We start from the raw sequence: 57546 nt of genomic DNA, 5'->3' as shown, positions 1-57546 counted from the left end.
GGAAGGGAGCGGAGCAGAAATCCGAGAGATATCATACGGGAGATCGAGACACTGGTGGCGGACGGAGTCAAAGAAGTCATGCTTCTTGGACAAAATGTCAATTCCTATGGGAAGACGCTGGAAGAACCGATGTCTTTTGCAGAACTTTTGAGAGAAGTGGAGAAGATCGAAGGATTGGAGAGAATTCGGTTCATGACGTCTCATCCAAAAGATCTGTCAGATGAACTGATAGAAGTCATGAAGACATCTCGAAAAATCTGTCGTCATCTGCATCTTCCGGTACAATCGGGAAGTACGGACATTTTGAAAAAAATGAATCGCCGCTACACAAAAGAGCAGTATCTAAGCCTTGTAGATCGGATAAAGACTGCTATGCCGGATATTTCTCTTACGACAGATATCATCGTAGGATTCCCGGGAGAGACAGAAGCTGATTTTCAGGAGACGCTGGATGTAGTGCAGAAAGTCCGTTACGACAGTGCATTTACCTTCATCTACTCCAAGCGGACGGGCACTCCGGCTGCTGCCATGGAAAATCAGGTGCCGCAGGAAGTGGTAAAAGACAGATTTGACCGCCTGCTGAAAGAAGTGCAGAAAATTGCTGCGGAAGAATGCAGCAAACATGAAGGGACGACACAGACTGTCCTTGTAGAGCAGATGAATGAGCAGGACGATACGCTTGTGACAGGACGTCTCAGCAACAATCTTCTTGTCCATTTTCCGGGCACAAAAGAGATGATCGGACAGCTTGTGGATGTAAAACTGATTTCTTGCAAAGGATTTTACTATATCGGAGAAGCGGTAAAATAAAACAGGCACTTTCTGCCATGCATAAGAGGATAAAAAACGCCCAGACTATTTGTGTAAACATGCAAAAGTGAGGGCGTTTTATCATGAAAAAATTAAGCGAATATCTTTTTTTGTGGGCAGTCGGAGGCTGCCTTTATTATACATTTGAACTGGCATTTAGAGGATTTTCCCACTGGACGATGTTTGTTCTTGGAGGGTTATGTCTTGTATTTTGTACTGCACAGGGGAGAGCCGGCCGATGGCAGGATCCTTTGGCATTTCAGGTGCTCCAGTGTATTGTGTTTGTGACATCTTGTGAATTTATCACGGGGATTATTGTCAACAAGTGGCTTGGACTTGGAGTGTGGGATTACAGCGATGTCCCATTTCAGCTTTTCGGACAGATCTGTCTGCCGTTTATGGCCCTTTTTGGGATTTTATGTACCGTGGGGATCTATCTGGGAGGATATCTTCTGCATTTCCTTTACGGGGAAGAAAAACCTCATATTCCCATATGGTAGTTTTCAGTATGGTATCTTTCAGGCATTCGCATGAAGCGATTTTCTCCAGCCGCCTTTTCGATAGTATAAGAGCAGGCAGATGGCACATGTGACCCATGTGATGATATAGCTCTGGAAGATCGTAGCGATATCGTTGCTTCGCGGCGTCATGATCATGAGATACAAGACACGGACAATGCACAGATTTCCGATCATGATCATCATAGAAGCAAAAGAGTAGCCGGCGCCGCTGATAACGTTGCTCAGGACCTGCATAAATGCCGTAAGGACATAAAATGGGATCAGTGTCCGGATCATGCGCATTCCGTATTGGATGATATCGGCTTCATTCGTGAAGATCCGGGTAATCGGCTCCGCAGCAAGAAAGAAGAAGAAAGAGCTGACTGCCGCGTAAAGGATATTCATAAGGAGCGTCACATGGGTGCCTTTCAGCACACGATCTGGTTTGCCGGCACCGACGTTCTGACTTGTAAAAGTTGTGATGGCGACACCAAAACTTAAGACAGGGAGAAAGACGAGTCCGTCGATTTTATTGAAGGTTACCCAGGCAGCCATGGCCGCAGATCCGTAAAGATTGATATAGTACTGGACGAAGATGTTGGAAAAGCCGATGATCGTCTGCTGAATGCCTACCGGGATTCCGACTTTGAGGATCTCCAGAAGCATGGAATGGTCTGCTTTTAGAAGTCTCCACTCCAGGCGGTATACTTCTTTTGACCTGGCAAGTTTCAGGACCACAAGGATGGCAGAGACGATTTGGGCGATGACGGTAGCGATCCCGACACCTGCGATCCCCATACGAAATACAGATACAAAGACGATGTCCAGCACAATATTGATGATGCTGGATACTCCAAGGTAATAAAGAGGTGTCTTGGAGTCCCCCACGGCCCGCAAAATGGCCGCCCCCATATTGTAGATCATCATGGGAATGATACCTGCAAAATAAATGCGCAGATACAGGTTTGCTCCATCCAGCACATTGGACGGTGTGGAGATGGCACGAAGAATCCAGTCGGAGGAAAGGATCCCAAGGATCGTCATAAATAGTCCGAAGACAATGGTAAATACGCTTGACGTGTGGATGGAACGGCGTAGTTTTTCTTCCAGTCCTGCTCCGAAGTATTTTGCTACGATGACACCGGCTCCCGTGGTAAGTCCGGAAAACAGACCGATCAGGAGGTTGATGACTGAAGTCCCGGCTCCGACGCTTGCCAGCGCCTCTCCTCCGACAAAATTTCCTACTACGATGGAGTCCACCGTGTTATAAAGCCACTGGAACAAATTCCCGGCAATGATGGGAAGGGAAAAGAACAGAATCTGTTTCCAGATTACCCCTTCCGTCAAACGCTGTGTGTTTTCTGCCTGCATTTTTATTCCCCCATTTCTCATCTGATAAATCCAGTATACCAGAGGGAAAGAGCTGCTGGGAAGAAAATTTTGCTTTTTTTGGCGGGAGATTGATGTTATAATGTAATGTTGCCAGGGGTCTGTGTACCCCGAAGACATGAGATATATAGATTCTTATAAATAAAAAAGAGACAAAAGAAAAGGAGAGAAAAAGTTGGCCGAGTTAACACCGATGATGCAGCAGTATATGGAGACGAAAAAGGAATACCCGGACTGCATTTTATTTTACCGCCTCGGAGATTTTTACGAGATGTTTTTTGACGATGCATTGACTGCATCAAAAGAGCTTGAGATCACTTTGACCGGAAAGAACTGCGGGCTCGAAGAGCGGGCGCCGATGTGCGGCGTGCCGTTTCACTCCGTTGATGGATATCTGAATAAGCTGGTGGAAAAGGGATATAAAGTGGCGATCTGTGAACAGGTCGAGGATCCAAAGCTTGCAAAGGGTATTGTGAAAAGAGAAGTTATCAGGATCGTCACACCAGGGACAAACCTGAATACCCAGGCGCTGGACGAGACAAAAAACAATTACATCATGGCCATCGTTTACGTATCGGACGACAGGTATGGGATGTCGGTAGCCGATGTATCGACAGGCGATTATTTTGTCACGGAGATAGAAAGCAGGGGCAAGCTGTTTGATGAGATCTATAAGTTTAGCCCATCGGAGATTGTCTGCAACGAGGCACTCTATATGAGCGGAGTCCGCCTGGAAGAGCTGAAAGATCGGATGAATGTGGCCATTTCTTCGCTGGATGCATGGTATTTCGACGATGCCATCTGCAGAAAAACGCTGAAAGATCATTTTAAAGTTGCTTCGCTGGAAAGTCTCGGAGTGGCAGATTATGATTGTGGGATCGTGGCGGCAGGCGCCCTTCTTTCCTATCTGATCGAGACGCAGAAGACATCTTTGGCGCATTTTACGAAACTTACGAACTATACGACAGGAAAATACATGCTGATCGACAGCTCCTCCCGCAGAAATCTGGAGCTGTGTGAGACACTCCGGGAAAAACAGAAAAGAGGCTCTCTTCTCTGGGTGCTGGACAAAACACGTACAGCTATGGGAGCCAGGATGCTGCGAAAATATGTGGAACAGCCATTGATCGATAAAGACAGTGTTGTGAGACGTCTGGATGCGGTAGACGAGCTTTTAAAAGAAGCCATCGCAAGAGAAGAGATACGGGAGTATCTTACCCCTGTCTATGATATGGAACGGCTTGTGGGAAAGATTTCGTATCAGTCGGCAAACCCTCGTGATCTGATCGCATTTAAAAGTTCGCTGTCCATGCTGCCTCATATCAAGTACATATTAGGGGATCTCCGATCGGAGCTTCTCAAAGATCTGTGGGACCAGATGGATCCGCTGGAGGATCTGTATGGACTGATAGAGCAGGCTGTTATCGATGATCCGCCGCTTGCCATGAAAGAGGGCGGCATTATTAAAGATGGGTACAACGAAGAAGTAGATCGTCTCAGAAAGGCAAAGACTGATGGAAAAACATGGCTTGCCGAACTCGAACAAAAGGAACGGGAAAAGACGGGGATCAAAAATCTCCGGATCAAATACAACAAGGTATTCGGCTACTACCTGGAAGTGACCAATTCTTTCAAGTCCATGGTGCCGGACTATTATATTCGGAAACAGACCCTTGCAAACGCAGAGCGGTACAGTATTCCGGAGCTGAAAGAGTTGGAAGATCTGATCCTTGGTGCGGAAGACAAACTGTTTGCCTTGGAATATCAGCTGTATTGCGACGTGCGCAACCGAATTGGAGAAGAGATTGCCAGAATCCAGCAGACAGCAAAGGCAGTGGCGGCAGTGGATGTGTTTGCTTCTCTTGCACTCGTGGCAGAGAGAAACAGATATGTAAGGCCGAAGATCAACGAAAAAGGGATCATTGACATCAAGGATGGAAGACATCCTGTAGTGGAAAAAATGATTCCAAACAATATGTTTATCGCAAACGACACGTATCTGGATGACAAAAAGAACCGCGTATCCATCATCACAGGGCCGAACATGGCGGGGAAATCCACTTACATGAGGCAGTCTGCGCTCATCGTTTTGATGGCTCAGATCGGATCTTTTGTCCCTGCTGCCTCTGCCAACATCGGACTGGTGGACCGGATTTTTACAAGAGTTGGGGCTTCCGACGATCTGGCTTCCGGTCAGAGTACTTTTATGGTTGAGATGACAGAGGTGGCAAATATTCTCCGAAATGCTACAAGCAAAAGTCTTCTGATATTGGATGAGATTGGGAGAGGAACGAGTACATTCGACGGGCTTTCTATCGCATGGGCGGTGGTAGAGCATATCAGCAATGCCAAACTTCTGGGTGCAAAAACGCTGTTTGCAACTCATTACCATGAATTGACGGAGCTGGAAGGAAAGATAGACAGCGTTCACAACTATTGTATCGCTGTAAAAGAAAAAGGGGACGACATCGTTTTCCTGAGGAAAATCGTAAAGGGAGGGGCAGACCGAAGCTATGGAATCCAGGTGGCAAAGCTTGCGGGTGTTCCACAGACGGTCATTGACCGGGCGAAAGAGCTTTCCGAGCAGCTTTCCGATGCAGACATCACGACCCGGGTACGGGAACTGGATATGCAGGGAAGCGAGACAAGGAAGAAGACAAAACGTCTCGACGAAGTAGACATGGCTCAGATGTCTCTTTTTGACACGGTTTCAGACAGCGACGTACTGGAAGAGATCAAGACAATGGATATCAGCCATATGACACCGATGGATGCGATGAATACGCTGTATCAGCTTCAGAATAAACTGAACAATCGATGGTAGCGGAAGGAAGGAAAGGACATGGGAAAGATTCAGGTATTAGATCAAGTTACGATCGATAAGATCGCGGCTGGAGAAGTGGTGGAACGGCCGGCCTCTGTCGTGAAGGAGCTCGTAGAAAATGCCATTGACGCCAATGCCACGGCTGTCACGGCGGAGATCCAGGAGGGCGGCATCTCCCTGATCCGGATTACAGACAATGGAAATGGAATGGAAAAGGACGATGTCCGAAATGCATTTCTCAGGCATTCAACGAGCAAGATACGGACGGTGGATGATCTAACCCACATTTCTTCCCTCGGATTTCGGGGAGAGGCGCTTTCCAGTATTGCAGCTGTCTCGCAGGTAGAGATGATAACAAAGACGGAAAAGGAACCATTTGGCGTGTCCTACCAGATATCCGGCGGCAAAGAGATTTCCATGGAGGAGACTGGGGCGCCGGACGGGACGACATTTCTTGTGAGACAACTTTTTTACAATGTGCCTGCAAGAAGAAAGTTCCTGAGGACACCGATGACAGAGGCAAGCCATGTAAGTGACCTTATGACAAGGCTTTCTTTGTCCCATCCGGATGTCTCCTTCCAGTTTATCAATAACGGTCAGGAGAGGCTTCACACTTCCGGAAACGGAAAGTTAAAAGATGTGATCTACCATGTGTATGGGAGAGAAATCGCAGGGAATCTGATTGAAGTTTCCGCCCAGAATGAGCACATTCAGCTGAGTGGGTTTATCGGAAAACCTGTTATCACGAGGGGAAACAGGAATTATGAAACTTTCTTTGTGAACGGGCGGTATATCAAAAGCAGCATTTTGTCCAAGGCAGTGGAAGACGCTTACAAGGATTTCACAATGCAGCATAAATATCCTTTTGTCGTGCTTCACATTACGATATTGGGAGAAATGATCGACGTCAATGTCCATCCCACAAAGATGGAACTGCGGTTCGACCACCAGCAGGAAGTGTATCAGTTTCTGTATAAGACAATTGGAGAAGCGCTTCACGAGCGGGAATTGATCCCGGAAGTGGAAGTGCCTGAGCCTGTGCCGGTTCAGAAAGAAAAAAAATACTTTGAAAAAAAAGAACCTCCGAAAGAGCCATCATTCCCAAAAGAACCTGCAGAAAAGAAGCCGGACGATCGGAAGGAAGAGCCGAAAGACCGGGATTTGGATTACTTTATGGGAAAAATGAGGGAGCGTGTGCGCTCCTACCACGAGCAGTTCTCGTCTGCGGAAGTAAAGGAAAAGGGACAGATCCATGAGCCTGCGCAGAAGGCAGACAAGATACGGGAAGCAGTCTCCTACAGAATCCGCCAAGAGAAAACAAAACAGGAGCCGAAAGCAGAGAAAGAGCAAAAAGCGGAACAGCTTTCCTTTTTTGAGGAGAAATTGCTGGACGAGTCGTCCGTTCCGGATTATAAAATTGTCGGGCAAGTTTTTGACACGTACTGGATCGTACAGCTTCATGACAATATGTACATTATCGATCAGCATGCGGCTCATGAGCGGGTGCTTTATGAAAAGACACTGCGCGGAATGAAGACAAGGGAATACACATCTCAGTATATCAGCCCTCCGATTGTATTGGATTTGTCTATGCAGGAAGCGGAGCTATTTCGCAAATACATGGATCAATTCACAAGAATCGGATTCGAGATTGAGCCGTTTGGCGGAGACACGTTCACAGTCAGCGCAGTTCCCGACAATTTGTTTAGTGTGGCAAAGAAGGAACTGTTGCTGGAGATGATCGACAGCCTTTCCGATGAGATCAGTCCGAATCTTACGCCAGATATTCTGGATGAAAAGATTGCATCCATGTCGTGTAAGGCTGCGGTAAAAGGAAACTACAGACTGTCCAGAAAGGAAGTGGAAACACTTCTGGATGAATTGCTAAAGCTGGATAATCCTTATCATTGTCCGCACGGAAGACCGACGATCATCGCCATGACAAAACGGGAACTGGAAAAGAAATTCAAACGAATCATATAAAAAGCAAAGAGGACAGAAAGGCAGAGAGATGAAAAAACCGCTTGTGATTTTGACAGGACCGACTGCGGTCGGAAAGACACACGCATCCATCAGCCTTGCAAAACGGATCGGCGGAGAGATCATTTCTGCTGATTCCATGCAGGTGTACCGGAGGATGGATATTGGTTCCGCAAAGATTCGGCCGGAAGAAATGGAAGGGGTGCCGCACCACCTTATCAATGTGCTGGATCCGAAGGAAGAATTTAATGTTGTGAAATTCCAGGCGATGGCAAAAGAAGCCATGGCCGGAATCTATGAGCGGGGAAAGATCCCTGTCATAGTAGGCGGAACCGGATTTTATATCCAGGCCCTTTTGTATGATATCGACTTTACAGAAGAAGACGGGGACGATTCTTACAGAAAAGAGCTGGAACAGATCGCTATGGATGGAGGAGCAGCCATGCTGCATGAAAAACTGCAGAAAGTGGATCCGAAATCCGCAGAAGAAATACACGAAAACAATGTGAAAAGGGTCATCCGGGCTTTAGAATACTATCATCGGACAGGGAGACCAATCTCCCAGCACAATGAGGAAGAGCGAATGAAAGAGGCGCCGTACCGGTATGCCTACTTTGTTCTGAATGACGACCGACAGAAGCTTTACAGTCGGATCGAGGATCGAATTGATGCGATGATAGAAGAAGGACTTGTGGAAGAAGTCGCTGCATTAAAAGAAGAAGGCTGTAAGCCGGGCATGGTGTCTATGCAGGGACTCGGATACAAAGAAATCCTTTCGTACCTGAACGGGGAAATGGATTTTGAGGAGGCGGTCCGGATCTTGAAAAGGGATACAAGACATTTTGCCAAACGCCAGATCACTTGGTTTAAGCGCGAGAGAGATGTCATCTGGATCTCAAAAGAAAATTTTGATTATGACGAAGATCGTATTCTGCAGGAAATACTGAGACAATTAGAAGAGAGAGGAATCATACAAAATGGAGATAAATAACGAAAACTTTCGGGATGTGCTCGTACAGTTTTATGAAGAAGCCGGAATTTCAAAAGAAGTATATGCATTTGGCGCAAAGATTGAGGAAGAATTAAAAGAAAGATTCGCACGGATCGACGAGATCGCGGAGTACAATCAGCTGAAAGTCGTGCACGCTATGCAGGAGGCGCGGGTAAATGCAGAATGTTTTAATTATGTGTCCGGGTATGGATACAACGATTTTGGCAGGGACACGCTGGAACAGGTTTATGCCAATATTTTTCACACAGAAGATGCCCTTGTAAGACCACAGATCACTTGTGGCACACACGCTCTTGCCATTGCGCTGGCGGCGAATCTCCGCCCAGGCGATGAGATGATCTCTATCGCAGGAAAACCATACGATACACTGGAGGAAGTCATCGGAATCCGCGAATCCAAAGGCTCTTTAAAAGAGTACGGTGTGACATACAGGCAGGTGGATCTTCTGCCGGATGGAAGTTTTGACTTTGCAGCTATCGAAAAGACGGTGCAGCCGGATACAAAACTTGTCACGATCCAGAGATCAAAAGGATATCAGACACGACCAAGCTTTTCCGTTGCTCAGATCGGGGAAGCCATCCGGTTTGTGAAAGAACGGTTCCCGAATGTCATTGTGATGGTAGACAACTGTTACGGAGAATTTGTAGAATTGCAGGAGCCAAGCGATGTGGGAGCGGACATGGTAGTGGGATCACTGATTAAAAATCCAGGAGGAGGACTTGCACCAATCGGAGGATATATTGCAGGGCGCAAAGACCTTATCGAAAACTGCGCATTCCGACTGACTTCACCTGGACTTGGAAAGGAAGTCGGCGCAACACTTGGAGTGACGAAAGACTTTTATCAGGGACTGTTCCTTGCTCCGACAGTTGTGAAAGGAGCGGTAAAAGGAGCAATCTTTGCCTCCGCTATTTATGAAACCCTTGGATATCACGTGATACCGGGAAAAGACGAAGAACGCCACGACATCATTCAGGCAGTAGAGTTTGGCACACCGGAAGGGGTTATCGCATTCTGCCAGGGAATTCAGGCGGCAGCTCCGGTGGACAGCTATGTGACGCCGGAACCGTGGGCAATGCCAGGCTACGACAGTGATGTCATCATGGCAGCAGGCGCTTTTGTTCAGGGATCATCTATTGAACTTTCTGCTGACGCGCCGATCAAACCGCCGTACGCGGTCTATTTCCAGGGCGGACTTACGTGGGAACATGCCAAGTTCGGCATTTTGATGACGCTTGAGAAACTGGTGCAAAAAGGAATTGTGAAACTGTAATCAAAGATAAAGATTTCCAAAATGATCATAAGAAAATTGTAGAAAAGGAAAGAGGAGTATGAAGCGGATATTGATCATCGGAGGAGGTGCCTCCGGAATGATGGCAGCGATCTTTGCAAAGAGAAGCGGGGTGGACGTTGTGATATTGGAACACGGAAATAAGCTTGGGAAAAAGATTCTCGCCACAGGAAACGGGAGATGCAATTTTACAAATATTGAGCAGCGCCCGGACTGCTACCGGGGGGATGAGCCAACCTTTGGATGGAATGGGATCCGACAATTCTCCGCCCAGGATACCATCCGTTTTTTCCTGGAACTTGGCATCTACTCAAAAAACAGAAATGGGTACCTTTATCCGCATTCCGATCAGGCGTCCGCTATCCTGTCCGTTCTCTTGGCGGAATTGGACCGACTTGGAGTGCAGGTAGAGACGAATATAGAAGTAAAAGAAATCTTTCCTGGAAAACCATTTCGCGTACGGGCAGTCCGCCATCTTTTTTCAGAAGAACGCAAAAGCAAAAAAAGGACGATCCTTGTAAAGACAGGGGAAGAAGCAGTTTCCTTTAAAGGGGACGCAGTCATTCTTGCCTGCGGAGGCATGGCAGCTCCGTCGACGGGATCTGACGGAAGCGGGCTTGCACTGGCTGAAACACTGGGACATTCCATCGTTTCGTGTACGCCGGCTCTCGTGCAGATTTGCTGCAGGGAATCCTGGTTTCGTGAACTGTCCGGTGTCCGTGCATCTGCGGGTATAAGATTGCTCGTAGACGGGGAAATCCAAGCGGCGGATACAGGAGAGGTGCAGTTTACGGATTACGGCCTTTCCGGCATTCCTGCCTTCCAGGTAAGCCGCTATGCATCAAAAGCGTTTGGAAGGAAGGAAAACGAGATGCCGGAAGTAAGGGCGGAGATTGATTTTCTGCCGGAATTTACGATGGAGCAGGCAGCGGCATTTCTGAAAAATCGAATTCGCCTCCTGGAAGATCGTCCAATGGATCAATTCTTTGTCGGGCTTTTCCATGAAAAAATAGGTCAGTTACTTGTTCGCCTTGCATCTCTTGGGGGAGAAAAAAAGGCGGGGGATCTGGAAGAAGACGAAATCCAGAGGATCATAAAGCTTACAAAATGCCTTTCGGCCGTTGTGACAGGGACCAATGGATTTGAACAGGCCCAGGTATGCGCCGGCGGTGTCTCCACAAAGGAGATAGATGGAGAAACAATGGAATCCAGGATCGTACCAGGACTTTACTTTGCGGGGGAGATCATGGATGTGGACGGCATCTGTGGAGGCTACAATCTTCAGTGGGCCTGGTCCAGCGGACAAATTGCCGGGAGGCATGCAGCCATAGAGGATGGAAAGGAGAACATATGATTCGGATCGGACAGCTCAAATTAAAAACAGGACATACAAAAGCGGAATTGGAAAAGAAGCTCGCCAACGTGCTGGGCATTGCGGCAGAGGAGATACAATACTATGAGATCCGAAAACAGTCACTTGATGCGCGGAAGAAGCCGGAACTATACTATGTGTACACAGTAGATGTGACGCTTCAGCATCAAAAAAAGGAACAGAAAATCCTGAAGCGTCATGGAAAAAACGGGGCGATTACAGAGGCGAAGGAAGAAACCTACAGATTTCCGGTAAATCCGTCCGCATCTCCGATACCGGAGCGGCCTGTCATCGTCGGAAGTGGACCGGCCGGCCTTTTCTGCGCCTATCTGCTGGCAAAACACGGGTACCGTCCGATTCTCATCGAGCGGGGAGCTATGGTGGAAGAGCGCAAAAAAGATGTGGAGGAATTCTGGAAAACCGGGGTTTTAAACCCGTCATCCAATGTTCAGTTCGGAGAAGGAGGAGCCGGGACATTCTCAGATGGGAAGTTAAATACCCTCGTGAAAGATCCGGCAGGAAGAAACCGGGAAGTTCTGCGGATTTTTGTGGAAAATGGCGCGCCGCCGGAAATCCTATACGAAAACAAGCCGCACATCGGAACAGACATTCTGATCGATGTGGTAAGAAATATGCGGAATGCCATTGAATCTTTTGGAGGCACCTGTCGGTTCCATACAAAAATGACAAGGCTGTCTGTCTGCGATGGGATTCTAAATGGTATCTGGATCTCATTTTTGGATAAGAAAACGGGAGAAAAAAAAGAAGAATTTATGGAGGCCAGTACGGTGGTGCTGGCTTTAGGACACAGTGCCAGAGACACGTTCCAGACACTGTTCGAACAAGGAGTTCCTATGGAGGCAAAATCCTTCGCTGTCGGTGTCCGGGTGGAGCATCTTCAAAAGATGATCAATAAAAGCCAATATGGTGTTGAGGCCCATCCGCATCTCCCGGCTGCAGCATACAAGCTGACAGCAAAAGCATCTGACGGGCGAGGGGTCTATACGTTCTGCATGTGCCCGGGCGGCTATGTCGTTAATGCGTCCTCCGAAAAAGGAAGATTATGTGTCAACGGGATGAGTTATCACGGCCGGGCAGGAAAAAATGCAAACAGTGCCGTTATCGTGACGGTCACACCGGAAGACTATGGAACCGGAGATGACAATGCCCTCTCTGGAATAGAATTCCAGAGACGCCTGGAAGAGAAGGCCTTTGAAGCAGGACAGGGAAAGATTCCGGTTCAATGCTTCCGGGGATTTTGTCAGCACTGTGTGACAGAAGCGCTCGGAGAAGTGAAACCAGAAATGAAAGGAAACTGGCAGTTTGGGGATGTCCGGGGGATTTTCCCAGAAGCAATTGGGAATGCTATTGAGGAAGGAATCCGGGATTTCGACCGGAAGATAAAGGGATTTGCAAGCCCAGATACAATCCTCTCCGGTGTAGAGGCAAGGACATCATCGCCACTTCGCATCAAACGGGATGAGACATTCCAGAGTACAGGTGTAAAAGGTCTGTATCCATGCGGGGAAGGAGCGGGTTATGCGGGGGGCATTACATCCGCAGCCATGGACGGGATAAAGACAGCTGAAAAAATAGCAAAGCGATATGGACAATAGATGATCCCCGGCGGAAAATCAGACGCTGCAGTCTGAATCCAACGGGGATTATTTTCGGCATTTTTTATATAGAAAGTTTTTGAAAACAGAAGTTATAATCCGGGCAAAGCGCACATATAATTTTTACTATACGGCATTGTCTGTTAAAGTTTAAGAAAATTTTAAGGCTCGAAAAGTCTATACACATTTTTTGAATTATGCTAAAATAGAGACGGTTTGTAAATCATTTGAGGAGTTGAGGAGGACATAAGATGAAGGGAGCAGGAAGCAAGAACGGATGGGCCTTGTTCCTGATGATTCTCGCCGGTGTTGTGCTTGGCGGTTTTATCGGAATGCTTGCAAAAGACATCCCGGCGCTTGACTGGCTTGCCTACGGGCAGACATTTGGGCTTCAGCAGCCGATCGTGCTGGACTTGGGGATATTAGTCCTCACATTGGGACTTACAGTGAAAATTTCTATTGCCAGCATACTTGGCATGGTACTGTCTATTATTATTTATCGCTTCTTATAGTCTGCTGATATCGTCAGAGTTTACAAAAGATATGAGTAATACAATTAAAAATCTGCTTGAGGAGGAACGTCCATATGAAAAATGTGGACGTTTTGGTGCTGAGAGCCTGACAGATACGGAGCTTTTAGCCGTGATGCTCAGAAGCGGGATAAAAGGGAAGAATGCACTGGAAACAGCAAAAAGAATCCTGTATCCGGATGGTGGAAAGGGTGGACTGTCCAGGCTTCCCGCCTACTCAAAAGAGGCTTTGATGAAGATCCCCGGGATAGGAGAGGTAAAGGCAGTCCAGATTATGTGCCTTTGTGAGATGGCACGGAGAATGGCAAAAGAAAAGGCAAAGGAACCTCTCTGTTTCGACAAACCGGAGACGATCGCAGCTTATTATATGGAAGATATGCGCCATCTGAAGCAGGAAGAATTGATGCTTCTGATGCTGAATACGAAGGCACGGCTGCTTGGCGAGACAAAGATTTCCAAAGGAACAGTCAACATGTCTGTGATTTCTCCCAGAGAACTTTTTATAGAAGCACTACAGAAAAATGCGGTAATGATCATTTTGCTGCACAACCATCCGAGTGGGGATCCGAATCCCAGTAGAGAAGATATTCTCGTGACAAAAAAGATCGCGAAGGCAGGAGAGCTGATCGGCATTACGCTTTTGGATCATATCATTATCGGGGACAAGACTTATGTAAGTCTGGCAGAGCAAGGATGGATATAAAAGACAGAAAGGGCAGATAATCGATGACCAGAAATGTGTATGGCCTGGATCTTGGAACATATCAGTTAAAAATATATGACAAAAAAGAAGACCGGATATGGATGGAAAAAAATGTGGTGGCCATTTCGGAGGATACAAATGAGATGTTTGCTTATGGGGATGTGGCTTACAGTATGTTTGAACGGGCACCTGAGCATATCCGCATAGAATTTCCCATGAAAGAGGGAGTCATCTCCCAATTTTATGACATGCAGATTCTGCTGACGCGTCTTCTGAAACCGGATGACGGACTTTTCTCTCGAGGAACAGAATATGTGGTTGCCGTTCCGACAGATGTAACGGAGGTAGAGAAAAAAGCATTCTACGACCTGGCAATCTATTCTTCGGCCAAGGCCAAGAAGGTCAACATCGTTGAACGTGCTCTGGCCGATGCAGTTGGACTGGGACTTGATATTATGTCAAGTCCAGGAGCGGCGATCGTCAATATCGGAGGAGAGACGACAGATATTTCTATCGTGGCATCCGGAGGAATTGTCATGAACCGGCTGCTTAAAATCGGTGGAGTGACATTTGACAATGCACTCGTCACACTCGTAAGGCATAATCAGGATTTTGCTATCGGCCGTCTTACCGCGGAGGCCGTTAGAAAAAAGATGAATGTATTTTGGGATGATGAGGGAAGGAAAGTTACTGCGGCTGGTATCGATCTGGCAGAAGGCGGGCCCAGACAGCAGGAAATACCGGTACATGCGGTAAGGGCGGCCATGCGGGAACCGCTGAAACAGTGTGCAGATGCGGTGCTGCTGATGTTGGAGAGGACTCCACCGGAAGTTCTGTCCAGTATCCGCAGATCCGGAATCTATTTGACCGGCGGTGTGGCAAGGACACCTGGGATCACGGATTATCTGGAAGGAAAGACCGGTCTTATGTTTCATACGGTAAAAGAGCCGGAATACTGCGTGGCAAAAGGACTTCGGGAGATCATACGGTCTCCGGAACTTGGGAGACTTGCGTACTCCATGAAAGATGAAAACTATAGGTGGATGAGATAGGATGAAGACGAATAAACCGAATAAACAGAAAAAATTCGAAAGTAAATACTGGCTGCTGGCGATCGCTGTCATCTGTGTTGTCTGCATGGGAGCATCCTTCTTTGCAGATATCAAAAGCGGACCGCTCAGGGTCATTGCCGACTATACTGTTATCCCGATGCAGAAAGGGATAAATATGATCGGGACATGGATCGGAGATGTGGGAGAAAACTTCGCTACATTGAAGGAAGTCCAGAAAGAAAATGAAAAGCTGAAAGAGCAGAATGAGACCCTAAAAATGGAGAACAGCCAGCTTCAGCAGAAATCAGTGGAACTTGACCGTTTCTATGAGCTGTACAAGATGGATCAGAATACATCCGATTACCCCAAAGTAGGAGCCAGAGTGATTGCCAATAACGGAAGCAACTGGTTTACTTCTTTTATTATTGATAAGGGAAGTGAGGACGGTATCCGGGAAGATATGAATGTTCTGTCCGGAAACGGACTTGTGGGAATTGTTACAGAAGTAAGGAAACATTCGTCTACCGTGCGTTCCATCATCGATGAAGTCAATGTATCTGCCATGGTTATGACGACGTTCGACCAATGTATTGTGAGTGGAGATCTCAAGTTGATCAACGATGGAGTAATCAAGTTTGAGCAGCTGCCGAACAATGACAATGAAGTGGCTGTGGGAGAACAGATTGTCACATCCAACATCAGCAGCAAGTATCTTCAGGGACTTCTTATCGGCTATGTCAGCGATGTCAAGGTGGATTCCAACAATCTGACGCGTTCTGGATATATCATCCCCGCGGTGGATTTTAAGAAACTGCAGGAAGTCATGGTCATTACCACGACAAAACAGGATCTGATCGACAACGGGAACCAGCAGTAGTGCAGGAAGGAGAATGGGAATGCAGACAGTAAAACGAAAGGCTATAGAGGTCATTATGATCATCCTCTTCTTTCTCCTTGAGACGACAGTGTTTCAGTATCTTGAGATAGCCTCCATTAAGCCGAACCTTCTTGTTATCCTGACAGCATCTTTCGGATTTATGAGAGGAAAAAATGAGGGAATGTTTGTCGGCTTTTTGAGCGGTTTTTTGCTGGATCTTTGTTTCAGCAGATATATTGGGTTTTATACGCTTTTATATTCCGTCATCGGATATGTGAACGGGTTTTTCAAAAGGCTTTACTACAGTGATGATATGAAACTTCCACTTCTTCTGATCAGCGGGAGCGAGCTGATCTACGGACTCTGGGTATACGTTTTTCAGTTTATGCTGCAAAGCGATTTCCATTTTCTGTATTACTTGGGGCATATCATCATGCCAGAACTTGTATATACGATTCTGGTCACACTGATCCTTTATCAGATCATCCTTAGGATCAACCGAAGACTGGAAGATGAAGAAAAAAGGAGTGCAAGCAAATTTGTATAAGATATGGGAACGCATAAAGGAGACTGTCATCAGAGTTTTCAGTTCACGGATGTTTATCGTAATGATAGCATTCTGTGTGATGGCAGCGATCTTGGTACAGAGAGTATTTTACCTTCAGATTGTAAAAGGGGAAAGTTACCTGAATGATTATAAGCTGCAGATTCAGAAAACAAGAGAAGTTCAGGGAACAAGAGGCAGGATTCTGGATCGAAATGGGAAAGTGCTTGCGGACAACGTGCTTGCCTATTCCGTGACGATCGAGGATAACGGAGATTACGACACAACTGCGCAAAAAAATAAAGAGCTGAACAAAACAATCCGAACTGTCATCGATATCATAGAGAAAAACGGCGACTCTGTCATCAACAGTTTCGGAATCATTTTAAATGATAATGGAGAATATGCTTATTCTTCTGAGGGTACTGCAAGGCTTCGGTTTATAGCTGATGTGTTTGGCTTTGCCACGATCGACAAGCTTTCGGAAGAGCAGAAGAACTACACAGCGGATGATATGATCCACTATCTATGTACGGACAAGCAGTATGGGTATGGGATCGATGAGGAAAAATACGAGAAAGAGGATGTTCTGAAACTTGTGAATATCCGTTATGCCATGAGCCTGAATAAATTCCGGAAATATATCGCCACGACTATCGCAACCAATGTGAGCGATAAGACGGTGGCGGAGATCATGGAACGACAGGATGAACTGACAGGCGTCAGCATTGAGGAAAGTTCCATTCGTCAGTATAACAACAGCAAATATTTTGCTTCTATCATCGGATATACTGGTCAGATTTCACAGGAAGAATACAATGCCCTTTCAGATGAAGAGCAGAAAAACTATTCTCTCACAGATATCGTGGGAAAAGCAGGGATTGAGAAATCCATGGACAGCATTCTTCAGGGGAAAAAAGGCGAGACAAAGTTTTATGTCAACAATGTAGGAAAAGTCATCGATACTAAAAAGGTAACAGATGCAAAAGCAGGAAATGATTTGTATCTTTCCATTGATTCGGATCTTCAGATGGCTGCCTATAATATTCTGGAGGAGAAGCTTGCCGCCATCCTTCTGGCAAAGATGACAAATCAGCTGGATTACGACAGGAGCAAGATTACAGACGCGGACAACATTATCATTCCGGTTGGGGATGTGTACAATGCGTTTTTTGAAAACCAGATCCTGGACACGGAGCATTTTAAAGCAAGCGATGCAAAGACAACAGAAAAGCAGGTGCTGGAGTTATATTCCAGAGAGCAGGAAGACGCCATCGCAGCAATTGCCAATGAAATGCAGGATGAGAATGGAACACCATATAAAAGTCTCTCAAAAAAAATGAAAGCTTATATTGACTACGTGGTAGATGATCTCCTCACGGATAAGTCAGGCATCCTTTTGAAAGATAAAATTGATAAAGGAGACGCAACGTACCTGGCATGGAAAGAAGATGAGACGATCAGTATCCATGAATATCTGAATTATGCTATTTCCAAAAACTGGATTGATACGTCCAAGCTTACAGACTATCTGGAAGGCCAGGCAAACTATTCAGATGCATCTGAAGTATATCAGGCGATTGTTCAGTATGTGCAGAGTTCCATCAGCACAGACAGTAGTTTTGAGAAAATCATCTATAAATATATGATCAAAAGCGGCGAACTCACAGGACGCCAGGTATGCCTTTTATTATATGAACAAAATATCATCAAATATGACGAGACACAGTATAATCGGCTAAGATCAGGGACCGTGAGTGCTTATGAATTTGTCCGGGAGAAAATCCGAAATCTGGAGATCACACCAGGAGAACTTGGACTGGAACCTTGCAGTGGGTCTATTGTCATCACAGACACGAAATCCGGGCAGGTGCTGGCTATGGTATCCTATCCTGGGTATGACAATAACCGTCTGGCTAATACCATTGACTCGAACTATTTCGCAAAACTGTCAGTCATGAATTCAAGACCGATGTACAACAGAGCGACGCAGGAAAAGACGGCGCCTGGGTCCACATACAAACCTCTTGTTGCGGTGGCAGGGTTGACGGAAGGAGTCATTAACACCGGAAGCATCATCTCATGCAGCGGTATATTTGACAAAATTTTCCCGAATCCAAGATGTTGGGTATATCCAAGTGCTCACGGAAGCGAGAATGTGGTAAGTGCGATTCAGCACTCCTGTAACGATTTCTTTTATGAAGTAGGATACAGACTCGGTTCTCAGAGTACGGGAAAATACAGTACAGATGCAGGGACAGATGTCCTGAAACAGTATGCAGAACAATTCGGTCTTGGAGATACGACTGGAGTGGAGATCACAGAATCAGCGCCGCAGATTTCCGATACGGATGCTGTGCGTTCTTCTATCGGACAGGGCAACAACAACTACACGACAGCAGGACTTGCCAGATATATTACAGCAATTGCCAACGAAGGAACAGTCTATGATCTAAGTCTGCTGGACAAAGTGACGGATGTAAATGGGAAACTTGTGAAAGATTACGAGCCAAAGGTTAAAAATCAGATTGAAGGAGTCTCTTCCTCCACATGGGATGCGGTTCAAAGCGGCATGAGAAGAGTGGTCACAAGTACTTCGTACACATTCGGCAGTCTTGGAAATTTTGAACTTTCCGGGAAAACTGGTACTGCACAGCAGAGTACAACACATCCAAATCACGGTCTGTTTGTCGGTTTCGGACCGAGCAGTGATCCGGAGATCGCGTTTGCGATCCGTATCGCCAACGGATATAATTCAACTTATCCTTCCGAAGTGGGCAGGGATATCATTCGTTACTATTACAACCTGGATGAGAAAGATGAAATCGTGACAGGACATGCTTCCTCTCTTGGATCTGTCGTATCCGGAGACTAAAGACGAAGCAGACGAGAGTTTACCAAAGACATTACGGCAGGCGGCAAGAGACCCCTGCCGGTTCATCAGGATTTAGCAGGAGGAAAAGAAAATGGGTGAAATCATCGTAGTTACTTCAGGAAAGGGAGGCGTTGGGAAGACGACAACGACAGCGAATATAGGGGCAGGGCTTGCGAAACTTTCCAAGAAAGTTCTCGTGATCGACACAGATCTCGGACTTCGGAATCTGGATGTGGTCATGGGGCTCGAAAACAGAATCGTTTACAATCTTGTGGATGTGATTGAGGGAAAATGCAGGCTTAAACAGGCGGCTATCAAAGACAAGAGATATGAAGGACTGTACCTTCTTCCTTCCGCACAGACAAAAGATAAATCCGCTATCTCCCCGGAACAGATGCGAAAGCTTACGGCGGAATTGAGAGATGAGTACGACTATGTTCTTCTGGACTGTCCGGCTGGAATTGAGCAGGGATTCCAGAATGCGGTGGCAGGGGCAGACAAAGCCATCGTTGTAACCACACCGGAAGTGTCTGCTATACGTGATGCGGACAGGATCATTGGACTTCTGGAAACACAGCAGCTTCGAAATCTGGAGCTTGTCATCAACCGGATCCGGATCGATATGGTAAAAAGAGGAGATATGATGTCCGTGGATGATGTGACGGAGATCCTCCCAATCCATCTTCTCGGTGCGATACCAGATGACGAGCAGGTGGTTGTGGCTACCAACCAGGGGGAACCGGTTATCGATCAGGATTGCCTTTCCGGAAAGGCATACATGAACATTTGCCGCAGGATCATCGGAGAAGACATCCCGATTATGAATATGGATGAAAAAGGAGGTCTGCTTTCCAGACTTTCCCATTTATTCAAAAAGAATTAGTCAGGAGGCTTTGAGATGGGTATATTTGAAGGAATGGAAAGAAAAGCGTCTGTCGGAATTGCCAAAGACCGTCTGCGAACTCTGATTGTTTCTGACAGAATTGATTGTAACCCGAATGTGGGAGAATTGTTTCAAAAAGATTTGTTTGCAACAATTTCAAAATACATTGATACAACACCGGAAACCTTTGATGTTTCCATCAGCCGTTCCCGGATTACCATTACACTGACAGGAGAAAAGCTTTGAAAATACTGAATATTACGAAACCTTATCGTTTAAAAGATTATAAATTCACATTGCTTGTTCTGGTGCTGGCCCTCACATCCCTGGGGATTATGGTTATTGGGAGCGCCAAACAGTCTGTGCAGGGAAAACAGATCATCGGTCTGATTATCGGTCTGATCGCACTGGTCATTGTATCCTTGATAGACTATGTATGGATCCTGAATCTTCAGTGGCTGCTCTACGCTCTGACGGTGGGACTTTTGCTGGTAGTGCGTTTCTTTGGAAAAGATGTCAATGGAGCCACAAGATGGATAGATTTTGGGTTTACCACATTCCAGCCGTCGGAACTTGCCAAGATATTACTTGTGCTGTTTTTTGCTAAATTTATAATGAAACATGAGGGCGAGATGAAAAAACCGCTCACGATCATCAAGGCCTTGGGACTTCTGGCTGTTCCATGTTTTCTTATTTACCAGCAGCCCGATCTTTCCACAACGATTTCCATAGCCCTTGTATTTTGCGTATTGATGTATGTAGGCGGACTGAGCTATAAATTTATCGGAGTGGTTCTTCTGGTTACTGTACCAACAGTCATCATCCTTCTGAGCCTGATCGTGCATTCGGATTTGGATCTTCTGCATGGCTATCAGGAGACGCGTATTCTTGCATGGCTGCAGCCGGAGAAATATAAAAGCGATGAGGCCTACCAGCAGAACAATTCCATCATGGCTATCGGTTCCGGCCAGCTTACTGGAAAAGGACTCAATAACAATACAACTACTTCCGTGAAAAATGGAAATTTCATACTGGAACCTCAGACCGACTTTATTTTTGCGATTGTCGGAGAAGAATTAGGCTTTGTGGGTTGCTGTATTGTGATTGGTCTGCTATTATTAATTGTAATACAATGCCTATTGATAGGTATGAGAGCACAAGATCTAGGGGGAAGGCTTATTTGCTGCGGGATCGCCTCGCAGATAGCCATACAGAGTTTTATCAACATCAGCGTTGCGACGGGCCTTTTCCCGAATACCGGTATACCGCTTCCGTTTGTAAGTTACGGCATGTCCTCCCTTGTGAGTATGTATATCGGGATTGGTATTGTTCTGAATGTTGGGTTACAGCAGAAAAAATATAAATAAGGAGTGAGGTAAATGAATATCGGATTGATCGCGCACGATGCAAAAAAGACGTTGATGCAGAATTTCTGTATAGCTTATCGTGGAATATTAAGCAGGAATGAATTGTATGCAACAGGAACGACTGGGCGTTTGATTGAAGAAGTGACGAATCTGAATGTACACAAATATCTGGCAGGACCGCTTGGGGGTAAGCAGCAGCTTGGCTCCCAGATTGCGCAGAATGGAATTGATGCGCTGATCTTCTTGAGAGATCCGTCCAATCCGAAGCCGCATGAACCGGACGTAAACGATGTGATCCGGCTCTGTGACACGTACAATATTCCGGTGGCAACCAATCTGGCTACAGCCGAATTGATCATACTGGCCATCGACAGGGGAGACCTTGACTGGAGGGAAATGTATAAATAAAAAAGAAGATAAGGGTGTAAAAATGGGAGAAAAGAGACAACCATCTGAGACAGAAAATGAAAAAAGACGCCGTAGGATCGCACATCAGAGAGCACTGCGGGAGAAGAAACGGAAAAAGAAAAAAAGAGCAAGGATCCTGGCAGCGACAGCAGCTTTCGTCTTGGTGGCAGCTGCCGGCGGAGCCGGGGTTTATGCTGTTTCCATAAAAAATGCAGAGAAAAAGGCAAGTGTCGTGCCGTATGAAGAAAAAATGTACGGCAATTCTGTCTATCATACAGAAAAACTTTATGCGACAGATTTGTGTGTTTCAGCCGAAGACCTGGACGAAATCTCCTACAGTGGCAGCACAAATGTCCATGCAGCAGGGCTTTTTGACATAAATGCGAAAAAAGTCCTTTATGCAGACCGGATCCATGAAAAACTGTATCCGGCAAGTACGACGAAGATCATGACAGCGCTGATTGCTCTGGAGAAGGGCAACCTTTCGGATATCGTGACTGTAAGCAGCCATGCCGCTGCAGAAAGTTTTCCGTCAGATGCACAGCTTTGCGGACTCAAAGAGGGGGATCAGCTCACTCTTGAGGATCTTATCTATGGGCTTTTACTGCATTCTGGAAATGATGCCGGGACAGCTATTGCAGAGCATATATCCGGAACAGAAGAGGCTTTTGTGGAAGAAATGAACAGCCGGGCGAAGGAATTGATGGCCACAGGTACGCATTATATGAACCCGCATGGTCTTCATGATGCTGATCATTATACGACAGCGTATGACCTGTACCTGATTTTCAGTGAATGTATCAAGAATGAGAATTTTGCCAAGATAATAGAAAGCGATGGAAGAGATGTGTCCATCAAGGAAGCGGATGGAAGCATCCGCACTGACAGATGGGAGCCGACGAACTACTATGCCAAAGGACTTGCTGCTGCCCCAGATGGCGTAACTGTACTGGGAGGTAAGACCGGCACCACAGGAGAGGCAGGATTCTGTCTGATTCTTCTTGAAAAGAATCAGGAAGGCAATCCATACATCTCCGTTGTAATGGGGGCCGGGACCAAAGATGCCCTTTATCAGGATATGTCAGCTCTGTTGGAAGGGACAAATAGCATATCCTAAATAAACAGCCAGTTCCTATTGTTCGGAAAATCCGCGGATACGGCCGAACAGGCTGATGAGGTAGAGTCCGCAAAGACCTACAGCCGCATAGATGATACGGGAAAGAACCGAGAGATTTCCAAACAGATATGCGACAAGGTCGAAGCGGAAAATGCCTACCAAAAGCCAGTTCAGAGCTCCGATGATGACAAGTGTCAAAGCAATGTTGTCAAACCATTTCATATATGATTATCCTCCTTTATCAGTTCTTCCTTTAGTATCGTCAAAAAAAGGAAAAATATACAATTTACAGCAGGAAGGATGAAAAACAAATTTTATGATTCAGGAACGTTATCGATCATACAGCAGCTATCTGAAAGAAAAATACGGGGAAAAGGTATATAAACTCCCGGTCAATCTCCCTGGAACCTGCCCGAACCGTCGAGTAGAAGGCGGATGCACGTTTTGTGCAGAAAAAGGGACGGGATTTGAAGCGATGGAAGCAAAAATTCCGATAAAAGAGCAGCTTGAAAAGACCAAGGAGTATATACGGAAACGATATCACGCAAATAAATACATTGCATATTTCCAGAATTACACGAACACTTATTTTCCGTTGGATGTTTTCCGCAAATATATCGAAGAAGCTGCAGGTGTAAAAGATATTGTTGAAATTTCCATCTCCACCAGGCCCGACTGTATCGACAGCCGATACCTGGCTTTTTTACATGAGGTAATGGAAAGAACAGGTGTTGAAATTACAATAGAACTAGGACTTCAGACAGCAAACTATCACACGCTTCTGAAGATTAACCGTGGGCATACCCTTGCCGAATACATCGATGCCGTGCTGCAGATCCAAAAATATCCGTTTGAAATCTGTACTCACGTGATATTAAACCTTCCATGGGATACGGACGAAGACGCAGTGGAAACTGCGAAGATCCTTTCGGCGCTGCACTGCGACATCGTAAAAATCCATTCTCTTTATATTGCAAAAGGAACAAAAATGGCGGATCAATTCGCCAGAGGAGAATTTTCGATATGTAGTTGTGAAGAATATATAGACCGCCTGATCCGCTTTCTCAGGCACCTGTCCCCGGATATAGTGGTGGAGAGGCTTTTCAGTCGGATTCCGGAGGAGGATGCACTGTTTTCCAACTGGAATACAAGTTGGTGGAAATTGAAGGATATGGTCATGAAAAAGATGGAAGAAAATGATGTGCGTCAAGGTGATCGGTTTCATTATCTGAATGGAAGCGCACTGAAAACATTAGAATAGCAGGAGGCATGTGTTTTGGTGGGAAAAAAGGAACCTACAAATATACAGGACTACCGGAGAAAATGGAATTTTAATATCGGCGTTTTCCTGTTCACTGTGATATTGATCTATGTCGTCGTCACAGTGCTGTTCTACATTACAGGCAAACATGTCACATTTTATGAAGTTCAGGAAGGCTCCATCCTGAAAGATGAGATTTATACAGGGATAGCCGTCCGTACGGAGGAAGTCATTCCAGCCAACCGGAACGGTTATCTGAATTTTTATGAGATAGAAGGTACAAAGGTTGCGGCTGGAGACAGTATCTGCACTGTATCGGATGAAAAACTGAATCTTGAAAACCAGTCTGATACGGCGGAGGGACAGGAGTCAGGACTTTCGTCAGATGAACAAAAGGCGCTTTTGTCCTCAATGCAGTCTTTCATGGAAAATTATGACGAAGATGCGTTTTCAGATGTCTATGTGATGAAAGATCAGATGGAAACTTTTTGTGAAGACAAGACAAACCAGAGCCGAACGCAAAAACTTTCCAATGCTCTTCAGGACGAAGGGGAAGGAAGCTATGAGATATATTACAGTCCGAGAGACGGAGTTTTGGCATACCACATTGATGGATATGAAGAACTGAAGAAAGAAGATGTGACAGAATCCGTGCTGGACAAGAAAAAGTATACACAGAAGCAGGTAACAGAAAATTCAGAAGCAGAGTCTGGCAAAGGGGCATATAAGCTTATCACGGAAGAAGAGTGGTATGTCGTAACTGAGATTTCGCCGGACACAGCAAAAGATTTTCTTGCAAAAGAAAAGACAAGTATTCAGGTAAGATTTCTGAAAGACAATATGACAATGATTGCCGGCCTTGAAATCAAACAGAAAGACAAAGACCGGTATTATGCATACTTGACCTTTGATAATTCCATGGTTCGATATCTGTCTGAACGGTATTTGGACATTGAACTGATACTGGAAGATGTGACAGGACTTCGAGTGCCGAAGTCGGCGGTAATCAAAAAGGACTGTTACATGCTGCCGCTTGACTATATCGTGACAAACGGGGAGACGAAAGAGAAAGGTGTTCTGGTAAAAGAAAAGAACGGAAAGACAAGGTTCCAGGCAGCAGACGTTTATTACCAGGATGAAAATGAAAAGCAGGCTTGTGTATCTGCAGAAAATCTCCCGGAAGGGACGGTTATCCGAATGCAGGATTCCAATAATACGAAAACGTTGTCAGATCCTGTGGAACAACCTGGCGTCTATGAGGCTGGAAGCGGATATGCAGTTTTTACGACAATCGATATTGCAGAAGAGAATGAGGACTATTATATCACAGGAAATGGGATCAGCAATCTTCTTTCCAATTATGATCGGATTGTGCTGGACGCTGATTCCGTGGAAGACGACGAGATACTTGTTCAGTAGAAGGGAAGGATGCATATATGGAACAGGAAACAGGATTTATAAAAGAAAATCTGAAAGAAGTGGAAGAACGAATCCAGAAAGCCTGTGAAAGGGCAGGAAGAAATCGGGACGAAGTAACACTTGTGGCAGTAAGCAAGACGAAGCCGCTGCAGATGATAGAAGAAGCGTACGATGCAGGGATTCGGGTTTTTGGAGAAAACAAAGTGCAGGAGCTGGCAGAAAAACACGAAAAACTTCCGGGAGATATCCGCTGGCAAATGATTGGACACCTCCAGAGAAATAAAGTGAAAAACATTATTGACAAGGTGGATTTGATCCATTCAGTGGATTCCATCCGTCTGCTGGAGACAATTGAAAAAGAAGCAGAGAAAAAGAACGTGACGGCGAACGTACTTTTGGAAGTAAATATGGCAAAAGAAGAAAGTAAATTTGGACTCTTCCCGGAAGAAGTGCTTTCGTTTACCGATAAACTAAAGGACTTCCCGCATGTGATTGTACGTGGCCTTATGACGATTGCGCCAGATACAGACAATCCAGAAGAAAATCGACAATATTTTTCAGGTCTGAGAAAATTATCTGTTGACATTGCATCAAAAAACATTGATAATATCCATATGGGCGTACTTTCTATGGGTATGACCAATGATTATGAAGTAGCGATAGAAGAAGGTGCCACCATGGTACGCATCGGTACAGGAATCTTTGGTAAAAGAAATTATGCTTTAGATAAGAACACAAGATAGGAGTGTAAAAAATGGGAGTGTTAGACAAAGTTTTAAACATCATGAAATTAAATGATGACGATGATTACGAGAATGATGATTTCTTTGATGAAGACGACTTGGACGATGATTTTGACGAGAAGCCAAAGAAAAAATTGTTTGGAAGAGATAAAAAGCAGGATGATGAGTTTGACCATGAGGAGAGCGCAGAATATACATCCAAAACTTCTTCCGCATCTGCTAATAAAGTAACTCCGATGCGTCATTCGAATCGCCGTCCGCAGGTAACAAACATGGAAGTGTGTGTGATCAAACCAAGCTCAGTGGATGATGCAAGAGAGATTACAGAGACTCTTCTGAGCGGACGTACTGTGATTTTGAATCTGGAAGGACTGGATCTTGAGATTGCACAGAGGATCATTGACTTTACTTCAGGAGCTACATTTGCCATTGACGGTAATCTCCAGAAGATATCCAGCTTCATCTTCCTTTTGACACCTACGAATGTAGGAATTTCGGGAGATCTTCAGGATCTGCTCAATACTTCGTTTGATGTTTCTTCTATCAGCAAGAGATATTAAAAAGGGAAAGTACAGTAAATCAGAATGGAAAAAGAAGAGATTCTGCTTCAGAAGCGGCTGATCGAACTGTCCCGCACAGCATACCAGCGGGGAATTGTTATGTTCAGTGATTTTCTGAACTTAAATGAATTGAATATTTTACATACGACGCCGAAAGACATGCTGTTTGCCCAGTATGAGACTTTCGGCGGCTATGCAAGTTCGGAGCGTCAGATGGCTGCATTTCTACCTGATGCTCTTTGTTATGAATATCAATATCCTTTTTCTGCAATCCGAATCTGTCCACTTGGAAAGAAGTTTGCGGAAGAGCTGAGTCACAGGGATTATCTGGGCGCTGTTTTAAATCTTGGAATTGAGCGGTGTACGATCGGAGATATTCTTGTGCTCGGCAAAGAAGCCGTTGTCTTTGTGGAAGATCAGATAGCAGATTTCTTAACTGACAATCTCACGAGGATCCGGCACACTTCCGTCATGGCAAAAAGAGAGGACATAAGTTCGTTTCATTATGAACCGGCATACGAAGTCATCAAAGGAACAGTAGCCTCTGTACGTCTGGATTCCCTCCTTGCCCAGGCTTTTGGCTCCTCCAGGAGCAGACTTTCCGGACTGATTGAAGGGAAAAAAGTGTTTGTGAATGGAAAACTCATTCTGAGCAACGGATACCGGGTAAAGGAAGAGGATGTGATTTCCGTCCGCGGACTTGGGAAATTCAAATATATGGGAATTTTATCTGAGACAAGAAAAGGACGCTGCTATGTGGAGATTCGAAAATATATCTAAATACGGGAGAAAGCAATGATACAGAAAAAGCAAGGCAGAAGTTATATTATGGCGGTATTGGGGATTTTGCTTGCCATTGCCGCGGATCAGTATACGAAATATCTGGCGGTCATTTATCTCAAAGACCAGCCGTCCATCTCTGTGTGGAAAGATGTATTTGAACTAACGTATGTGGAGAACAGAGGGGCAGCTTTCGGGATACTGGAAGATCAGACATGGTTTTTTGTTCTTACCGGCATCATTATATTTGCGCTGATCATTTTTCTTTATACCTGGATTCCAAAGACAAGGAAGTATTTGCCGCTCCGTATATGCGGTATATTTATTTTTGCAGGTGCGGCTGGGAATCTGATCGACCGGAGCCGGCTTGGATACGTGGTAGATTTTTTCTACTTTAAACCGATCGATTTTCCGGTTTTTAATGTGGCGGATATTTATATAACTGTTTCTTTTGCGGCGCTGATCATTTTGATCTTCTTTGTGTACAAGGAGGAAGATCTTGCTTTTGTGGGAAGAAAAAAGGAGCAATAAAATGGAGTGCAGAGAATTTACAGCGGAGGGATTTGCCGGAGAACGGGCCGACAAATTCCTCTCTTTACAATTAGAGGATGTCTCAAGATCTTATATCCAGCGGCTTATCAAGGATAAAATGGTTCTTGTGAACGGAATATCAATCAAGGCAAATTATAAACTAAACGGGCAGGAACAAATTACGGTGCAGATTCCGGATGCAGTGGAACCGGATATTCTTCCGGAAAATATCCCGTTGGATATTCTCTATGAGGATGAGGATATTCTGATCGTCAACAAACCAAAGGGGATGGTTGTTCACCCTGCAGCAGGACACTACAGCGGAACTCTCGTCAATGCGCTTTTATATCACTGCAAGGACAGTTTATCCGGTATCAATGGTGTCATGCGTCCAGGAATCGTGCATCGGATCGACATGGATACAACAGGGTCACTTCTTGTCTGTAAAAATGATGATGCGCACAGAAAACTGGCACAGCAGCTGAAGGAGCATTCCATTCGCAGGGAATACCATGCCATTGTCTATGGAAATATTTCCAAAGAGGAAGGAATCATAGATGCACCTATCGGAAGACATCCAACAGACCGGAAAAAAATGAGTGTGAATTATAAAAATGGAAAATCAGCTGTGACACATTTCTATGTGATGGAACGGTTTGGCAAATATACCTACATCCGGTGCAGACTTGAAACAGGACGCACGCACCAGATACGTGTCCATATGGCAAGTATCCATCATCCGCTTCTTGGCGATACAGTGTACGGACCTTCCAAGTGCCCGTTTTCCAGTGTAAAAGGACAGGTACTTCATGCAAAGACCCTTGGATTGATCCATCCTTCTACTGGAGAATACATGGAGTTTGACGCTCATTTACCGGAGTATTTTGTTAATTTGTTGGAAAAATTAAGGAATCAGACATAAATTTTTAGTAAAGTTCTATACTTTTTCGTGGGATTGCGGTATAATGTCTTTATTAAATGGAAAACAGCGGAAGAAACCGGCGCTGTCCATGGATCATGAAGGAGCGTGACTTATATGGAAAAAACAAATACAATTATCACGATCGGAAGGGAATTCGGCAGTGGTGGACATGAGATCGGAACGAGACTCTCTGAATTGTTGGAGATTCCATTGTATGACAAAGAGATGCTGGACCGTGCATCGAAAGAGAGCGGCATCTGCCAGGAGCTTTTGAAGGCACACGATGAGAAGCCGACCAGCAGTTTTCTTTATTCCCTTGTAATGGATACTTATTCTCTCGGATATACATCCGGCAGCTACTCCGACATGCCGATCAACCATAAGATTTTTCTGGCACAGTTTGATGCCATCAAGAAGATTGCAGATGAAGGACCTTGTATTCTTATCGGTCGTTGCGCGGACTACGCACTGGAAGAATATTCGAACGTTTTAAGTGTATTTATCCATGCAGACGTCGCAAAACGGGTAAAACGTATCAGCAGAATGTATGATATGACGGATGCAAAAGCAAAAGAGATGATCCTGAAGACAGATAAAAAACGTGGAAGCTATTATAATTATTATACAAATAAAAAGTGGTCTGCGATCCAGAGCTATGACGTGTGTCTCGACAGCGGTGTCTTAGGAGTGGACGGCTGCGTGAAAGCCATCGCAGAGATAGTAAAGATCAAAGAAAGTATACAAAAAGTAGTCCTTTAATGGGACTACTTTTTATATACTTCTTCCCGGCTAAGTCGAGCAGGCCATCCTTCGATATTTCCATTCTGGATAGCGGTAAACATTCTTTGTCTTACGCCTGGATTTTCCATGTTTAACTGTTTTAAAAGATCTTTGGCATATTGACGTTTTGTATGCCCATCTACCGGACAGCGGCTTTTTTCTACCGGAAGATCATATTTATGCTGAAAGCCGATGACATCCGCTTCATTGACGTACATCATTGGACGTATTACCGTAAGTTCCATCCGGTCCAGGAAAGATTTCGGAGAAAAGGAATGGAAACGTCCTTCATATATCAGGGAAAGGAGCATTGTCTCGATGATGTCATCCTTATGGTGAGCGTAGGCAACTTTGTTGCAGCCGAGATTTTTGACCGCTTCGTTGAGTGCGCCTTTTCTCATTTTGGCGCAGAGGGAACAAGGATTTGGCTCTTTTCGCTCGTCAAACAGGATTTTGGCGATATCTGTCTCCACCACATAGTAAGGGACATCGAGGCTTTGACAAAGCGCTTCGATCTTCTCCGTGTGAAATTTTTCATATCCAAGATCAACGGTAACAGCGATGAGATCAAAATGCTTTGGATAAAAACGCCGGAGCCCGTGCAGGGCGTAAAGCAAAGTGAGACTGTCTTTGCCGCCTGATATTCCGACAGCGATTTTGTCGCCTTCGTCTATCATCTGATATTCGTCTATTGCTTTTCTTGTATAACTCAATAACTGCTGTAATTTCATCTGTATGTTCAACTCCTGTATCTGATTTTCCCATAGCGTCAGTCTGCATCGACGCTACCGGTTAACTATAGCGTATTTGCTCGGCGAATACAAGGAAATTCTTGCATAAAAGAACAAAAAAAGGTAAGATAGGAAAAGACAAAAAGAAAGGATTGAAAAAAATGAAATTTGTTATCCAAAGAGTACTGGAAAGTTCTGTAAAAGTAGACGGCGAAACCCTTGGAAGTATCGGGAAAGGGCTGATGGTCCTGATCGGTGCGGGACAAAATGATACGCAAGAGGTCGCAGATAAAATGGTCAAAAAGCTGATCGGCATGCGGATTTTCGAAGATGAAAACGGAAAGACAAACCTGGCGCTTGCCGATGTGAAAGGAGAGCTTCTGCTGATCTCCCAGTTTACGCTGTACGCCAACTGCAAAAAGGGAAACCGGCCAAGCTTCATCGAGGCAGGGGCGCCAGATATGGCAGAAAAACTCTACGAATATGTCATTGCCAAGTGTAAAGAACAAGTCCCGGTGGTAGAGAGAGGGAAGTTCGGAGCAGACATGAAAGTTTCCCTCATCAACGATGGACCATTTACGATCGTACTCAATTCGGACGAGCTGTAAAACTGATCAGGAAAGATGGAAAAGTCTGCGGGTGCCGTGAAGGCGCGTATTGAACTCTTCGTAGAACTGTTCTGGGGCATATGGGGTCATATAAAACTGTTTCAGGAGGAAGAGGGAAGCCTGTTTCTGATAGGCGTCATCCTGAACAGTCTCTATATGTCTGCCGAGATCTTTCAAAAGATAGTGCCAGTCACAGATGAACTGTTCGTAACGTTTCAGATCCGGAATTCCGAGCCATTTTCGGATTCGGATTTTCGCTCTTGCGGATTTGCGGCATTCTTTTGTCTGCAGAAAATAGCGGAAAGAATGCTCCTCATAGATTCGTCCAAGAGGGAACATTCTGCAAAAACCAGGGCGAAGCGCGTGGATGCTGCATCTGCCATCGCTGTTGAGAAACACACACGCATCCGTCTTTTCGGCCATTTTCATATTTGGAAGAATGAGACCGTCCACCACGTGAAGCTCCAGACACGTGGAGAGAAGTTCTTCCATGGACTGTCCGGTTGCTTTTTGTATATTTTGGGTATCATAGGGATCCAGGACGATGCTCGTTCCCATTCCCCGACAGCATGCAGAGCAGCCGAGGCATCCGCCGCAGTCCGCTCTCACAAGATCATTGGAAGTATAAAGATTTCCGTCTGAAATTTCATTCATATCAATATTGCGCTGCATTGTATCATCTCCTTGGCATTATTCTACCAGATTACTCCTCCTCCGACAACAAGATCTCCGTCGTAAAGGACAACAGCCTGACCTTTCGTGATGGCTCTCTGCGGCTCATCAAAAACAAGGTGGATCTGTCCGGGAGCTGTCGGCGTGACAGTTGCCCACTGTTCTTCCTGCTTGTATCGAATCTTTGCTTTTGCCCGGAACGGCCCCTTCGGTTGCTCAAAGGCGATCCAGTTCATCTCTCCGGCATCCAGCTCCCGGGAAAATAAATCTTCATTGCGTCCCAGAATTACTGTGTTGTCCTCGAGACATTTTTCGCAGACATACATTGGTTCTTTTAGGGAGAGACCGAGACCTTTGCGCTGCCCGATCGTGTATCGTATGATTCCTTTGTGCTGTCCAAGGACATTTCCTTCTTTGTCGACGAAATCTCCGCATGGATATGTCTTTTTACTGTGCAGCTCGATCACTTTTGCGTAGTCTCCATCCGGAACAAAACAGATATCCTGGCTGTCTGGTTTTTTTGCTGTTCCCAGTCCATGCTCAGAAGCCAAGGCGCGAGTCTCAGATTTTTTCATGGAGCCCAGAGGGAAAATTGTATGGGCGAGCTGTTCCTGGGTCATGGAATAGAGGACGTAGCTTTGATCCTTGGATGGATCCAGCGCCTTTTTTAAAAGATAACGTCCGTTTTTGTTTTCGATTCTGGCATAGTGACCTGTTACAAGATAATCGAATCCAAGCTGTTTGACACGCTGATAGAGGCGGTCAAATTTGATGTAGCGATTGCAGTCGATACACGGGTTTGGTGTGGCTCCATTTTCATATGCTTCCACAAACCGGCTGATGACTTCCTTTCGGAAATCCGCTGTAAAATTCAGTACGTAGAATGGCATGCCAAGCCGGTAAGCCACCCGCCTTGCATCTTCCACATCGTCCAGAGAGCAGCATGTGTTTTTGCAGGAAATCCCGGCGTCTTCATTTTGGTAAAGACGCATCGTGATCCCGATACAGTCATATCCTTGTTCCTTTATCAAGGCGGCAGCCACACTGGAATCGACGCCGCCGCTCATAGCGATCATAGCTTTTTTCATGTTCTTCTCCTTTTCTTACGCATCGTGATATCCGATGGCGCTGCGTTTATTATATGAAACACAAAGATACCGAATTATATCACGGGGAGAAAGATTTGGCAACAGGGAAAGTGTTGGAGAAACGAGGAAAATCTGATATAATACCTTTTAAAAGAGACAAAAGAAAGAGGTAACATTTATGAAAGAGTTTGATAAGAAAGAGTTTTTGTCGGTTCCCAATCTGATGGGGTATTTCAGGATCGTGCTGATCCCTGTATTTTGCGTCATCTATCTTCGGGCGGAGACGACGGAGGAATACTATCTGGCAGCGGGCGTACTCCTTATATCTGCTATAACAGATTTTCTTGATGGGAAGGTGGCAAGACATTTTCATATGATCACAGAATTTGGAAAATTTCTCGATCCTGTGGCAGACAAGCTGACCCATGCTGCCATTGCTCTGTGTCTTATGACTCGGTATGATTATATGAAATATCTTGTTCTATTGATGATTGTCAAAGAAGGGTTCATGATCGTTATGGGAATTGTAAATTTGAGACACAACAGGAAGCTCGACGGAGCAAAGTGGTATGGGAAAGTATGTACAGCAACGCTGTTTCTCCTTCTTTTTGGCCTGGTATTTTTCCCGGACATACAGGAGAAGACAGCGGAACTTTTGATTCTGGCAGAGATGTTTATCATGTTTGTGACGCTTGTACTGTACATACCACAGTTCAATAAGATGAGAAGAAGCTGGGACTCATAAAGACAGATCACCTTTGGCCCTGGCCCTCCGATCCCGGATGGACTTGATGACGGGCACCATGAAGACTGCCACAAGTCCGCCTGCAAATCCATTGTTATAAAGATTCATTCCACTGTACACGATCCCAACATTCAGAGCGACAGAGGACTGCAAAAATCCGGCCAGAATGCCGGCCAAAATTCCAAATTCTCCGGCGATTGGAGCAAGGGTAGTGGAAAATAAAAGCGCAAGCATCGGACCTGGTTCGTTTAAGGACCAGGTTTTTGTATTGCCCGCAATCACAACACCTATAATAATAGGCACGATATTGCGCAGGTGTTTTCCAGTAGCGCTGAAACCTACGATAGTAAAGATGCCGCCGATCGTAGGACCGTTCAGGTCGCCTCCGACAGCCAGGACGCAGAGGACGGCAAAGATCCCGTTGATGCCCATGTTGAGAAGAACAGGGCCTTCTCCCTCGTCTTTCAGATAATCAGTGCCGCCGATCCCCGTGCATTTCAGGATTCGTAAATAGGACTTGCCCACATCTTTTCCTCCGTAGTAAAAACCGGCAAAAATCATTCCTAAAAAGAGAACACCAAGGATGATCGTAAAAAATGTATTGCTCCCCGTATACCAGATGAGTCTGGAGTCTATCTCAAGACCGAAGGATTTAAAAAGAGAGATCACTACGGTTGCGATGATACCGGAAGAAAATCCGACATTGTAAAGAGAGTAACCCTTATGCGAATAGTGCACATGGGTGGAAAGAGGCGGAAGGACAAAACCGATGGCGATACCGACAAAGACACTCAGTAAAAGCCGGGGCAAAAGCGGAAGCCCGCCGATCTGCATCAGCTGGGTAATAATCGGAGAGAGACTCGTACCGTACAATCCCACATAAAGATAGTTTTTGATGGAAACACGGTGGTAACGGGCGTAAAGAAATACACCAAACAGAATGGTCCATATATTTACCACATTTTTTCCAAAAAGGGAAAACCCAAAGATCAGGCAGCAGGCCGTGATAGTATGGCCATCCACTTCCATTTTCATCCGGTACAGAACAAAAAGCAGAAGCAAAGTGATAGATCCGGCATTCAGAAAGGCCGCACCGATCCCACCGATCACAAAGTAATCTGTGATCAAAAAATCAGGCTCTTTTACGATGCGGACAAATCCGGAACAGATATCTGAAAACGGCTGTACCAACAGACCAACGATGATGAAATAGACTGGAATGACGGAAAGCAGAAGATATTTTCTGCGAAATGAAAGTTTCTTGGACATGGAAAACTCCTTTTCTTTAATATCGAGAATCTATTTTATACCTATTTATTATTATATCGGAAGTTTCCAGGTTTTCCAAGAAATATAGATGTCTTTTATTGTGTGAAATAATAAAATAAAGTTTGTGCTAAGATAAAATATCAAAATATAATATGCATATAAATATTGATATTTCAAAAAGAATGATGTATTATAAAAATAACAGAAAATATAAGTTGTGAAAAAGATATGAACAGATAAATTGAGCATACATGTGCGAGGAGGGAAAGAGTATGAAAAAAGTATTAGTGATGATCAGCGGATTTTTCTTGTTGCTTTTGAGCGCAGCAGGATGTGGGGAAGAACCGAAAGAAAAAGAAGGAAACAAGATTTATTATGAAGAAGCAAATATTCCTCTTCCGGAGGGAACGGAGTTACTCTATGACATATATGAAGATGGAGGCGTTTCTGTTCTTGGAGATGCGGGAAACGGAATAGGTACTTTTTCTTACAGTGAGAAAGACAAAAGTTGGGAGCAGACAAACGAGCCATGGGAAGAGCTATCAGACAGTGTGATTATCGATGCAAAAGTATTCAATGAAGATCAGACTTACGTTTCCGTACTCAAGGATGCGATGCTTACCCAGGATAAAGAGGCGTGGAGTCAGCTTGCTGTCAAATATTACGTGCTACAAAAGGACGGAGGAATGAAGGAAATTCCGATGGAACTGCCGGCGGAAGATGACCAACAGCAAAAAAATATATTTCAGTGTATGATCTGTGACGAAGATATGCTGATAGGGAAAGACAATTCGGACAGCATCTACTGTTTTTCATTGGACGGACAGCAAAAATATAAAATTGAAGAGACAGAATCTATCAACGGAATGGTAAAAGTCGACGGGCTTCTCTATGTAGCTTTCAGTTCCCAAGAGATTCTCTGTCTGGATGCAAAGTCCGGTAAGCCGGCAGATGGCGAAGAAAAGATCAAACAGTTTCTGGAAGTGTCCGACGGAGAATATGTCATTCGAGGAACAAAGGAGTCCATATACAAGATCAACAGCAAGAAAATGTATCGGTACGATCTGGAAAAAAAGACGTCAGAACAGCTGCTGGATTTTTCCCATTATGGTCTGAAAAATGGATACAATTTTAAGATAATGCCGGATGAAAATGGAGATATTTATGTTTTGTATCTTCTGCAGGATGGAACATACGTACTTGGAAAATATATTTATAAAGAAGAAGGGATCGAGGTCAAAGCAGAGGCGTTTACGATATACAGTCTGACAGAAAATTATGGCCTGCAGCGGCAGGTGGATCTTTTCAGTGCCAAATATCCGGAGATACGGATTGAAATAAAATATGGCTTGTCCGGGGAAGACGGGACAACAAAGGCAGATGCATTAAAACTTCTCAATACAGAACTGCTGGCTGGAAAAGGATACGATCTTCTTTTGCTGGACGATCTTCCTGTGGAATCTTACATTCGAGAGGGAATGCTGAAAGATCTGAATGAGATAACAGATATGGATACGCTTAGCGATGACCTTTTTAAAAATATGTTGGAGCCCTATGCCGATGAAAAGGGTCAATATGCTGTCCCATGCGGTTTCCTTTTATATGGAATCGTAGGAAAAGAAGAATATGTAAATTCTTTTGCAGATACCGATGATTTTCTGACTTTGGCTGAAAATACCGGTCTTCCATTTGCAGTCCATGATTATAACTTGTCCGAAACTGCAAATATCATATATCTCCAGCATGCTTCCGAATGCTTCAGAGATGATGGAACAGCAGATCAAGAGAAACTGAAAGAACTCTACTCCTATTTTGACAGAGTCTATCGTATTTCCGGTAATTCTTTCGGCGAAGAGTTGCAGGAAGATGGAATAGGAAATGGATGGGAAATCAATTCTATGGATCGGGCAATCGAATGGATCTATTATGACAAGCTGCCGTTTGTTATGGCTCCGTATATGTCGTCAGATGGGTTGAAAGCGGCAAAGTTTTTGGAGGATGAGCAGGGCTATTCCTGCGGATACCTGGAAGAAGAAGGAGAGCTTCTCTATAACGACCGGATGATCTTTGGAGTTCCTGAGAATACTGAGCAGGAGGAGACGGCAGGGAAATTTATCGAGTTTGTCCTGAAGGAAGGATTAAGGAAGGCAAGCAGTAATCTGATGATACTTCCGGTAAACCCTACTGTTCTGGAAGCTCAGCTGAAACAAAGTTTAGACGGAAAAGATATTTATACGATAAGCAGTTTTGGATATGAATCAGATTCGGAAATGACCGATGTCAAAGGAAAGACATGGAAGGAAGAAGAGTGTAAAAAACTTCAGGAAAAAATAAGTACGGCAAAGAAAGTAAAGTATGCTGAGGCTGAGGTACGGGAAATGGTCATAGATGGAGCCAACGATTACTGCCTTGGAAAGAAAACACTTGATGTGAGTGCAGAAGATACGGCGAGGACACTAACGCTGCGAAATCAGGAATAAAGATAATAAAAATAAGAACTGCCGGGGATGTGATTCTCCGGCAGTTCTTTATGCAAAAGAAATGTTTCTTAGACTACTGCAAATATTGATCCAACACTGCTGCGTCCTTTTCCACGACGTAGTTACTTCCGCCTTTACCATCTACGCCATCCACCATACTCACAAGAAGGATTGGCTTGGAAATGTTGGCATCGGTCGTAAAGACGCTGAACCATCCGATTTCATGCCCTTGTGTTCCCTGTTCTGATTTTAGTTCTGCTGTCCCGGTTTTTCCGGCAAGAGTCGTGTCATCCCGGTGGGCTGCGTACCCTGAACCTTCCGGTTTGTTGACAACAGAAATCAGGTCATTTACAAGGAGAGACGTATTTTCCGGGGAAATCGCTTCGGAAATCCATACTTCGGACTGGGGATCGTCTTTGTAGAGGAGATAAGGCTTCAGCATATTCCCATTGTTGGAGAAAGCAGTGTACATGGATGCTAGATGCAGAGGATTTGAAAGGATTTCGCCTTGTCCATAACCACTGTCTGCAAGCTGGATTTCATCTGTGATCTCCCCGTCGTTATCGTACTGGGAAGCAGTCATCCGGATTTCAAAAGGCAGCTCTTTGTTGAATCCAAACTTTTCAAGGCCGGCCGTAAACTTTTCTGCACCAAGGTTTAAAGCAGCCTGTGCGAAGTAGATATTGTCTGAATAGACAAGGGCGTTTTCCAGGTTGACTGGAGAGTAACCCTGGAGGGTTGTGACAAAGTAGCTTCCCCAGCTTTCGTCTTTCTGCCAGCTTGTCCCCTGACTTCCGCCGCTTTCATTCGGATTGATGGTACCCTCGGCAAGACCGATTGCCGCGGTAAACGGCTTCAGAGTAGATCCGGGAGCAAACGTCTGGCGGAAGCGGTTATACAGCGGCTTTTTCTCGTCGTTATTGAGCGCGTCCCACTCGCTGTTGCTAATACCAAGGATGAATGCATTGTTGTCGTAGGATGGTGTGCTCACGAGGGCCAAAACTTCTCCAGTGTAAGGATTCATTGCAACGGAAGCACCCTCATCCTCCCGGAACTGGTCATAGAGAGACTGCTGAAGAGACGCGTCGATGGTAAGTTTGATGGTCTCGCCGTCTTTCTTTTCTCTGTAGGCCAGGATCGATTTCTGTTCTCCGTTTTCGTCTTCGATGGCGATGGTGTAGCCATTTTCTCCGCGAAGTTCTTTCTCATACAGAGATTCCAACCCGCTTTTTCCGATGACGCTGTCAGACGTATAGCCTTCACCTTTGTGTTTTTCCAGATCTTCGGCTGTCACGCTTCCAGTGTAGCCAATCAGATGCGAAGCACTTGCACCAAGCGGATAGCTGCGCACTTCTGTGGCAGTCAGTTTCACACCAGGTATTTCGAGGAGCTGATCCACAAGCGTCTCATCGGACATGGAAATCGTGGAAAGAGGAACAAAAGAATCATCCGAAACCCAGTTCTGAGACAGAGATGACTGGATCGAATCTTCTGTAAGGCCAAGAAGGCCCGCAAGTTTTGTGATATCGGCGGATGCATCTTCGTTCATTTTTCCGGGAACGAGACCACAGGACCAGGCTTGTCCGGTTCCTGCAAGGACGGTATTGTTTCGGTCTACAATCTGCCCACGGGCAGCTTCGTCAGAATAAATGCGGACTTTATCTTCTGCAGACAGATCCGGGAAGATGACGCTGTCAGTCCATTCAAGTACGTATCCCCTGTCTTTGTCCCTTTGAAAAGTGGCTGTGTTATCAAAGGAAATCTCCCCGCCAAGGCTCTGCATGACAGTTGTGTAGGAGACGGTTCTTTTTGCACCATCTTCTTTCGTTTCTTTGATCTCGATCTGTATGTCTGATGCGCCGATCCCTTCGTAAATATTTTCATTGCGTGATAAAAACTCTTTTTTCTTCTCGGAATCCGGATCGATCATTTCATACATCTTTTCATAATCCTGCTTTTCGATATAGGACATGTAGGTTTTGAGAAGTTTCTCCGGTTCGGGTCCTTTATTTTTCCATTTGAAGAAGAAAACGGCCACTGCAAGCAGAGCAATCACAAAGATGATCGGAATGAGGATCCAAAGTATCCGTTTTTTGGGATTTCGGTGTTTCCTTCCTCTTCGTCTTCGTCTTGACATAATTTCCTTTCCCCTCCTTATATTATGTGGTAGTACCATTATATTTCAAAGCCAGGATGATTGCATCTCATTTTTACAATTTAAGAAAAAAATAAAGAAAGAAAGGACATCGTTTTTTCAAAATTTCATCACAGCTTTAACAAACACATGCTTTATAGTAGGTATTGTAAAAGAGAAGCAGTGAAAAAAGGAAGTGACAGTTATGAAAACAAAATGGAATAAAATGTTGAAAACAACAGTGGCTGTAACCGGGTGTGCCGTTCTATTCGGCGTAATCGGCGGTGTCGCATTTCAGGGAGTAAATTATATCGGAGGAAAAATAGGAGAAGGAAATCAGATTGCTCAGGCAGATACGAGCGGACTTACCCAGGTGTCCGATTCAGGGACAACCGAAACCGACCTGACAAAACTTGTGGAGGAATCCATGCCGTTCGTTGTCTCCATACAGAGTATGAGCGTACAGGAGGTAAAGGATTTCTTCGGAGGGACGCAGCAGCAGACTCAGGAGGGAGCAGGGTCCGGTTTCATTATTGGCGAAAAAGACAATGAACTTTTGATCGTAACAAATTATCATGTGATTGAGGGCGCTGATACTTTGACGGTAACTTTTGTAGATGAAACAAGCGTTGAAGTCAATGTGAAAGGTACAGATTCAGAGAGGGATCTGGCTGTTGTAGCCGCTTCACTTGACGATATTGGAAGTGACACAAAGTCTCAGATCAAAACGGCTACACTTGGAAGTTCCGATGATCTGCAGGTGGGGGAAGAAGTCATTGCTATCGGGAATGCACTTGGATACGGGCAGTCCGTGACAAACGGTATTGTAAGTGCGAAAGACCGGGAAATCGACGGATATAATGGAAAGCTTATTCAGACGAATGCGGCTATCAATCCGGGAAACAGCGGCGGTGCTCTCTTAAACAGCAAAGGAGAAGTTGTCGGAATTAACTGCGCAAAGATCAATGATCAATCTGTTGAGGGTATGGGATATGCAATTCAGATATCGGATGTGTCCGGAATCATTGAAGACCTGATGAATCAGGCGACAAAGGAAAAGGTGGCAGATGAAGAACGAGGAAGTCTCGGGGTACAGGTATTGGATATTGATGCTGCCACAGCAGAACAGTATCAGATGCCGGAGGGTGTGTATATCAGAGGATTTACCGAGGGAGGCAATGCAGAAGAAGCTGGACTTCGGCAGGGATATATCATTACGGGAATCAATGGTACAAAGGTATCGACTGGAGAAGAGCTGCAGAATCAGCTAAGCTACTGCAAGGCGGGGGAAACCGTTACATTGACGGTACAATATCCGGACAACAGCGGAAGTTATGCAGAAAAAGAAGTGGAAGTTACCCTTACCAATACTTCAGGACGATAGAGAGCACGGAGACAGTACCAGGTTTTGTCTTGATTTTTCTTACTGATGCCCATATAATAGGCTTGTATGTCAGGACAGGAGTGATGGGATGAGAAAGAATCAAAAGATACATCGAAACCGATGGTACGAAATCAGCCTGGCGGATGGCAGCACAAAGATTGTAAAGGGGCAGCAGTCCATCCCGGCCGCCAGAAAAAAATATAAAAATCAGATCCGGTCTATCCGAAGGATATCCTTGGAAAGATGGAATCAATACCAGGAAAGCATGTATGGAAAGTACCTTGCTTTCCTGGATTTGGAATACAACACAGGAGAGGAGCCGGGAATTCCCACAGAGATCATCTCTGTTGGGATCGTCGTGGCAGACAGAAAAAATCTGAAAAAGAAAGAGACATACTACTCTCTTGTCCATCCGAGGATCAACACAACACTAAATCCATATTGCATGGAACTTACAGGCCTTAAGCAGAAGGAAATCGACCATGCACGTTCATTTGCGGAAGTGTTTGCGGAGGTAGAAGAATTTTACCGAAAATGGGGAATCCGGCAGACCTATGTTTACGGAAATGCAGACAGTCCGGTTCTGCGCAACAACGCAGAGCTGAACGAAATCCCTGATAAAGTCACATATCTTACAGACTGCATAAAAGATATTGCAGAAGAGCTGTTTCTGTCCCTGTTTGACAGAGAGGGGAGTATTTCTTTGGAAAAACTGGGAAGAGTGCTCGATATCAGACTTGATGGGGAATGGCATAATGCGCTGTATGACGCAGAGCTTTTGTGGAGATGCCACAGCGCTGTAATTCACAAAGAAATTCCGGAAAATTTGTTGACACAGGCAAAAAATGAACTTGCGCTAAAAGAAATCTATATGCAGAATCGAAGATTCGACGAAGTGAAATCTGGTTTCCCGGAAGAAAAGAAAGCGGTTACGGAAGAAATCATACAGGAACTCAGAAAAGCGGCAGCTCCGAAAAGTATGAAAGAGACGGCAAAACTGCTGGCGCTCTGTGACGATATCCTCGTGCTTACCGGAGAAAGACCTCGTTATCAAAAAGAGTACACGGAATTAATTTAATATACAAAGAACAAAAAGACAGCCTTGCAGTCCGAGGTTGTCTTTTTTCTTGAAAAAATCTTGAATAAACAGTAAAGAACAGTTGACAACAGTTATATACTGTTCTATACTGTTTATAAGAAGGGGGTTTGATAATGAAACTGATCATTAACACTTCCTCAATGGTTCCAATTTACGAACAGATCATAGATCAGATCAAAGCGATGATCCTGAATCACACGCTTCAGGAAAATGAGATTCTTCCATCTGTTCGTGCGTTGTCAAAAGAACTGAAGATCAGCGCCCTCACTGTGAAGAAAGCGTACGATAATCTGGAACAGGAGGGATTTACGGTCACAGTTCACGGAAAAGGAACGTTTGTGGCAGCAGCCAATACCGAATTGATGAAAGAGGAACAGAGAAAAGAAGTGGAAGCCGAATTTGAACTGGCCATTCAAAAAGGCAGACGGTATGGCATGGACAACGAGGAATTGAAAGAAATATTTGCACTCATTTTGGAGGAATAGGCTATGTTGAAGATGAAAAATGTGAAAAAGAATTATGGAAATTTTCAGCTTGACTGTACACTGGAAGTGCCGGATGGATGTATTACCGGTCTGATAGGGGAAAATGGCGCAGGGAAAAGTACAACATTTAAAGCTATTGAAAAATTGATTTTTATCGACAGCGGAGAAATAGAAGTGTTTGGAAAACGCCATACGGAGATGACACTGGAAGACAAAGAGAAGATGGGAATCGTGCTTTCCGGAAGTATGTTCAGTGAGATTTTGAGCGGGAAAGAGATCATTCGGATCATGGACAGCATGTACCGTAATTTCAGGAAAGATCGTTTTGTAAAACTGTGCGGGAAGTTATCTATTCCGTTGGATCAGAAGATCAAAGGATTTTCTTCCGGTATGAAGGCGAAACTAAAAATCGCCGCCGCGCTGAGCCACGAGGCAAAATTTCTCATACTGGATGAACCAACGGCAGGACTGGATGTGGTGGCAAGAGATGAACTTTTAAATCTTCTCCGTGAATACATGGAAGAGGACGCCGGACGCTCTATTTTAATCAGCTCCCATATAGCAGGGGATTTGGAAGGACTGTGTGATGATCTCTATATGATACACAATGGAAAGATCATTCTGCATGAAGAGACAGATATTCTGCTCTCCAATTACGGATTGTTAAAGGCGGACGAAGAACAGTTTCGCAAACTTGACAAATCCTATCTTCTGCGGGTAAAGAAGGAGCACTACGGCTACAGCTGTCTGACAGACCAGATTCGATTTTACAGAGAAAACTATCCGGATATGGTCATCGAAAAAAGCGGTATCGATGATGTAATCATGATGACGATCAAGGGGGAAGAAATATGAAAGGATTATTGGTAAAAGATTGGTATCAACTAAAAGAGATCAAACGGCTTATTGTAGTCATGGTGCTGGTATGTCTCTTTCTGTTTATCGGAAATGGGGGCGAAGGAAATTCCATCTCTTTTATTTTCGGATATCTGATGATCATGATGTCCATGATGGCTGTTATGACGATCGGTTACGATGAGATGAACAATGGTTTTCCATTTCTCATGACATTCCCGGTAACACGGAAGCAGTACGTAATAGAAAAGTATGTACTTGGAATTCTTCTTCTGCTGCTGGGGTGGATCTTCGGGATGGTACTTAGTATAGGAAATGAGATGCTCAATACGCCAAAAGCAGAAAGCCCTTTGGTCATCCTGCTTCAGGGAGTCATTTTCTTTGCTGTAGGGCTGCTGTTCATGAGTGTTTCTATGCCGATTCAGCTGAAAATGGGCGGGGAAAAGGGCCGGATCGTAGCTGTTCTGATCCTGATGGCCCTTACCGTCGCTTTTGTCCTTGGAGGCAGAGTGCTGGGAAAAGCGGCGCCAGAAGTGCTTCAAAAAATTCTGAAGAATATGAATGTCTTCATGTCCGGAAACTTTTTTATACCGGTTGTCGCAGCGGTGGCAGCACTGTTCGTCATTTTATCTGCGTTCATTTCGGTCCGTATTATGGAGAAAAAAGAGTTTTAACCGTGTTTTGATGCTTGTTTTACCCTTTCGTGTTTTCTGAATTGCTGATCCGAAGCTCCCGTTTTCTTACATTTTTTTGGATCAGCTGATACAAAATCGTTGTGAGCGGAACACCGATCAGCATACCCCAGATACCCATAATCCCGCTACCGACACTGATCGCCACTAATACCCAGATTCCGGGCAGCCCGATTTTTCGGCCTACGACCCGCGGATAGATCACGTTGCCTTCAAACTGCTGCAATACAATGAGAAAAACAAGGAACAGGAGTGCTTTTCCTGGAGAAATAAACAACAGGAGAAGCACGCCGATCGCGCCGCCGATATAGGCTCCCAGTATCGGTACAAGGGCAGTAAATGTGATGACTACACTGATAAGCCCGGCGTAGTCCAGGTTTAGTACTGTCATCCCACAAAAGCATAGAACACCGAGGATGAAGGCTTCTTTGCACTGCCCGGCAATGTAATCTTCAAACACCTGGATGATTGTCTGAAGCAGAGATTTTACCGGTGCGTGGAACGATTGGGGAACATACACGCGAAACAGTCTTCTGCACTGTGAAAGAAGCCGATCTTTTCCACTCATGATATAGATGGAAAGGGCGATCCCTATAAAAGCTGTCGCGACACGGATATAAAATTGGCAGTGATCTCCACGATCTGAGGAAATGTCTATGGAGAAAACTACCAGGAAAAAGAAATGAGTGTACCAAAAAAGATATTCTATGGAATTCTGCGAGTTGTAACAATCTTTTTTACAAAGAAAAACACGATTCAGCTTGTACGTCCAGAAAATCTGTTTTCTAAATTCCGTGAGATATTTGTGACGGGATTTTCTACATTCTTCATTGATATTGCCATGGGCGTGCTGACTATTTTATATTTCATCTGTAAGATCGGGCGGACACTGGTCGCACACATACCTTGATACACCGATAATCGTCTTTTTGAGAAAAAGAGCAAATTGCTGAGGCTGGATGCAGTCTTTTGTTGTGATCCATTTTTTAAATGAACAAACGATGGCGTCGGTGTAAAACTCGGCATATGGATGTACCGATTTTTCTTTTTCCCGGAATGTAGTATCGTTTTTTTCTGCATTTCTGATCTCCTCTGTAAGTAACAGCAAAATCATATTGCTTGTATGAATGGATCATATTATATTTTATCTTAAGAGAAGAAGAGGAGAATGTCATTGGACACGGATGGGAAAATGGGGGAATTTTGGACAATTCTGCAAAATTGTGTATCAATAGGATTCTAAATAACAAAAAGAGGAGACAGAGAGCGTGAAAGAAGACCTGATTTATGAGATCCTTTCGGTCGTAGAAGAGATACCGGAAGGGAATGTGGCGACTTACGGGCAGATTGCAAGGCTGATCGGAAGAGAGAAAAATGCAAGGCTTGTCGGTAAAGCCCTCAGCGTGGCCCAGTATTATGGAGACTACCCCTGTCACAGAGTTGTAAATCATGCAGGAAGACTTGTTCCGGGATGGAAGGAACAGGGGGAGCTCCTGAAAGAAGAAGGTGTACCGTTTCGGGACAGTACACATGTGGATATAAAAAAATGTATATGGGACTGTTAGGAGGATGTCTTATTTCTCTCGTAAAACCACGGCTTTGGAAGCACTTCGGCGGCGTTCATCGCTTAGTTTGGCGTAATGTTTCTTTGTGGTATTGACGTCGGCATGACCGAGTACATCTGCTACCAGATAGATGTCTCCGGTTTCACGGTACAGGGCAGTGCCATAGGTACTGCGAAGCTTATGCGGAGTAATTGTTTTCACAGAGACAGCAGAGCAGTATTTCTTTACCATTTTTTCCACAGCATCGATGCTGATCCGCTTTTTCTGACCGGAAAGAAATAGTGCATCTTCATGGCCGGAGAGGGGAGCGATGCCGTTTCTCTGGAGCTCCAGATATTCTTTCAGCGCCTTTTCCACTTCCTCGCCGAAGTAGACGATCATTTCATTTCCACCTTTCCGGATGATCCGGATGCCGTTATTTTTAAAATCTACATCCTGAATGTTCAGCCCAACCAGCTCAGAAACTCGAACGCCTGTTCCGAGCAGGAGAGTAACGATTGCGATATCACGGTATTTCTGTTTTTGATAATGATACAGCTTCACACCGGTCAGATCATTTCCATAATTTTCAATATAATCCAGAAGTGCTGCAACTTCATCGGTATCTAACTGGATGATCGCTTTTTCCTTGATTTTCGGCATATCGACAAGACGAACAGGATTATTGCTTAAAAGTTCCCGTTTGCAAAGGTAGTCATAAAAACTTCTAAGGCAAGACATTTTCCTGGCAATTCCGGTACGGGAATTGGTTTCAGTCCGGTTGTCAGGCGTGCGGTAGGCTTTGAGATATTCTTCAAATTCTTCGAAGTCTACGGGTTTTAGCATAGCAAGATCCTGAAGAGAAATCTCGGAAAGCGGTTTGTCATGAAGCGAAGGATTGGTTTCTTGAAGAAAACGGAAAAACACACGCAGATCATACGCGTATGACAATCTGGTTTTATCAGATGTCGTAGGTTCCTTGGCCCGGAAATATTCCTTTACGTAAGGAGGAAGTTCCGATAAGAATTCACGAAGCCGTACAGTATTTTCAATTTTTACTTGTTCACGGTAGGAAACAGGTTTTACCATAAAATATACCTCCAAAATGATGTCTGTATGAATCAGTCCAAAATATGGTTTCTGAGAGTAGTTTAACATAAAACAATGGAAATTACCATACTTTTTCGGATAAATCTGTATTTGTCCGCCAAACTATTTTCAAAGATAAACTGCTGTTTTGACAGATACAAAACAATAAATACAGAAAAAAGTCATGAAAACCTTCTGTGCAAAATATGCAAGGCTCTCATGACTTTTCCCGTGTTCTCTCCAACTTTATTTATTTCAGCCCCCGCAAACATCTTCCTGTTCGAGGAGGTCTTTACAGGTATCGAGCATATTCTGGCTTCCCAAAGCACACAGCGACAGCTGTTCGCAAAGTTTACTTAACTGTTCGGAAAATTTGCGTAAGTCTTCGTTGGTTGTACGTAAAACTTGGCTGTGAATTGCCTGTTGCTCTTCCTCTGTTACTTCAGAACAGAAAAAGCCAGCTTACGCTGACTCTTTTGATAGTGTTCACAATCCCATCAACTGGGATTTTCGATTTCTTTTAATTTTCTGCAGACTGCATCATATGCAAGATATGGATCTTCTATCTCCCGGACTGTCTCTTCCATTGGACAAAATCCGGTGTTTGTCCGATTTCTTATGGCAGGAGTTTCTGTGCCGCATGTGAAAGGAATGCCGTTTTTATGAAGAACTGCAGAAGCGGCCTTGCTTATGACAATAGCGTAGACTTCTTTTACTCCAAGAAGCACATACAATAGCGCTGCTGCTTTTCCAACCACTTTGTCTGCCACGGAAAAATCATGTACATTACGCTTGGTTTCAATCAGCCTAAGCAGAGGCTTTACTCCGCGTTCTGTACTTGTGATATAGGAGTCTCCTTTACAAAATACGCAGGTATAACTACCTTCTTTTAACATTTTGGCTGCTGTCTGTGTGTCGTGATGCATCCTTGCTTATCTCCTTCCAGTCTTTTCGCTATTATGCAATTATACAATATATAAATGACAAATTGCAAACAATTTCCGATCTTTTCAATCGGCATTGTGGTTTGTTTTCGTTTTATGTAATCTGTCTGCTCCGGAAGATTTTTACAGATCCACAGGCAAACAACGTTGCAAGGAGAAGGGATGCCATACCGTAGACAGCATAGGTCCATACAGCCTGGTTTCCCGGAAGGTATGTCATCATCCCATAGAACTGAACATAACGGATCGGGAAAAAGCCGATAAGAACAGTCGAGATCCCTTTTTCGTATACGGAGATCATGGAAGGAGCCAGAATGACGACGATCGAGATGATGATTGCCGCGAAAGATGTAAGTCCTGAGGATAGGATAAAGGCAGTAAAACCAGACAGTAAAAGCCCTGCATAGGACACAAAGATAGCGAGAATCATCATCTGTCCGATGGATATAGAGATACCTTCCATACCATTTACAAGGGCGCTCATACTGACATCAAATCCGTTGACAGGGAAGATGATGAAATTTTGAATCACAATGATCATAAGGGAAACAAGAAAGAGGCCTGTCATGAGAAGAAAGGACATGATGCATTTGGTCGGACCGATCTTTTCTTTTCCAAATCCGGATGATACGATCCATTCGTGTGGATCCTTCGTCTGCATATATGGTGGAAAAAATCACAGCAGCAATCAAAAAGAGAAACATCATGGAAGATCCGATATCATGGACGGTCTCCACATAGAAATCCGCCATCTCAAGACGCGGAAGTTCATCCATACCTGTTAGATCTTTTACACTGTGCAGTACTCCGTAATCATCTACAAGGCGTTCCATGACAAAGTGTGTCGCAAGAAAGTCTTCCAATGTTGTGGAAATGTCCTGAGGCCGTCCTTTGTAAAGAAGGCAGCCCTCCTTCATGATAAGGATATCAGTGGCAATATGTTCGATATCAGAGACAATGTGCGTAGAAAAAAGAATGATTCGTTTTGCTGAAAAATCCTGAATCATATTTCTAAAACGTATCCGCTCTTTTGGATCAAGCCCTGCTGTCGGTTCATCCAAAATAAGGACAGCAGAATCATTCAGAAACGCCTGAGCGATACCAAGCCGTTGTTTCATCCCACCTGAAAATGTTTTGATCTTCTTTTTCCCGATATCGGAAAGACCTACCGCTTTTAATAGAGTCCCAGTGCGTACTGATGCCTCATCAGATGGCAGGTGTTTCAGGGCAGCTACGTACAAAAGAAAATCCGGTGCTGTCATATTAGGGTAATATCCAAAATCCTGAGGAAGGTAGCCGATACGGTTACGGTAGCTGCTCCCTGCCTGTCGGATATCCATACCGTTATAGGTAATCGAGCCGGACGTCGGGTCCAGGATATCGCAGAGCATCCTCATAAGCGTCGTTTTTCCCGCTCCGTTTGCTCCGAGAAGTCCGTAGATTCCAGGCGTCAATGTGACACTTAAGTTGTTTACAGCAGTTTTTGATTTGTATTGTTTGGTAAGTTGGTTGATTCGCAATTCCAGTGCTTCCATAACAGAACCCTCCTTTGAGTTGTTATGGAAAGCATAACAGGAAAAACGAAAGAATTTTCTTAGAAAAATCAGAAGATCAGAAAAAGAAATCCTTTACTTCATCAAAAGAACGGACAGGCGGCTGGGATGTCTGATGGGGACCAATCTGCTTTTCCATCCAGACCATATCGTACCAGCGGGAAAACTTATAGCCGCAGCTTATAAATCTTCCAGTAAGCCGAAATCCCATATGACTGTGGAAGCGCATACTGTCTTCCGTAAGATACGGATCTTCCTCTTTTGGAGCTGCGATACAGGCATACACGTTCAGAATGTTCTGAGCTGCAAGGACAGACTCCAGTGTTTTATAAAGAGTTTTTCCAAGTCCCTGCCTTCTCCTGTCTTTTTTCAGATAGATGGAGATCTCACAAGACCAGTCATATGCTGCACGGGTATGGAACGGGCCTGCATAGGCATAGCCGACGATGGTTTCCCCTTCCTCCGCCACGAGGTAAGGATACCGATTTAGTGTCTGTTTGATGCGGCGCTGAAATTCTGGGATGTCGGGAACATCATACTCAAATGTTACAGCTGTCTCCTTCACATAAGGTGCATAGATCGATATCAGATCTTTTGCATCTCCCGGAACGGCAGGCCTGATTATCAGGTTATTCGTATACATGGAAATATTCTCCTTCTGGGTAGTTGTTTCATTGATTATACCTCATTTTTCAAAAAGGCTCAATCTATCCGGAAGTATTTGTGGACAAAGAAGAAGGATCCGTTTTCGGAAGTGTGATTTCTGCCTTAAACAAATCTGCTTCTGCAGAAATTCGAAGACTTCCATGCTGAAGCTCCACAAAACTTTTGGCTATGGCAAGGCCGAGGCCAGAGCCTTCCGTATTCCTGGAGGCGTCTCCTCTCACAAAACGATCCGTGATTTCTTCTGTGTCGAAAGTGATTTCCTCCTGGGATATATTTTTCATGACGATTCTGACATTGTCTTCCGATTCTGTCATGCTGATGTATACCCGGGTGTGCGGCATGGAATATTTGGATATGTTCACAATGAGATTTTCAAAAATCCGGTATGTTTTCTGACTATCCAGCCATACGATGATCTTCGTATCCGGAAGACGAAAACGCATCTCAAGCTCTGCTTTTTGAAGGTCACTCTCATATTCCAAGCAGACTTGTTTTAACAGATCCACAATATCTATTTTCATATATTGGAGTGTTGCGGAGCGGCTTGTGGCTTTGCTGATCTCAAAGAGATCCTCTATCAGGACTTTCAGACGGAGCGATTTGCGCTCCAGTACGTCGATGTACTCTTTGCGCTTTGCTTCGTCTTGTTCTGTTCTGACAAGATCGATGTACGTGATGATCGCAGTAAGAGGAGTCTTCAAGTCGTGGGAAACGTTTGTGATAAGCTCTGTCTTTGTCCGCTCACTTTTGACTTCCTCTTTTACCGCCTTTTGAAAGCCGTGCTGGATTCGCCGGAGTTCCTCTTGTACCGGTGCGAAAATCCCGACATCTTCTGTGAGCGGCTCATCCAACTTTCCTTTAGCCAGTGCTCTTGTCGCTTTCAGTATCCCTTTATACTGTTCCTGGATCTTTCGGAAATATCGCCGGAGAAACACAAACAACACGACTGAATACAAAGCAAAAGCCCATATGCCTGTGACACCGAACAGTGAGATCAGAAAAACAATAACAAAATTGATTCCTACGATTCGGAAAATCGTACGGTTTGTCTTATCCTGGAAATCAAGATGGAGAAGGGCGTCATACTGTCTTTTCAGAAATGTCCGGATACGTCCAATGACAGTTTCAGTACCATCTCTTAGCCTGCCTCCTCCGTTTTTGACCCACACGACAAAGGCGACGATAAGAGAACGTTCCTGGAAATATTTTTTCTTCATAGTAAAGACCGGAAGGATACATATAAAGGCCCAGTAAAAAAGCGCAAACACGAAAAACCACACGATGATATTCACAGCCATAGGCAGGATATTATTTCCGATGGCGGCTTCCTTGGGCAGAATCTGAAGGAATTTGTGCTGTGTTGTCGCGTAAACCATACCGGCAAGATATCGGTTTACAGAAAAAATGATCAGGCATATGAGGCACGCAGTCTCAGGAGGAGCTTGAAAGATAACCGGATAACCTTTTCCCATTTTCCAACCATCCTCTTTCCTGCCAAGAACAAAAAGGACGAAGGAAGCACCCGCACAGACAATCCCGATGCACATTAGGTATAAAAAAGAAAAGGATCCTGTATTGTAAATTCAAATTCTAAAGGTCGTTTGGCAAAGTTTCGAAAGAATTTCTTAAGATAAAATTTTGCATCGAACTCATCGTGAAAGAAAAAAAGAGCCGCCCACAGCGGGTATGTGCTGCGAGACGGCCCAATGGGAGAGCTTAACTATACAGATAACTTATTACAGATTACTTATATTCCGTATCATAGTACATGATGATCAGTGACTGGCCTGGTATCAGACCACTTGACTTCATGTGATTCAATTTTTTCAGTTTTTTTACATATGCATCATCGGATTGTTCAATGCTGGTATTATATTCTTTTGCAAGTCCGTGGAGGGTATCTCCATCTTTGACCTCAATATTTTTATAATATTCAAAATAGACAGGATCCTCCGCCCGGTTACCTTTTGCATTGGACAATAGCGTCCCTGCCGACAGAACCGATATGGATGCAAACAAGATTACGGCTCCGATGAGGAGACGAAACCGAAAAGCTGCTTGTCTTTTCTTTGATATCTTTTTCTTATTCCCTCTCTCGGCCCTTGTCATGGATATTTGATTTCTACTGCTGTTCTTCATAACTCCCACTCCTTTTCCGTATCATATCTGTACGGACTTCGATTTCTCTTTTGTCCTATCTTATCCATAAATGTTCACTTCTATGCGCAAACAAATGTTTGCGAACATTTGTTCTTTTTTGTAATTAAAGTATAATACACGAACGTATGTTTGTCAATATAGTTTTTTAGAATCTGTTTTTCATGTAAAAAGAGCCATTGCTCCGGCAGATTTATCATCTGCTTTTGCAATAGCTCCGCTTTATCAAATTTATTCTCTTTTATTTTAATGCCTTGCCGTCCTGAAATGCGTTGCCAACTTTTTCGCCAAGCCGGATATAAGCATTGTTAAATGGATCGAATGTAATCGGCGCTGCTTTTGTGACGTCTACATTTCCCTGTTCGTCCAGGACACGTTCATCCACACTGACATTCACGATCTCGCCTACCAGGCGGCATGTCTCTTCATCGTAGCTCTTCAGTCGGCATTCAACTGCCACTGCGAGTTCTTCGATCAGCGGTGCATCGACAAATTCTGATTTGACAGCATGGAATCCGGCTTTTTCAAACTTGTCCGCCACTTTGTTCCCCGATTCGATACCCACATAGTCACAGGCCGTCATATGCTCCACGTCTGCCATGCTGACTGTAAAAGCTTTTCTCTCCAGAATGTTTTTCGTTGTTTTGTGGCCTGCACTGATGCACATAGAGAGTTCATTGCCTTCGCTGATTCCGCCCCATGCGGCATTCATTGCATCCGGTGTACCGTCCGTACCGTATGTAGCAATGATAAATACTGGTTGTGGATAAGTGTACGGTTTTACTCCAAAGTTTTTTCGCATTTTTGTTTCCTCCTGTTTTACACTGAATCTTGTACTATATCTAGTATAACACTCAAACGAATATTCTTGCAAATTTTTCCATTTGCATATTTTAAATTTTGACGATTCGAACATATTTTCCGAATATCTGTTTGCTTTTGCAGACAGTATATGGTAGAATAAATAAAAGATACGAAATTCAGGGGGATTTACATATGGGTAACGGCAATATCACAAAGAAGCAGTCTGAGATTTTGGAATATATCAAAGGACAGATTCTAACGCGGGGCTTTCCTCCGGCGGTTCGGGAAATCTGCGAGGCTGTCAATTTAAAGTCTACTTCTTCTGTCCATTCACATCTTGAAACACTGGAGAAGAATGGGTATATCAGACGGGATCCGACGAAACCACGTGCCATCGAAATTCTGGACGATAATTTTAATCTGACTAGGCGGGAGATGGCAAATATTCCGATCATCGGCCGCGTCGCTGCCGGAGAACCGCTGTTGGCAGAACAGAATATCGAAGACTATTTTCCGGTTCCGGTGGAAAAGCTGCCGAATGCCCAGACTTTTTTCCTTCGTGTTAAGGGAGACAGCATGATAAATGCTGGGATTTATGACAAGGACTATATTCTTGTGGAGCAGAAAAGTACAGCGGACAATGGGGAGATTGTCGTGGCTATGGTAGATGACGGAGCCACTGTAAAGAGATTCTATAAGGAGGATGGACACTATCGTCTTCAGCCGGAGAATGACACCATGGATCCGATTATCGTTGATGATGTGACAGTTCTTGGAAAAGTGATTGGCCTGATGCGCTTTCATGTTTAATCAGAAAATAAAAACAGAAGGGTATGAAAAAATGATGTTTCGTTTTTTCGTACCCTTCTCTTAAATATATCTCTTTATTTTAAATCATCCAGCATAACCGTTTTTCCGTCTTTCCAGATTCGTTCCAGATCGTAGAAAAGCCGGTTTTCTTTATCAAAAACGTGGACAATGATATCGCCGAAATCCAGGAGAACCCAGCTTCCGAGACCATATCCTTCCCGCTGCTTTACTTCGTATCCTGCTTTGGCAAGCTCTTCTTCTACATTGTCAACAAGAGCCCGAACCTGGCTGTCACTGTTTCCGTTTGCAATGATAAAGTAGTCTGCAAGAACGCTTACTTCCGAGATATCGATGACACGGATATCTTCGCCCTTTTTGTCATCCAGTGCCTTGTAGGCAAGTGACGCCATTTTCTTTGAATTGTCTAAAGCATTGCTCATACAATTGCTCCTTTCCATAATTCTTATAAGTGCATTTGTTCTTTATAATATAAATAGGTTTTTTCCGTCAGCGGATCAATTGAGAGATCGCGTGTGTGGAGATAAGCGAGTGAGTCTTCCAGAATGCGGAAGAGACACTTGTCTAGATCCTGGAATGCCAGCTCTCTTACCTTGGAAAGATTTGGAGCTTCATTTCTGCCTGGCTCAATGAAATCAGCAATATAAATAATCTTGTCCAACAGTGTCATATTTGGTTTTCCCGTCGTGTGACAAGCGATGGCGTTCAGAATCCGCTGATTTTCCACATGATATTTTTTGGCGGCAAGAAAGGCCCCCAACTTTGCATGGAGAAGGCTTGGATTTTGATATTCGCTCTCTGAAATACTCAAGTGATATTTGGCACATAACTTGATCTTCTTCTGAGAAGGAATACATTTTGCACAGTCATGCAGTAAGCCGGCGATCATGGCTTCATCCATATCATAACCATACCGCATCGCAAGCGAAGCTGCTGTGTACATTACTCCGAGTGTGTGCTCATATCTGTCCTGATCCAGATATTTCTTTAATTTTTTACGCATTTTGCTGATTCTCTGATTCATCGTTCCCATCTCCATATATATGATTTTCTCTTATATAATCAGCAACACCATCCGGAACAAGTCCTTCTATAGGATGGTTCCTTTGGATCATCTCACGGATTTCACTGGAAGAAACTTCAAAAACCGGAGATCGTGACAGAAGGATCTGTGCATGATATTTTTCCTCCAGATAAGAAATCTGTTTTTTCATATCCTGATCTGTCTCCTTACTGTCTCTCTTTGCGGCAATGACAGTACAGCAAGAGAGGAGGCGATCGGGGTGTCCCCATGTTTCCATCTGAAACAGGGAATCCGCTCCGATGATAAAGTAAAAATCCCGGTCCGGATAACTTTTACGAAATTCTTCCATTGTCTGGTATGAGTATGATACCGTCTTCTTTTCGGCCTCGTATGGCTGGATGCTGAACTTCGGGCAGTCCCCTATGGCGATCCGGACCATTTCAAGACGGTCCGATGTGCTGGTTCCGATGGATTCCTGCCGTTTGTGAGGAGGATTGCCGTTTGGCATGAACCAGATTTCATCCAGACCAAATTCTTCCATTACGTGTTCAGCGAGCATCAGATGTCCGTTGTGTATCGGATTGAACGTGCCTCCCATGATACCGGTCTTCATGCTGTTACCTCGGAAGTTCGATCTTTTTCTTTTCTTTTTTTCCCTCTTTGTACAAGACAATCTTTTTTCCGATAACCTGCACAACCTGGGAATGCGTACGTTCTGCAAGGCTGTCCGCCATTTCGCGCGGATCGTCGGCGCAGTTCTGCAGAACGTGAATTTTGATCAGTTCTCTCGCTTCGAGTGCTTCGGCCACGGCCTTCGTAAATTCAGGAGTCATGCTTGATTTCCCAATCTGAAGGATAGGATCTATCGTCATGGCCAGTCCCTTTAAGTATGCTCGTTGTTTGGATGTCATTGAATCTATTCCTTTCCTATTTGTAATATTCAAAACTAAGTCCGTACATGCGAATCGTATCGCCCTCTTCTACTCCGAGAGCTTCCAGCTTGTCCAGGATACCAGTATCTTTCAGGAATTTCTGGAAGAATGCGAATCCTTTTTCGGAATCCAGATTCGTATAGCCAAGCATTTTTTCGATCTTCGGACCTTCTACTACGAAAACACCTTCCTCGTCTTTTTCCACTGTATATGGCAGATCAGCCACAAGAAGTTCGTCTTCCGGAAAGAACTCCTGCTCGAAAGTGATCGGTTTTGCATCCAGGTGTTTTAATTCGTTGTTGACGTACCAGAGGAGATCACGAATACCTTCGCCGGTCACGCCGGAGATGGCAAATACACGATATCCTTTTGGCTCAAACTCTGCACGGATCCGTTCTACAGGATCTTCGTCGCCGCTGTAAACAAGATCTACTTTATTGGCAGCAATAACCTGCGGACGTGCGGCAATCCCTGCATTGTATTGTTCCAGCTCTTCATTGATCTTATAAATGTCTTCAATCGGATCTCGCCCTTCGCTTCCGGCCGCATCCACGACATGGATCATCATCTTGGTACGTTCGATATGGCGAAGAAACTCGTGACCGAGACCAGCTCCCTGAGAAGCGCCTTCGATCAGCCCTGGGATATCGGCAAGTACGAATCCCTCTCCGTCTCCCAGATCCACAACACCAAGGTTCGGTGCGAGGGTTGTAAAATGGTAATTTGCAATCTTTGGATTAGCATTGGTTACTCTGGAAAGGAAGGTGGACTTCCCTACGTTTGGAAATCCGATCAGCCCAACGTCCGCGATGACCTTGAGTTCCAGATTTACCCAAAGTTCCTGGGATGGCTGCCCCGGCTGGGCATATTTTGGAACCTGCATGGTAGATGTGGCAAAGTGCTGATTTCCCAGTCCGCCCTTTCCGCCTTTTAAGATGACCTGACGAGTGTTTTCTCCGGACATATCGGCGATCACTTTTCCGCTCTCCGCTTCCCGGATGATCGTCCCTTCCGGGACACGCAGGACAATATCTTTTCCATTGGCGCCGTGACACCTTCTTTTTCCTCCCGGCTCCCCAGGCTGGGCACAGAATTTTTTGCTGTGCCGGAAATCGACGAGGGTATTGAGACCTTTATCCACTTCGAAGATAACATCTCCGCCTTTCCCGCCGTCTCCTCCATCAGGCCCGCCGTTTGGAACATACATCTCTCTACGGAAACTTACATGCCCATCTCCGCCTTTTCCTGATTTTATAAAAATTCTTGCTCTGTCTGAAAACATGATTTTTCCTCTCAAAAATTCAATTCTGCTTGTGTCATAGTTAATTATATAGATGTTGGAGGTAAAAAACAAGGCTTCAAACCAAGAAGATTTGAAGCCTATTATTAAGACCTTCCCGTGAAAAAACACGAAAATCGACTGATGCCTGCTATTCAGCTACAGGATAAACAGAAACCTGTTTCTTGTCTCTTCCTTTTCTTTCGAATCTGACAACACCGTCTGCTGTAGCGAACAGTGTATCATCTCCGCCGCGTCCTACGTTAAGACCCGGATGGATCTTTGTTCCACGCTGTCTGTAAAGGATGTTTCCAGCTTTTACAAACTGTCCGTCTGCT

General features: G+C 44.7%; 60 protein-coding genes (1 of these 60 only partly in view). 38 read left to right on the top strand and 22 right to left on the bottom strand.

What is annotated here, in order from left to right; all coding sequences use genetic code 11:
- A protein-coding gene (miaB, locus tag ACLROL_RS07805) for a tRNA (N6-isopentenyl adenosine(37)-C2)-methylthiotransferase MiaB (protein WP_288723741.1) crosses the window boundary here: on the top strand, positions 1-810 show its 3' portion. The gene continues 648 nt to the left of window position 1, outside the view; 810 of the gene's 1458 nt are visible here — the last part of the coding sequence; its start codon lies off the left edge, out of view; its stop codon occupies positions 808-810.
- Positions 811-893: 83 nt separating this feature from the next.
- The gene (locus ACLROL_RS07800; RefSeq protein ID WP_413067639.1) at positions 894-1310 is read left to right on the top strand and encodes a putative ABC transporter permease; all 417 of its coding nucleotides are present in this window, start codon (positions 894-896) and stop codon (positions 1308-1310) included.
- 18 nt (positions 1311-1328) lie between these two features.
- Here the strand turns inward: ACLROL_RS07800 and ACLROL_RS07795 are convergent, their stop codons facing one another.
- Entirely contained in the window at positions 1329-2681 is a 1353-nt protein-coding gene (locus tag ACLROL_RS07795; protein ID WP_413067638.1) for an MATE family efflux transporter, read from the bottom strand.
- 193 nt (positions 2682-2874) lie between these two features.
- On the opposite strand from ACLROL_RS07795, the gene mutS reads away from it, so the two are divergent.
- From mutS to ACLROL_RS07710, 17 genes are all read left to right on the top strand, one after another.
- Entirely contained in the window at positions 2875-5523 is a 2649-nt protein-coding gene (gene mutS / locus ACLROL_RS07790) for a DNA mismatch repair protein MutS (protein WP_330620469.1), read from the top strand.
- A gap of 18 nt (positions 5524-5541) precedes the next feature.
- Positions 5542-7506, top strand: coding sequence for a DNA mismatch repair endonuclease MutL (mutL, locus tag ACLROL_RS07785; protein WP_287448477.1), 1965 nt, complete (start codon positions 5542-5544; stop codon positions 7504-7506).
- A 28-nt stretch (positions 7507-7534) separates the two neighbouring features.
- A complete protein-coding gene (miaA, locus tag ACLROL_RS07780; protein ID WP_287448478.1) occupies positions 7535-8494 on the top strand; it encodes a tRNA (adenosine(37)-N6)-dimethylallyltransferase MiaA in 960 nt (319 codons plus the stop codon).
- On the top strand, positions 8481-9788 hold the full coding sequence (locus tag ACLROL_RS07775) for an aminotransferase class I/II-fold pyridoxal phosphate-dependent enzyme (RefSeq protein ID WP_413067637.1): 1308 nt from the start codon (positions 8481-8483) through the stop codon (positions 9786-9788). The genes miaA and ACLROL_RS07775 overlap by 14 nt, the downstream gene beginning before the upstream one ends.
- A 58-nt stretch (positions 9789-9846) precedes the next feature.
- Positions 9847-11160: an NAD(P)/FAD-dependent oxidoreductase gene (locus tag ACLROL_RS07770; RefSeq protein ID WP_413067636.1), complete on the top strand. Its 1314-nt coding sequence runs from the start codon at positions 9847-9849 to the stop codon at positions 11158-11160.
- Entirely contained in the window at positions 11157-12794 is a 1638-nt protein-coding gene (locus ACLROL_RS07765; RefSeq protein WP_413067635.1) for an NAD(P)/FAD-dependent oxidoreductase, read from the top strand. Before ACLROL_RS07770 ends, ACLROL_RS07765 begins: the two co-directional genes overlap by 4 nt.
- A 251-nt stretch (positions 12795-13045) precedes the next feature.
- Positions 13046-13306, top strand: coding sequence for a DUF4321 domain-containing protein (locus ACLROL_RS07760; protein WP_087211434.1), 261 nt, complete (start codon positions 13046-13048; stop codon positions 13304-13306).
- A gap of 31 nt (positions 13307-13337) precedes the next feature.
- Positions 13338-14027, top strand: coding sequence for a RadC family protein (gene radC, locus ACLROL_RS07755; protein ID WP_087200439.1), 690 nt, complete (start codon positions 13338-13340; stop codon positions 14025-14027).
- A gap of 23 nt (positions 14028-14050) precedes the next feature.
- Positions 14051-15079 (top strand): rod shape-determining protein, encoded by a 1029-nt coding sequence (locus tag ACLROL_RS07750; protein WP_087211437.1) that lies wholly within the window; start codon positions 14051-14053, stop codon positions 15077-15079.
- A 1-nt stretch (position 15080) separates the two neighbouring features.
- Positions 15081-15956: a rod shape-determining protein MreC gene (gene mreC, locus ACLROL_RS07745; RefSeq protein ID WP_287448483.1), complete on the top strand. Its 876-nt coding sequence runs from the start codon at positions 15081-15083 to the stop codon at positions 15954-15956.
- Positions 15957-15975: 19 nt separating this feature from the next.
- Positions 15976-16503 (top strand): rod shape-determining protein MreD, encoded by a 528-nt coding sequence (gene mreD / locus ACLROL_RS07740; protein ID WP_087200445.1) that lies wholly within the window; start codon positions 15976-15978, stop codon positions 16501-16503.
- The gene (locus ACLROL_RS07735; RefSeq protein WP_413067634.1) at positions 16469-19375 is read left to right on the top strand and encodes a penicillin-binding transpeptidase domain-containing protein; all 2907 of its coding nucleotides are present in this window, start codon (positions 16469-16471) and stop codon (positions 19373-19375) included. The genes mreD and ACLROL_RS07735 overlap by 35 nt, the downstream gene beginning before the upstream one ends.
- 91 nt (positions 19376-19466) lie before the next feature.
- Positions 19467-20258 carry a septum site-determining protein MinD gene (minD, locus tag ACLROL_RS07730; RefSeq protein ID WP_087200446.1) on the top strand — a complete coding sequence of 264 codons (792 nt, stop codon included), beginning with the start codon at positions 19467-19469 and terminating at the stop codon, positions 20256-20258.
- Positions 20259-20273: 15 nt separating this feature from the next.
- Complete coding sequence (locus ACLROL_RS07725; protein ID WP_087200448.1) at positions 20274-20504, top strand: cell division topological specificity factor MinE; 231 nt, start codon at positions 20274-20276, stop codon at positions 20502-20504.
- Positions 20501-21625 carry an FtsW/RodA/SpoVE family cell cycle protein gene (locus tag ACLROL_RS07720; RefSeq protein WP_413067633.1) on the top strand — a complete coding sequence of 375 codons (1125 nt, stop codon included), beginning with the start codon at positions 20501-20503 and terminating at the stop codon, positions 21623-21625. Before ACLROL_RS07725 ends, ACLROL_RS07720 begins: the two co-directional genes overlap by 4 nt.
- A gap of 12 nt (positions 21626-21637) precedes the next feature.
- Positions 21638-22033 carry a methylglyoxal synthase gene (locus tag ACLROL_RS07715; protein ID WP_087200452.1) on the top strand — a complete coding sequence of 132 codons (396 nt, stop codon included), beginning with the start codon at positions 21638-21640 and terminating at the stop codon, positions 22031-22033.
- A 22-nt stretch (positions 22034-22055) separates the two neighbouring features.
- The gene (locus ACLROL_RS07710) at positions 22056-23150 is read left to right on the top strand and encodes a D-alanyl-D-alanine carboxypeptidase family protein (protein WP_413067632.1); all 1095 of its coding nucleotides are present in this window, start codon (positions 22056-22058) and stop codon (positions 23148-23150) included.
- Between the two features lie 15 nt (positions 23151-23165).
- On the opposite strand, the gene ACLROL_RS07705 is transcribed toward ACLROL_RS07710, so the two are convergent.
- Positions 23166-23372 (bottom strand): DUF378 domain-containing protein, encoded by a 207-nt coding sequence (locus tag ACLROL_RS07705; RefSeq protein WP_087200454.1) that lies wholly within the window; start codon positions 23370-23372, stop codon positions 23166-23168.
- 94 nt (positions 23373-23466) lie between these two features.
- On the opposite strand from ACLROL_RS07705, the gene ACLROL_RS07700 reads away from it, so the two are divergent.
- The 8 genes from ACLROL_RS07700 (at position 23467) to ACLROL_RS07665 (ending at position 30125) form a co-directional block, all read left to right on the top strand.
- Entirely contained in the window at positions 23467-24411 is a 945-nt protein-coding gene (locus ACLROL_RS07700) for a TIGR01212 family radical SAM protein (RefSeq protein WP_413067631.1), read from the top strand.
- A gap of 18 nt (positions 24412-24429) precedes the next feature.
- On the top strand, positions 24430-25830 hold the full coding sequence (locus ACLROL_RS07695; protein ID WP_413067644.1) for an HlyD family efflux transporter periplasmic adaptor subunit: 1401 nt from the start codon (positions 24430-24432) through the stop codon (positions 25828-25830).
- A 17-nt stretch (positions 25831-25847) separates the two neighbouring features.
- Positions 25848-26573, top strand: a complete 726-nt coding sequence (locus ACLROL_RS07690; protein WP_087200460.1) for a YggS family pyridoxal phosphate-dependent enzyme — start codon at positions 25848-25850, stop codon at positions 26571-26573.
- An 11-nt stretch (positions 26574-26584) separates the two neighbouring features.
- Positions 26585-27133, top strand: coding sequence for a cell division protein SepF (locus ACLROL_RS07685; RefSeq protein ID WP_087211445.1), 549 nt, complete (start codon positions 26585-26587; stop codon positions 27131-27133).
- A 24-nt stretch (positions 27134-27157) separates the two neighbouring features.
- The gene (locus ACLROL_RS07680) at positions 27158-27913 is read left to right on the top strand and encodes a YlmH/Sll1252 family protein (protein WP_087200464.1); all 756 of its coding nucleotides are present in this window, start codon (positions 27158-27160) and stop codon (positions 27911-27913) included.
- A gap of 15 nt (positions 27914-27928) precedes the next feature.
- Positions 27929-28444, top strand: coding sequence for a signal peptidase II (gene lspA, locus ACLROL_RS07675; protein WP_413067630.1), 516 nt, complete (start codon positions 27929-27931; stop codon positions 28442-28444).
- 1 nt (position 28445) lies between these two features.
- Positions 28446-29366 (top strand): RluA family pseudouridine synthase, encoded by a 921-nt coding sequence (locus ACLROL_RS07670; RefSeq protein WP_413067629.1) that lies wholly within the window; start codon positions 28446-28448, stop codon positions 29364-29366.
- Between the two features lie 114 nt (positions 29367-29480).
- On the top strand, positions 29481-30125 hold the full coding sequence (locus ACLROL_RS07665; protein WP_087200468.1) for an AAA family ATPase: 645 nt from the start codon (positions 29481-29483) through the stop codon (positions 30123-30125).
- 5 nt (positions 30126-30130) lie between these two features.
- Here ACLROL_RS07665 and ACLROL_RS07660 read toward each other — a convergent pair whose 3' ends face one another.
- Positions 30131-30877, bottom strand: a complete 747-nt coding sequence (locus ACLROL_RS07660; RefSeq protein ID WP_087200471.1) for a tRNA 2-thiocytidine biosynthesis TtcA family protein — start codon at positions 30875-30877, stop codon at positions 30131-30133.
- A gap of 161 nt (positions 30878-31038) precedes the next feature.
- On the opposite strand from ACLROL_RS07660, the gene dtd reads away from it, so the two are divergent.
- Entirely contained in the window at positions 31039-31485 is a 447-nt protein-coding gene (gene dtd, locus ACLROL_RS07655; protein WP_087200620.1) for a D-aminoacyl-tRNA deacylase, read from the top strand.
- A gap of 6 nt (positions 31486-31491) precedes the next feature.
- On the opposite strand, the gene ACLROL_RS07650 is transcribed toward dtd, so the two are convergent.
- Both ACLROL_RS07650 and mnmA read right to left on the bottom strand, forming a co-directional pair.
- Positions 31492-32157 carry a YkgJ family cysteine cluster protein gene (locus ACLROL_RS07650; RefSeq protein ID WP_087200472.1) on the bottom strand — a complete coding sequence of 222 codons (666 nt, stop codon included), beginning with the start codon at positions 32155-32157 and terminating at the stop codon, positions 31492-31494.
- 23 nt (positions 32158-32180) lie between these two features.
- Positions 32181-33245, bottom strand: coding sequence for a tRNA 2-thiouridine(34) synthase MnmA (gene mnmA, locus ACLROL_RS07645; protein ID WP_413067628.1), 1065 nt, complete (start codon positions 33243-33245; stop codon positions 32181-32183).
- A 178-nt stretch (positions 33246-33423) separates the two neighbouring features.
- Here mnmA and ACLROL_RS07640 point away from each other — a divergent pair, with 178 nt between their 5' ends.
- Positions 33424-33990 (top strand): CDP-alcohol phosphatidyltransferase family protein, encoded by a 567-nt coding sequence (locus tag ACLROL_RS07640; protein ID WP_221920069.1) that lies wholly within the window; start codon positions 33424-33426, stop codon positions 33988-33990.
- Here the strand turns inward: ACLROL_RS07640 and ACLROL_RS07635 are convergent.
- Complete coding sequence (locus ACLROL_RS07635) at positions 33985-35259, bottom strand: DUF1576 domain-containing protein (RefSeq protein ID WP_087200478.1); 1275 nt, start codon at positions 35257-35259, stop codon at positions 33985-33987. The two genes, ACLROL_RS07640 and ACLROL_RS07635, sit on opposite strands and share 6 nt — an antisense overlap.
- Positions 35260-35531: 272 nt before the next feature.
- On the opposite strand from ACLROL_RS07635, the gene ACLROL_RS07630 reads away from it, so the two are divergent.
- Positions 35532-37739, top strand: a complete 2208-nt coding sequence (locus ACLROL_RS07630; protein ID WP_413067627.1) for a hypothetical protein — start codon at positions 35532-35534, stop codon at positions 37737-37739.
- A 73-nt stretch (positions 37740-37812) separates the two neighbouring features.
- On the opposite strand, the gene ACLROL_RS07625 is transcribed toward ACLROL_RS07630, so the two are convergent.
- Positions 37813-39876, bottom strand: coding sequence for a penicillin-binding transpeptidase domain-containing protein (locus ACLROL_RS07625; protein ID WP_413067626.1), 2064 nt, complete (start codon positions 39874-39876; stop codon positions 37813-37815).
- A gap of 202 nt (positions 39877-40078) precedes the next feature.
- On the opposite strand from ACLROL_RS07625, the gene ACLROL_RS07620 reads away from it, so the two are divergent.
- The 5 genes from ACLROL_RS07620 to ACLROL_RS07600 all read left to right on the top strand — a co-directional run bounded on the left by ACLROL_RS07620 (position 40079) and on the right by ACLROL_RS07600 (position 44370).
- On the top strand, positions 40079-41257 hold the full coding sequence (locus ACLROL_RS07620; protein WP_413067625.1) for a S1C family serine protease: 1179 nt from the start codon (positions 40079-40081) through the stop codon (positions 41255-41257).
- A gap of 88 nt (positions 41258-41345) precedes the next feature.
- Positions 41346-42335, top strand: coding sequence for an exonuclease domain-containing protein (locus tag ACLROL_RS07615; protein ID WP_413067624.1), 990 nt, complete (start codon positions 41346-41348; stop codon positions 42333-42335).
- A 134-nt stretch (positions 42336-42469) separates the two neighbouring features.
- Positions 42470-42841, top strand: coding sequence for a GntR family transcriptional regulator (locus tag ACLROL_RS07610; protein WP_413067623.1), 372 nt, complete (start codon positions 42470-42472; stop codon positions 42839-42841).
- 3 nt (positions 42842-42844) lie between these two features.
- Positions 42845-43696, top strand: coding sequence for an ABC transporter ATP-binding protein (locus ACLROL_RS07605; protein WP_413067622.1), 852 nt, complete (start codon positions 42845-42847; stop codon positions 43694-43696).
- Positions 43693-44370, top strand: coding sequence for an ABC-2 transporter permease (locus tag ACLROL_RS07600; RefSeq protein WP_413067621.1), 678 nt, complete (start codon positions 43693-43695; stop codon positions 44368-44370). Before ACLROL_RS07605 ends, ACLROL_RS07600 begins: the two co-directional genes overlap by 4 nt.
- 19 nt (positions 44371-44389) lie before the next feature.
- On the opposite strand, the gene ACLROL_RS07595 is transcribed toward ACLROL_RS07600, so the two are convergent.
- Positions 44390-44983: an AI-2E family transporter gene (locus ACLROL_RS07595; RefSeq protein WP_413067643.1), complete on the bottom strand. Its 594-nt coding sequence runs from the start codon at positions 44981-44983 to the stop codon at positions 44390-44392.
- A gap of 87 nt (positions 44984-45070) precedes the next feature.
- On the opposite strand from ACLROL_RS07595, the gene ACLROL_RS07590 reads away from it, so the two are divergent.
- Together ACLROL_RS07590 and ACLROL_RS07585 are read left to right on the top strand one after the other, a co-directional pair.
- On the top strand, positions 45071-45298 hold the full coding sequence (locus ACLROL_RS07590) for a hypothetical protein (RefSeq protein ID WP_413067620.1): 228 nt from the start codon (positions 45071-45073) through the stop codon (positions 45296-45298).
- Positions 45299-45656: 358 nt separating this feature from the next.
- A complete protein-coding gene (locus ACLROL_RS07585; protein WP_087200504.1) occupies positions 45657-45953 on the top strand; it encodes an MGMT family protein in 297 nt (98 codons plus the stop codon).
- A 9-nt stretch (positions 45954-45962) separates the two neighbouring features.
- Here the strand turns inward: ACLROL_RS07585 and ACLROL_RS07580 are convergent, their stop codons facing one another.
- From ACLROL_RS07580 to ACLROL_RS07545, 8 genes are all read right to left on the bottom strand, one after another.
- Positions 45963-47021, bottom strand: a complete 1059-nt coding sequence (locus tag ACLROL_RS07580; RefSeq protein ID WP_413067619.1) for a tyrosine-type recombinase/integrase — start codon at positions 47019-47021, stop codon at positions 45963-45965.
- A gap of 497 nt (positions 47022-47518) precedes the next feature.
- Positions 47519-47947 carry a DUF1893 domain-containing protein gene (locus tag ACLROL_RS07575; RefSeq protein WP_087200508.1) on the bottom strand — a complete coding sequence of 143 codons (429 nt, stop codon included), beginning with the start codon at positions 47945-47947 and terminating at the stop codon, positions 47519-47521.
- 112 nt (positions 47948-48059) lie between these two features.
- Positions 48060-48449: a hypothetical protein gene (locus ACLROL_RS07570; RefSeq protein WP_413067618.1), complete on the bottom strand. Its 390-nt coding sequence runs from the start codon at positions 48447-48449 to the stop codon at positions 48060-48062.
- A 7-nt stretch (positions 48450-48456) separates the two neighbouring features.
- Positions 48457-49500: an ABC transporter ATP-binding protein gene (locus ACLROL_RS07565; RefSeq protein ID WP_413067617.1), complete on the bottom strand. Its 1044-nt coding sequence runs from the start codon at positions 49498-49500 to the stop codon at positions 48457-48459.
- Between the two features lie 76 nt (positions 49501-49576).
- Complete coding sequence (locus ACLROL_RS07560) at positions 49577-50161, bottom strand: GNAT family N-acetyltransferase (RefSeq protein WP_087200518.1); 585 nt, start codon at positions 50159-50161, stop codon at positions 49577-49579.
- A 64-nt stretch (positions 50162-50225) separates the two neighbouring features.
- Positions 50226-51656 (bottom strand): histidine kinase dimerization/phospho-acceptor domain-containing protein, encoded by a 1431-nt coding sequence (locus ACLROL_RS07555; RefSeq protein WP_413067616.1) that lies wholly within the window; start codon positions 51654-51656, stop codon positions 50226-50228.
- A gap of 271 nt (positions 51657-51927) precedes the next feature.
- Positions 51928-52323, bottom strand: a complete 396-nt coding sequence (locus tag ACLROL_RS07550; RefSeq protein ID WP_087200537.1) for a LysM peptidoglycan-binding domain-containing protein — start codon at positions 52321-52323, stop codon at positions 51928-51930.
- Between the two features lie 259 nt (positions 52324-52582).
- On the bottom strand, positions 52583-53143 hold the full coding sequence (locus ACLROL_RS07545; RefSeq protein WP_221919865.1) for a flavin reductase family protein: 561 nt from the start codon (positions 53141-53143) through the stop codon (positions 52583-52585).
- A gap of 194 nt (positions 53144-53337) precedes the next feature.
- On the opposite strand from ACLROL_RS07545, the gene lexA reads away from it, so the two are divergent.
- Positions 53338-53955, top strand: a complete 618-nt coding sequence (gene lexA / locus ACLROL_RS07540; RefSeq protein ID WP_087200547.1) for a transcriptional repressor LexA — start codon at positions 53338-53340, stop codon at positions 53953-53955.
- A 74-nt stretch (positions 53956-54029) separates the two neighbouring features.
- Here lexA and rsfS read toward each other — a convergent pair whose 3' ends face one another.
- From rsfS to ACLROL_RS07510, 6 genes are all read right to left on the bottom strand, one after another.
- Positions 54030-54395, bottom strand: coding sequence for a ribosome silencing factor (rsfS, locus tag ACLROL_RS07535; RefSeq protein WP_087210801.1), 366 nt, complete (start codon positions 54393-54395; stop codon positions 54030-54032).
- A 23-nt stretch (positions 54396-54418) separates the two neighbouring features.
- Positions 54419-54997: a bis(5'-nucleosyl)-tetraphosphatase (symmetrical) YqeK gene (yqeK, locus tag ACLROL_RS07530; protein ID WP_087210798.1), complete on the bottom strand. Its 579-nt coding sequence runs from the start codon at positions 54995-54997 to the stop codon at positions 54419-54421.
- Entirely contained in the window at positions 54969-55610 is a 642-nt protein-coding gene (nadD, locus tag ACLROL_RS07525; RefSeq protein ID WP_087210795.1) for a nicotinate-nucleotide adenylyltransferase, read from the bottom strand. The genes yqeK and nadD overlap by 29 nt, the downstream gene beginning before the upstream one ends.
- A gap of 4 nt (positions 55611-55614) precedes the next feature.
- Positions 55615-55908: a ribosome assembly RNA-binding protein YhbY gene (gene yhbY, locus ACLROL_RS07520; RefSeq protein ID WP_087200556.1), complete on the bottom strand. Its 294-nt coding sequence runs from the start codon at positions 55906-55908 to the stop codon at positions 55615-55617.
- A gap of 16 nt (positions 55909-55924) precedes the next feature.
- Complete coding sequence (gene obgE / locus ACLROL_RS07515; RefSeq protein ID WP_087200558.1) at positions 55925-57211, bottom strand: GTPase ObgE; 1287 nt, start codon at positions 57209-57211, stop codon at positions 55925-55927.
- Between the two features lie 148 nt (positions 57212-57359).
- A partial coding sequence (locus ACLROL_RS07510; protein WP_413067615.1) for a 50S ribosomal protein L27 occupies positions 57360-57546 on the bottom strand: 187 nt, incomplete at its 5' end.

It is taken from the genome of Sellimonas sp. (genome assembly GCF_047234585.1).
Taxonomy (GTDB): domain Bacteria; phylum Bacillota; class Clostridia; order Lachnospirales; family Lachnospiraceae; genus Sellimonas; species Sellimonas caecigallum.
This window is presented reverse-complemented; position numbering and strand designations above follow the sequence as displayed.

Bases quoted from the DNA above. Each gene is read 5' to 3' on its own strand.
- ACLROL_RS07710 (WP_413067632.1), top strand. From the start codon at position 22,056: ATGGGAGAAAAGAGACAACCATCTGAGACAGAAAATGAAAAAAGACGC.
- ACLROL_RS07760 (WP_087211434.1), top strand. From the start codon at position 13,046: ATGAAGGGAGCAGGAAGCAAGAACGGATGGGCCTTGTTCCTGATGATT.
- ACLROL_RS07555 (WP_413067616.1), bottom strand. From the start codon at position 51,656: ATGGGAAAAGGTTATCCGGTTATCTTTCAAGCTCCTCCTGAGACTGCG.
- ACLROL_RS07670 (WP_413067629.1), top strand. From the start codon at position 28,446: ATGGAGTGCAGAGAATTTACAGCGGAGGGATTTGCCGGAGAACGGGCC.
- obgE (WP_087200558.1), bottom strand. From the start codon at position 57,211: ATGTTTTCAGACAGAGCAAGAATTTTTATAAAATCAGGAAAAGGCGGA.
- mutL (WP_287448477.1), top strand. From the start codon at position 5,542: ATGGGAAAGATTCAGGTATTAGATCAAGTTACGATCGATAAGATCGCG.
- ACLROL_RS07765 (WP_413067635.1), top strand. From the start codon at position 11,157: ATGATTCGGATCGGACAGCTCAAATTAAAAACAGGACATACAAAAGCG.
- ACLROL_RS07660 (WP_087200471.1), bottom strand. From the start codon at position 30,877: ATGAAATTACAGCAGTTATTGAGTTATACAAGAAAAGCAATAGACGAA.
- ACLROL_RS07775 (WP_413067637.1), top strand. From the start codon at position 8,481: ATGGAGATAAATAACGAAAACTTTCGGGATGTGCTCGTACAGTTTTAT.
- ACLROL_RS07635 (WP_087200478.1), bottom strand. From the start codon at position 35,259: ATGTCCAAGAAACTTTCATTTCGCAGAAAATATCTTCTGCTTTCCGTC.
- ACLROL_RS07600 (WP_413067621.1), top strand. From the start codon at position 43,693: ATGAAAGGATTATTGGTAAAAGATTGGTATCAACTAAAAGAGATCAAA.
- ACLROL_RS07770 (WP_413067636.1), top strand. From the start codon at position 9,847: ATGAAGCGGATATTGATCATCGGAGGAGGTGCCTCCGGAATGATGGCA.
- mnmA (WP_413067628.1), bottom strand. From the start codon at position 33,245: ATGAAAAAAGCTATGATCGCTATGAGCGGCGGCGTCGATTCCAGTGTG.
- dtd (WP_087200620.1), top strand. From the start codon at position 31,039: ATGAAATTTGTTATCCAAAGAGTACTGGAAAGTTCTGTAAAAGTAGAC.
- ACLROL_RS07625 (WP_413067626.1), bottom strand. From the start codon at position 39,876: ATGTCAAGACGAAGACGAAGAGGAAGGAAACACCGAAATCCCAAAAAA.
- lspA (WP_413067630.1), top strand. From the start codon at position 27,929: ATGATACAGAAAAAGCAAGGCAGAAGTTATATTATGGCGGTATTGGGG.
- nadD (WP_087210795.1), bottom strand. From the start codon at position 55,610: ATGAAGACCGGTATCATGGGAGGCACGTTCAATCCGATACACAACGGA.
- ACLROL_RS07560 (WP_087200518.1), bottom strand. From the start codon at position 50,161: ATGTATACGAATAACCTGATAATCAGGCCTGCCGTTCCGGGAGATGCA.
- ACLROL_RS07590 (WP_413067620.1), top strand. From the start codon at position 45,071: ATGAGTGTACCAAAAAAGATATTCTATGGAATTCTGCGAGTTGTAACA.
- lexA (WP_087200547.1), top strand. From the start codon at position 53,338: ATGGGTAACGGCAATATCACAAAGAAGCAGTCTGAGATTTTGGAATAT.
- ACLROL_RS07615 (WP_413067624.1), top strand. From the start codon at position 41,346: ATGAGAAAGAATCAAAAGATACATCGAAACCGATGGTACGAAATCAGC.
- ACLROL_RS07575 (WP_087200508.1), bottom strand. From the start codon at position 47,947: ATGCATCACGACACACAGACAGCAGCCAAAATGTTAAAAGAAGGTAGT.
- ACLROL_RS07630 (WP_413067627.1), top strand. From the start codon at position 35,532: ATGAAAAAAGTATTAGTGATGATCAGCGGATTTTTCTTGTTGCTTTTG.
- ACLROL_RS07705 (WP_087200454.1), bottom strand. From the start codon at position 23,372: ATGAAATGGTTTGACAACATTGCTTTGACACTTGTCATCATCGGAGCT.
- ACLROL_RS07735 (WP_413067634.1), top strand. From the start codon at position 16,469: ATGAAGAAAAAAGGAGTGCAAGCAAATTTGTATAAGATATGGGAACGC.
- mreC (WP_287448483.1), top strand. From the start codon at position 15,081: ATGAAGACGAATAAACCGAATAAACAGAAAAAATTCGAAAGTAAATAC.
- ACLROL_RS07580 (WP_413067619.1), bottom strand. From the start codon at position 47,021: ATGGTAAAACCTGTTTCCTACCGTGAACAAGTAAAAATTGAAAATACT.
- ACLROL_RS07690 (WP_087200460.1), top strand. From the start codon at position 25,848: ATGGAACAGGAAACAGGATTTATAAAAGAAAATCTGAAAGAAGTGGAA.
- ACLROL_RS07800 (WP_413067639.1), top strand. From the start codon at position 894: ATGAAAAAATTAAGCGAATATCTTTTTTTGTGGGCAGTCGGAGGCTGC.
- mreD (WP_087200445.1), top strand. From the start codon at position 15,976: ATGCAGACAGTAAAACGAAAGGCTATAGAGGTCATTATGATCATCCTC.
- yhbY (WP_087200556.1), bottom strand. From the start codon at position 55,908: ATGACATCCAAACAACGAGCATACTTAAAGGGACTGGCCATGACGATA.
- ACLROL_RS07570 (WP_413067618.1), bottom strand. From the start codon at position 48,449: ATGAGCGCCCTTGTAAATGGTATGGAAGGTATCTCTATATCCATCGGA.
- rsfS (WP_087210801.1), bottom strand. From the start codon at position 54,395: ATGAGCAATGCTTTAGACAATTCAAAGAAAATGGCGTCACTTGCCTAC.
- ACLROL_RS07610 (WP_413067623.1), top strand. From the start codon at position 42,470: ATGAAACTGATCATTAACACTTCCTCAATGGTTCCAATTTACGAACAG.
- ACLROL_RS07750 (WP_087211437.1), top strand. From the start codon at position 14,051: ATGACCAGAAATGTGTATGGCCTGGATCTTGGAACATATCAGTTAAAA.
- ACLROL_RS07545 (WP_221919865.1), bottom strand. From the start codon at position 53,143: ATGCGAAAAAACTTTGGAGTAAAACCGTACACTTATCCACAACCAGTA.
- miaA (WP_287448478.1), top strand. From the start codon at position 7,535: ATGAAAAAACCGCTTGTGATTTTGACAGGACCGACTGCGGTCGGAAAG.
- ACLROL_RS07680 (WP_087200464.1), top strand. From the start codon at position 27,158: ATGGAAAAAGAAGAGATTCTGCTTCAGAAGCGGCTGATCGAACTGTCC.
- radC (WP_087200439.1), top strand. From the start codon at position 13,338: ATGAGTAATACAATTAAAAATCTGCTTGAGGAGGAACGTCCATATGAA.
- ACLROL_RS07620 (WP_413067625.1), top strand. From the start codon at position 40,079: ATGAAAACAAAATGGAATAAAATGTTGAAAACAACAGTGGCTGTAACC.
- ACLROL_RS07650 (WP_087200472.1), bottom strand. From the start codon at position 32,157: ATGCAGCGCAATATTGATATGAATGAAATTTCAGACGGAAATCTTTAT.
- ACLROL_RS07565 (WP_413067617.1), bottom strand. From the start codon at position 49,500: ATGGAAGCACTGGAATTGCGAATCAACCAACTTACCAAACAATACAAA.
- ACLROL_RS07725 (WP_087200448.1), top strand. From the start codon at position 20,274: ATGGGTATATTTGAAGGAATGGAAAGAAAAGCGTCTGTCGGAATTGCC.
- ACLROL_RS07700 (WP_413067631.1), top strand. From the start codon at position 23,467: ATGATTCAGGAACGTTATCGATCATACAGCAGCTATCTGAAAGAAAAA.
- minD (WP_087200446.1), top strand. From the start codon at position 19,467: ATGGGTGAAATCATCGTAGTTACTTCAGGAAAGGGAGGCGTTGGGAAG.
- ACLROL_RS07640 (WP_221920069.1), top strand. From the start codon at position 33,424: ATGAAAGAGTTTGATAAGAAAGAGTTTTTGTCGGTTCCCAATCTGATG.
- ACLROL_RS07605 (WP_413067622.1), top strand. From the start codon at position 42,845: ATGTTGAAGATGAAAAATGTGAAAAAGAATTATGGAAATTTTCAGCTT.
- yqeK (WP_087210798.1), bottom strand. From the start codon at position 54,997: ATGAATCAGAGAATCAGCAAAATGCGTAAAAAATTAAAGAAATATCTG.
- ACLROL_RS07550 (WP_087200537.1), bottom strand. From the start codon at position 52,323: ATGAAGAACAGCAGTAGAAATCAAATATCCATGACAAGGGCCGAGAGA.
- ACLROL_RS07715 (WP_087200452.1), top strand. From the start codon at position 21,638: ATGAATATCGGATTGATCGCGCACGATGCAAAAAAGACGTTGATGCAG.
- ACLROL_RS07795 (WP_413067638.1), bottom strand. From the start codon at position 2,681: ATGCAGGCAGAAAACACACAGCGTTTGACGGAAGGGGTAATCTGGAAA.
- ACLROL_RS07665 (WP_087200468.1), top strand. From the start codon at position 29,481: ATGGAAAAAACAAATACAATTATCACGATCGGAAGGGAATTCGGCAGT.
- ACLROL_RS07685 (WP_087211445.1), top strand. From the start codon at position 26,585: ATGGGAGTGTTAGACAAAGTTTTAAACATCATGAAATTAAATGATGAC.